Consider the following 57671-nt stretch of genomic DNA (forward strand, 5'->3'; position numbering starts at 1 on the left):
ATATCCAGGTCGTTGGTCGGCTCATCCAGTACAAGGAAGTTCGGGTTACGCATCAGGACTGTACACAGATAAAGACGCCGCTTCTCTCCCCCACTCAGTTTATAAACATAGCTATGTTGTTTTTCGGGAGTAAACAGGAAATAATTCAGGAACTGAGAAACACCCAGTTTCTTTCCGTCGCCCAGGTCTACATATTCGGCAATATCCTGTACGACATCGATCACCTTCATCTGTTCGTCAAACTTCAAGCCATCCTGACTGTAATAGCCGAAACGAACAGTTTCGCCCACATCGAAGCGTCCGCTATCCGGTTCCACTTCCCCCATCAGCATTTTAATGAAGGTAGATTTCCCGGTACCATTATTACCGACAATACCCATCTTCTCGAAACGGGCAAAAATATAATTGAAATCTTCTACGATTTTAATATTGCCAAAGCTTTTCGTCACATGCTCCGCTTCAAATATCTTCGATCCGATATAGGAAGCTTTCACATCCAGATTCACATTTCCGTTATCCCGTTGCTGCTTGGCTTTCTTCTCCAGTTCATAAAAAGCATCGATACGATATTTAGCCTTCGTTCCACGGGCTTGTGGCTGCCGGCGCATCCATTCCAGTTCCTTACGTAACAGGTTGTTGGCTCGTTCCACTTCCGTATTCATCGCCTCCATACGTTCCTGCCGTTTTTCCAGATAGTAGCTATAATTACCTTTATATTGATAGATTTGCTGACGATCTATTTCGATAATCTCACTACAAACCCGATCCAGGAAATAACGATCGTGCGTCACCATCAGAATACTGATATTGGCACGGCTCAGGTATCCTTCCAGCCATTCGGTCATTTCCAGGTCGAGGTGGTTGGTCGGCTCATCGAGGATAATCAGTTCAGGATCAGTGATCAAAACGTTAGCCAATGCCACGCGTTTCAACTGTCCGCCGGACAGATGTTCCACTTTCTGGTCGAAGTTTGTGATCTTTAGTTGTGAAAGGATTTGCTTGGCCCGTTGTTCATAATCCCAGGCTTTCAGATTATCCATACGCATCAGGATATCCTGCAAGTTGGAATGATCGTCACTGGCCATAGCTTCTTCATACTCAGCGATCAGTCGAACCGTCTCATTCGGGGAATAAAAACAGGCCTGAAGAACGGTTAATCCTTCGGGATAAACCGGTGTCTGCTCCAGATAACCGACACGCAGGTCGTTACGGAAAACGACAGCTCCACTGTCATAATCTTCTTTCCCGGCAATGATATTCAGTAAAGTTGTTTTACCTGTACCGTTCTTTGCGATAAGGCCCACTTTCTGCCCCTGTGCAATTCCAAACGTAATATCCTCAAAAAGAACCAAATCACCGAAGCTCTTGGTAAGTCCGTCTATCTGTAAATAACTGATCATACTGCCTTTTGTACTTTACTTTGAGGGGCAAAGATACAAAAAATTGGTGGAGAGTCGTTCCCCATAAACGAATGACCAAACTTTAGACAAAAATATTGTCTCCAATAGAATAAAAAGACAGCAGTAAATTCTTTTCACAAAGATATAGAAGAAAATATATCAATATACTTCCTATCCTTTAAAAACCACAATATTCAGCACCTGAGACTTTGACCTTTTTTATAATAAACATACGATCTAGGCCTTCAGAAGAACCTATAGTTATAACTTTTTTCTTAATATGATACCATGTCCCCTGATTAGGAGCCCCAGGTAATCTACTTATACGATTCTGGATATATTTCAAATGAATCAAATTCAGATTCTGATTATTCTCAGACAAATATTGTTCTTCAAAACGCAAATAAGCCGAATAAGGTTTATGCCCCTTATTCAAAGCAAAAGATAAGAAAGACTCAAACACCAACAAATCTTCAGCTTCCTGAGTCAGTTCAATTAATTCCATTCCTTCAACCTGTTGGGGAATATGAGCCTCCCGAATTATTCCATCCTGATCCATCACGACAAACACTGGTTCTAGAGATTCACGACGTTTACGTTTTTTCTTTCCTTTAAGTGTCCGTATTCTGTCTTGTTGACAAAATCCATGTTCTAGCCAAAGCCCTGCATTATCTAAAACAAGACCTTCCTCTTTTCCTGGAGACGGACGCATACAACGACCGACTTGTTGTAAAAAATACCCTCACATCATTTCTTTTTTTCAATATTAACCTTATCTTTGTCAAATCATATAATTCAACACATGGAACCTGAATCTAAATACGAATCCGTCCCTTATGGTTTTGCTTACTGCCTGAATGAACAATGCAAGCACTCTACGGAGTGCCTGCGTTATCTCGTTTCGAAACAGCTTACGCCGGAACGGACTGTTTTCTCGATCGTAAACCCCGATTGCACGACGCCACAAGCAGATAGCTGCCCCTTTTTCAAAGCAGATCAAAAGGACAGGTACGCTTTGGGGATCACTCAATTATTAGAAGATCTGCCTCATAACAAAGCTGTTGCCATTAAGCGGGCAATGAATACTAAATTCAGTAAAGGAACCCTTTACCGCATCCAGAAAAAAGAACGATTGATTACCCCTGAAGAACAAAATATCATTCGTTTGATCTTTATTCGTCAGGGTATCCATACCGATCCGCTTTTCGACCAATATGTAGAGCAATACGATTGGTAAGAAATTGTAAACTTTTTAGGCCTTTATTACTTATAATCCCCACTTAAATGGGTGATATTCCCCACACAAGTGGGTAGTATTCCCCATAGTAGTGGGGGAAATTCCCCACATGAATAAAAATTGTGGGGAAAAAGCTCTATAACGAACTCTCAATAAATACTGAAATCCTGCGGTTTTATCACAAACCCGATCCGCAGCATACTCTTAAAGTGATTATATTCCAGCAGGTTCTCACCGTAACCGTTATAATATTGAAGGAAAAAATATTGGTTCTCGTTATTGTTAAACTTATAACTTAACTCGACCTGTGTATTAAAACTAAACCAGGTTTTACGTTTCGTCAGGATCACTCCGCAGTTAAACCGCTTATTGTCTGTCCGGAAATTGGCCGCCATCTGGAAAATGCCGTTATACTTTAACAGGTCTTTATTATATTTTCCATCGACGATCGGTATCCAGGTCTTGAACTGAGCCTCCCAGTTTTTGTTTAAAACAATGGCTGTTGCAAATGTCACCTTGTTCCAACTGCGCGAAGCCGTACTGTCTTTTCCGTTCGATTCATGTTCGAGCATCAGATAGCCTTTTCCGATGAATTTATTATGATGAATAATCAGATGCCCCAGTCCGATCCCCGGGTTGAAGTTCAGGTCGCGCATGGGCAGAGATTTCTGGAAAACATTCCAAAAGGCTTTCTGGGTGTACTGGATAAAAAGATAAGTGTCGAAAGGCAGCTTACTTTTCGTCAGGCGCTGGGCAATACTCAACTGGAACTTCACATCCGAATTGGCAGCGGTCGGTTTATGCCCGATCGTCGTTCCGCCGATGAAATAATTATCTTTGAATAAAGTGAAATAAGGCGCTTTGTCCAATACCGCACGCACACTGTCCGCGTTATATTCCAACTTCGGATCCTGCACCAGAACCTGGGCAGATACTGAAACAAAACAGGAAATGAATAAAACGTATAGAAATACTGCTGTCCTTTTCATAAAATCACGAATATATAAACCTTATAAAAACAGAACAAAGGTAATATCCATCAAGGTTTAACAATTCTCCCCGATTTCATGAATTATGGTCAATTCAGTTACCTCTTCTTTATTAATAACCAAATCTTAACTGGTATGTTCATTTTTTATATCTTTGCCCGCATGGAAAAAGTATATCAATATTACAGGGATACAATAGCTGCTTACACACGTCGCTCGGACGGTCTGAGAAAAAAAATGCATTTGATAGGAACAATACGCCTGCTGCTGGTCGCCGGGCTTATTGCTGCGATATGGTTTCTGAAAGCCGAAAACTGGATGGTGTTAGGCGGAGCAATCCTCTTATTCATCATTCCTTTCATCGGGTTAATGGTTTATCATACATTTTTATCATCGCAAAAGTCGTATGCCGATGCACTATCCGCCCTGTGTAACAACGAACTGAAAGGACTGGATTACGATTTCAGCGCTTTCGACGGGGCACCGGAGAAAAGTTCGGCCGACCATTCATTCAGCCTGGACCTGGATCTTTTCGGAAACCGCTCCATCTTCCAGTCCATCAACCGGACAGTTACTTCGATGGGAAAAGAAAGGCTTGCCGACTGGTTTATCAACCCGCTTACCGATAAAGAAAAGATACTCAAACGCCAGGAAGCAATCCGTGAACTGAGCGAAATGACGCAATTAAGGCAACACTTCTATGTAACTGGTGTATTAAGTCCGGGAAATAAAGGAGATGTGAATACCCTAAACGCACTAACAGATCATAAACCGGCCTTCATTAACAGCCAGCTCTGGAAAATACTGATATGGCTCATTCCTGCCATATGGGTGATACTGATCGCAGGAGCATCAAGCGGAATAATCAGTTTCACCGGCATAAGCATATTCTTCGCCATCTCGTTCCTAATTTCCTACATACGGGGAAAACAAATCACAGAACTTCATAACTCCGTGAACAAGATGGAGAAAATCCTGTATACGTATTCTTCACTGATCAAAAGCATTGAAGGCGACCTTTTCAAGTCAACCGAACTGGCAGCGATCAGCAACCAGTTTAACGGGACAGACGGAACAGCCTCGAAGGCTCTGAAAAAGCTATCCCGCAGCATTGGTGCGCTGGACCAGCGGGGCAGTATGATGGGATTCATTATGAACATCTTTATTCTCCGCGACACCCGGACAGCCATCCGTCTGGAACGTTGGATACAGATACACGCCGAGGATATTCCCCGATGGTTCGATGCCCTTGCCGAGTTTGATGCCTACAGTTCGTTGGGAGGATTTGCATTCAATCATACCGGCTATATCTATCCGGAAATAGCCGACTCTTATTTCAAGATGAGTGGTAAAGCACTTGGGCACCCCCTACTCCGCCGTGATGCTTGCGTACGGAATGATATTTCGATAGAAAAAAGTCCGTGGTTCCTGATTATCACCGGGGCAAATATGGCTGGGAAAAGCACCTACCTCCGTACAGTCGGAGTCAACTATCTGCTGGCCTGTATCGGTGCTCCGGTCTATGCAGACTCCCTGACTGTCTATCCGGCAAAGATGGTGACCAGCCTGCGTACTTCCGATTCGCTGGTCAGCAATGAATCTTATTTCTTCGCAGAATTGAAACGACTGAAAATGATTATCGACCGTCTGCAACAGGGAGAAAAACTATTTATCATACTGGATGAAATCCTGAAAGGAACTAACTCGATTGACAAGCAAAAAGGTTCGATCGCCCTGATGAAACAGTTGGTAGCTTACCAGACTTGCGGTATCATCGCCACACACGACCTGGCACTGGGCGAACTGGAAAACGAATTCCCCAACCAGATAAAGAACTACCGCTTTGAAGCCGATATTACAAATGAAGAACTAACCTTCTCCTATCTGCTTCGTGAAGGGGTAGCACAAAATATGAATGCATGTTTCCTGATGAAGAAGATGGGGATAACGGTTTAAATACTTATATTTGCACGTAAATTAATAGAAAGGAGTCACTTATGACAACAATAGAACTTGAAGCCAGCAAAGCGGAATTGGTTCGTGAGATATTAAATATCGAAAATAGTGAAACCATCGGAAAACTTCGCAAATATCTAAGTAAGCTCCGGAGTAACAAAGAAGAGGCAAGTCCGTGTGAATATACCCTCGAAGAGGTTCGTCAGCGATTGGCTATCACTGGTAAGGATGCTATTGCCGGAATAGGTATCAGCGGTGAAGAGATGGAACAGCGAATGAAAGATATTATATAATAGTATGAAAATCATATGGCATCCGTTTGCATCAAACGATTTTGATCAGATTATATACTATTACCGGGATGCTTTTGGAGTTAAAACAGCTCAAAAAGTCCGCGACACACTTCATCATGACATATATCATTTGCTCTGTTTACATCCTTTTCTGGGATTCTGTGAAACCTGTCTGAGTGACGTCGATCAACTCTCTTACCGTTCACTAGTCTCGGGGCACATTAAAATAATTTATACCGTTCACGATAAATATATTTATATCCACATGCTTTGGGATTGCCGACGTAATCCCAAACAACTTCAAAGCGAAATAAAAGAACGTAAATAAAACTTATCAAATGGAGTTGTATCAAAATTCGGTTTTAATACAACTCCATTTATTATCATTTTCCTGTTTTATACTTCGCCTTAATCTCCGGCAACGCCCGCTGTATCTCTGCGATACGGGTGGCATCACTTGGGTGAGTACTCATGAACTCCGGAGTCGAGCCGCTTTTTCCGGCAGACATCTTTTGCCAGAAATTTACCGCTACATCGGGATTATATCCAGCCATCGTCATAAATACCAATCCCATATAATCCGCTTCCGATTCATGTTTGCGTGAGAAAGGAAGCATGACACCATACTGCGCACCCACACCATAAACCGTATTGGCAACCGTCTGGACTGCCGCACTCTTATTGCTTACAGCCTGTCCCAAGATGGCGGCTCCGTATTGTGCCATCAGCTGCTGGCTCATTCGTTCGTTACTATGTTTTGCCACCGCATGCGCCACTTCGTGACCAACCACTACGGCCAGTTCGTCATCCGACGATACCAGCGACATCAAACCTTCGTAAACCACAATCTTTCCGCCCGGCATACAAAAAGCATTTATCTGGTTATCTTTCACCAGATTGAACTCCCACTGGAAATTCTTAATCTCGCTTTCCATTCCGTTCGCTTTCAGATAAGCCTCCGTTGCTGCGGCAATCTTCTTCCCCACACGGGTCACCATCGCACTCTCATTCTTATCCGACGACTTTGTGGCTGATTTCATATAATCGCTATATTGCGTTAAGCTGGAGGACAATACCTCCTGGTCGGAAACCAGCAGCACCTGCTTTCTCCCTGTCAAAGGCACACTCCCGCACGCACTCAGCATCAGAAGCATCGCCATCAATAAACCTGTAATCTTTTTCATCTCTCTCATTTAGTTTTTACGAATACAAAATTATCATTTCTTTATGAGAATAGAACAATTCAAAAGGCATTTTTGCTCAACATATATATAACGAAACCTGTTTATCCGGCGGAATCGGTATGAGGCGTAACACTTTCTGTATATTATTACATTTGTTCTCGTCAATTAAGAGACCAACTCTATTCCAATATACTCCCAACACATAATATTTTACCAATCAATACCTCATATTTATTTAGTTCTTCAATATTCATTTTTTTCTCTGTTTGCAAAATATCCATTTTATCAAAAGGGGTACAGTCCGCTTCTATTATAACAGAATGCTCACCATACGGTAGTTCAGGCATCCAAAAATAGTTCATCCTGTTATAGGTACAATATTTATCAAATCTACGCGTGTCTTTTATTAGCTTTCCATCAATATAAACTTTTATACGAGCTCCTCTAAGACCCATAATATCAAACAATCCGACTCTTGTACCTTTAAAACGAAATTGAAGAGTCTCTCCACTTTTCTCAGTTGAAGCGACATAAGAGAAATGTTCCCTAAAAGGCTTGACAAAAGGATCACTTCCGTCTTTTTTCTCCCATCCTTCTGAAAGCCATTCCTTTTTTACATCATACATTTTAGCTTTTTCATAATTCGTTTCGCAAAACGGGACTTTCATTTTCTGAACCATTGGGGTCCCTTTCACCATTTGCTGAAACGAATTGCATAGAGTTTCCGTATAAACAGCATGTCCGTCTGAACCAGGATGTGTACCATCCTCCGTAAAACGTATTTTCTCTCCATAATCCATATCCCGTAAAGCATGCATCACTAACTTATTATCTCTTAGTAGTTTTGCAACAGCGAAATCAAAAGAAACAGATGGAATACCATAATATTGAGCTATCTGCTCCATTATGCGGGATGAACGCCAATGATCTCCATTTAAAATCACATTTTCCTGTGGCTTATTTGTCGTATACAAAAAACAAATATCTACGTGATCCGAATGATTTCGGATTTTCCTTACTATCCCTTCCATAGAACGTACAATCTCTAATGAATCAGTTTGTGAATCATTCACTGCAAATTCGACAAAAACCAAGTCTGGATTTTTAGCTAAGACATCACTGTCCATTCTAACAACTCCCAAATCTGAACCTGTACCACCGATACCTGCATTTATAGTCGATAAAAGGACATCCGGGTAAGATTTTTTAAACCAATCTTCAAATTGTACCCGATAGCCAGAAGCTTGTGTTATGCTTCCTCCCAAAAAGGCTATCGTCAGCGGTTTTTTCTCTTGTATCTTTTTATTAGTCCAATATAACCCATTCCTTAACGCTAAACAATCCGGAAGTTGCTTTCTCAACAAAAGGCACGCACCACCACCTGCAGCAAGTCTGACTTTAATTTTATCGTTAGTTGTCACAATTTGATTAGACACCTGATAAGATTCTCTATTGTTCAAATAATGCGCATCAACACCATCCTGAACTAACATTAGCTCATATTGTCCACGTGGTAAAAAAGACAAGGGGATCTCCAATTCTCTTGCCGATTCATTCGTCACAGCCCCAACCAGATAAACTTTATCAGTCTGACGCATCATAACAATATATTCACCGACTTTACCATCCAACGTCCTACTCTCTTTCCAGGGCATCTGCTGAGCAGAGATAAAGGAAAGTAACTCCGGATACTTTTCATAATATTCCGGAATGTCAGGAAGAATCGTTGCTCCTGAAAAAGTCACCAATGTCCGGGCTGCTTCCGACACGACAGTCGAGGGGACCGGCTGGTTTTCATCTACTCTTGTTGTCGGCCCTTGTCTTAAATCAAACATGCCGTTATTCATGTCGATCGGACCGGCCAACATATTCACAAAAACAGATGTTACGAATGTAGACGGAACAAAAACCCGATGGGCATCCAACTGAGCATGACAATATTCCCTTGTAATGGCATTAGGCCAGGTCCGCATTTGTCCATAAGGATGAACAGGCCCATCATGGAAGTCTACCAATAACTGATTTCGGGCACACAGTTCAGTAATCATTCTGGTACGAATATTTTTCTCCTGCTCGGAGCCTTTCATAAATCCATATTTTACCCCCACGGCGCCCCAATCGTGATACAACTTTAATGTCTCACTGATCGGGAAATTACGTCCTCCAACATCATTCAAGTATAACCAGATGCCTACACCTCTACTTTTCGCATACTGAATAATTTTTCGGACATCCTGCGCCTGGCCTCCTTTCATCGGATCTGATTCACTCTCATGCTCCGGTCCATACCAGTTCGCATCCAATACCAACCCTTTAAAACCTTGCTTCGAAGCAAAATCAACCATACGTACCCAGGAAGGATATGTCATCGAATAAGTAAAATCTTCAACAATCGCACCATCAATACGCCAATCCCAAACATAAACACCCGGTTTGACCCATGAGAAGTCCATCTGAGGTTCAGGATTTAACAATTCAATAATGTGCGAATCGACTAAAGTACCCAATTTATCACTAGCCATTACAACACGCCAGGGAGAACAATTTTCCTCGGACAAAGTCACAGGAAACGATTCTATCATAAAACTCTGATCCCCTTTTCCGGAGATTAACCGCAAAGGATTCCCCGCCCGTAAATCAGCTTCATGAATAGCCACATAGCATTTCGGATCAACTTCCAAAAGCACAACCGGACGTCTTATACCATCAATATCCGAGAGTTTTTCCGGACCAATATTGGCATTTTCCCCATTATAGGACCAGGCTGTATAATCAGCTGCAAAACAAAACCCTGTCAATTCAGACTGGATATCTACTTGTTTTTCCGGAAATTCATAACGGAAAGCAAGTCCGTCATTATATAACCGAACGACAAACGATAGTTTAGTTTTTTCGCTCCCCGACTGTGGCGCCAATTCTAATGACAATTCATTAAAAACATCCGGCACCACCTCTCTTTTTCCCCATACTGGTTTCCAGACAGATTTAGACATTCTTTTGCTATGATTTGCTATTATCCAGTCATTTCCAGGTATTTTGTTTCCATTTGTCATGTAATATCCGATTGGAGAAGAGTCTATAACCAACTTATTCCCCATCGAAAACTTATATTCAAAAGTTCCCTTATCCGTCCGAACAAACCGGACTTCCAACTTTCCATCCGGAGACAAAAGGGAATACTCCACCCCCTTCATATGTCCAATGTTTATCAAAGCGAACATCAATACTCCCAAAACACGAATCCAAACTTTACTTTGTAAAAACATATCCTATGTACTATAAATTGTCATAAATAATCTTTGCTATTATATCATACCCGTTTGAAGTCGGATGAATACCGTCCGGGTAATAATTAACGCTATCTCTCATCTCCTCCCGATACAAATTAATCACCGGCAATTGTTCCTCTTCTGAAACCCGCTTAATCAGCTTCATTACTTTATTGCGCAAAATGTCATCACGCTGTTGCCATTTAAATCCATACGGCAATATCGGATAACAAAGATATACTTGATCTGAAATACTTTTCATTCTCCGGACCAACCTGAGATAATCTGCATAAAAAAAATCTTCATTTACCCATTCATCCGGTCTCGAATCATTAGTTCCCAATTTCACAATGATTACTTCCGGTCTGAATAATTTCAAATCTTTGTATGCCTCCGTCTTCAAATAAGTAGTAAATTTATCAAACTGCACAGCTGCACCCGGTACTCCGAAGTTGCGTACCTCAACACTATCTCCCAACATTTTCTGCAATTTATAAGGATATGTTTCTTCAACCGAATTTGTTAAATATCCGTATGTGATGCTATTCCCCACACAAGCAATCCGCTTACGGGAAAATATATCCTTACAAAAAGTGTACATATCGTCAGAAACACGATTAAACAATGTTTCGTTTGTCCGGGAATTTATTCCATGATCGACATTCTCATATAATTTAGTTTCCACTATCCCGCCTTTACTTTCCAACGCTGTCGCAAAATTTACCGATTGATTATAATCAATAACATTATCTTTCGTCCCATGCATCAAGAGACTAGCAGGAATATTCCTATCCGGAATATTAAACATAGCAGAAGCCTGACGCAAGTCCAGCGAGTCTATCGCCTGAATAAACCTTTTTTGTACTACAGGTACAGGAAAATCACCCTCTCTCGTTTCCAACAAATTATAAGTCCCGGCCATTCCTACCCAAAGTCTGCATCCAGGTATTTTCATGGCTGCCAATGCCGCTAAATGCGCACCGGCCGAAGCGCCGCAAAAACCGTAGCAAGATGAGTCCAACTTCCATTCTTCCTCATGCTTTCTGATAAATAATACAGACTTTTCAATCAAATCCATTACACGTCCTAGTGTACCGCCCTGATCCATCAAAGGATAAGAGATCCGAACACCTGCAATGCCTCTTTCCGCCATATAAATGGAATGCTTTTTAAAAACCCCCATATCTCCATGCTGCCATCCGCCACCATGTATATAAATCATATATGGACTTTGCTTTTTATCGCACCGGGGCAGATCAATTTCCAGATCAAATCTACCCAACGCTCCGGAGTAATATGTATATCTCTGAGTCGAGACTTCATACAACTTTTCTCCTGCTACGACGGAAAAAGAAAACAAACATAAAAGGATCACCCATAATGTCTTCATCTTATTCTATTTTTTCGGACCCAATGTTTCCCCTTGATTGTACATTTGATTATTAGGAAGCTTCGATTTAGAAATACCTTTTTCCATCAGCACCTTCAACTTGTCAAAATACGACGGATAGATAGCGCGAGGAGAAACCCCATTCTGTTTACATAAAGAGGCCGCCATTCCGATCACTTCTCCTAATATACCGGTAGTTCTCATCACCCGAACCGTTCCCAGCGCGACATGAGTAACACTGATGTTACGCCCCGCCATAAACAAATTATCAATATTCCTCGAATAAAGACAACGATAGGGAACCGGATAAGGGTGTATCTTTTTCATTTCACAAATAGATTTAAACTCCTTTCCCGGAAAATGGGCTGTATTATCCGGATCCGGATAATGCAAATCAATCGTCCAGGTAGTAGATCCTGTTGCGTCCGGATATTTCACAAAATCAACCAAATCATTCTCCGTTAAAATATGATCACCGATCAAACGACGTGACTCTCTTTTTCCGGCAATATAAGCAACCCATTTCAATGAACGGTTAGTATACTTTTCCTTTAATGAATAAGAATTTTTAAGGAAAGACCAGTTTGAGTATACAACCAATAACCCATAATCGCGAATATATTCCGCGTCATTTACCTGATCCTTATTCATTCCGGTTTCCCAGGTCCATTCTCCCATCATCACCTTTTCGGCACTCTTTTCATTAAATTCCACACCATAATTAAAATCAGGGAAAATCGAACTCTGTGAATCTTCTTCTGAATACCATTGTACCGATGCCCCCATCGTCATTTTATCAGCCTGCACAGGAGCGGTCGGTTCATTATATTCAGACCTAGCCTCCCGACCGGAACGATATTCTGCAGAAGCCATAAATCCGAGGTTGGCATCTCCCGTACAATCTGCAAACAACGGAGCAGTAAGAGCCATTTCCTGATTCGTTTCAATATTACGTATGAAAACTTTGGTAATCCGGCTATCTTTCGTCTCCACATCAAATGCCCTGCAAGAAGCATACAAAGTTATATTCTTTTCCTGCTTAATCGCATTCATTTTTTTTTCATCTTCATAATAATTCCCAGGTTGGGCATTACCTCCTTTCAAAGGGCCAAACTCTTTTTGCAAACTACCTAAAGCCGTATAAGGACCCGCCTCTATACGACCTCCCAGATGAACTCTGACTTCCGAACTATTATTTCCCCCCAAAACCGGGCGATCATGGACCAAAGCGACCTTACATCCTAAGCGAGCAGCAGAAATGGCTGCGCTCATACCTGCAATTCCTCCTCCTACAACCACAAAATCAAACTTTTCCGCAGAAGGTGTTTTCTTTGTCAAATTCAATTTCCGATACCGCATTTCAGATAAAGTTTTTACATCTGCCGCCGGAATATCATTCTCATCCATTGTAAAATAGATGGCATCACAACGTCCATTGAAACCACTCAAATCGTGCAAGGCTAGTCTATTCTTCTTCTGTTTTACTTCTACAATGCCAGCTTTCTGCCACATCCATCGGTCACCCGTAACTCCTAATACGGCAGAAAAGGTTTCTCCGTTCAATTTCAACCGAAATTTGCCCGGTCCCTCTCCATTATACCAGGGCGATGTCCAATTATATGTGCGTACATATACATGATAGACTCCTGTCTTATCAAAATTAATTTCAGTCTCCGCATCTTCAACCGGTTGTCCCATACCATGAGCCATCAAATAACTGGATCCCATCTGATCCATAAACTGCTGGTCAACAACCCAACCACCTTTATTATCGAATCCTTCAGCCTCGACCCACAAATCCGCCGAATAAATGTATTCCGGAATAAAAGCAAATAATGCCACTAATAAAATATATGTTATTCTATTCATCTAATTTAATTTTTAAAAGATACATACTGTATGGCCTGATATCCAATGGAACAACAAGCTTTTTCCCATTTACTGCCAACATTCTTTTTTCTACCGGAATCGAATTTAATATTTCAGCTTCTTCATCCGTAAAATCTATATAATAACGATCAGCTCCCCGGGTTAATGGCAAAGTCTGACATTTCTCCTGCCGTAAAATTTCCAGCGATTTTTTCTCCTCCGGATCAATCGATTCTATTTCCACAAGGACATTTTTTCCTTCAAACATTTCCGGAATATCTTTCAACACGATCTTTGCATCCGGAAAAGCCAAAGGAGTTGCCTTCTCATAAAAGATAGAAGGTGAAGCAGTCCAAACCAGGATGCGATATTCATTTTTATCTGCTGTCGCCTGACTATACAACCCATATCCATCTTTATCATAAGGATATGAAACAGATGGTATCATCTTATCGAATAAGGAGTTGCGAAGAATCATCCCCTTTGCATAAGGAGAAATCACATTCTGATTTCCATAAGTAAGTAATCCAAAGTGGAATCCTCCTCCTGTTATCGGTAAAAAGTTCCCCTCTTCTTTTAAGTACCAATAGTGTACAGTCGAAGCAAAGCAAGCCATCGCCGCTTCCTTTCTGCAAGCTCCCTCCATATCCGACAGGTCTTCGATCGTAGAAGGTTCCGCAAGCCCGGATTCATCCACAAGAATTTTCAAATCAGGCAAAATATCATATTTCGCTAATATTTCATTGATTTTTGATTTGAAACCTTGTGCTATATTGGGAGCTGTCCCCGGAAACAAATAATTATGCCAGGTAATGTAGTCCAATCGTTTATCCGGATTTGTATCCGCCCGATAACGTTTCAGAAAACCATCGATAAAATCCCAATGATAAGGAGTATTGGAACCCAACCCTGCGACTTCCACCTGTTCCTTCTTTTTCAATCCTTTGTTAACATTATTTACTGCTTTGTACAAGCATTTAAAAATACTATAATGTGCATCCATATGGCATTCACTGCCACTAATATTATCATATTCATAAGGCATCTGCACAATTTTTAGTTGCGGACAGACTTTTTTTGCGTGAGCTATCGCAGTTTGATACCCTAATGTTAAATCCTCCCAGGAATACCCGGGAATACCTTCTTCCGGCAATGGGATCGTCCCCATTTTAGATGCTACTTTATATGCCTTTGTAACAGGAGATATCTGCATATCCAACACCACTTCATCCGCAGTCAAAGCCGCAACTTTCAGCCATTGGTCCATATAAACAATATCAGCACTGTCAAGTAAAGCTGGATTGTCCTCTTTCCAGGGCAACTGATGGTGTTGATACCGAAAAAGGGAGAAATTACCCTTCATTTGCCCCGTCACAGACAAGGCCATTTTTTCAATTTTGTCTGTAACTTCACCATATTGGTAGTCTTTAACCGGATTTCCGGAATAAGCCTGTACACGCCTTTCTCCCCGATCCCATGAAAAAACTTTCGCATTACAGGATACTTCTATCGTTCCCTCTTTATCCAAACCGGCAGATACACGCTTAACCTTTTCATCCCACTTTTCCAGGTTCTCTATATGCTGCCTGTATCCCTCTTCCAACTTCGTTTCCGTTAAACCGGATTCTTTCCATGCATTATCAGCATCCGTCTTACTCAAATCCTCCCATAAAGATCCGATGCACATACTTGACTCAATATCCATATGATGTGTCAACGAATTAAACTCAAAGACCATACGATTCCCATATTTCAATAAAGTCGGATAAACCCTGACATACAATAACCCCATGACCTTCGTCACAGGACGTTCATTCGGAGAAGTATCAATCCGTAATGCCTTAAACGAGACTTTCAAATTACCACTGGTCGCCTCCACGACCTTTTTAGGGTACAAATTCATTACGATTGTCTCGCTTTCCTGTCCCGTCACAGTTAAAGAAAAAGACAGACGTTCTTCAGAACCAATCCCATAACTCAATGGTATGACAAATGTCTTTGCATAACCGGAATGGCTGAATGGTACTAAATCGCTTATACAACGTATAGTCCGGGCATAAGGTGATCCTCCTCTAAACAAGAGACTCACTCCATGAATCGTCCTGTCTTGCCAGTCTTTATAAGCTCCAGACCACAAAAGACCATCATACCAGGCGTATCTTCCTTTTGTGACATCTTCCAGATCTGTACGGGAAGACCTGTTAATCGGATATTCACTGTAACCGAATCTCCATCGAAATTGAACATTAGCATCTCCTCTCAGATATGAACTTTCCAAATTTTGAGACTGCATAGCAATATTTATAAAAAGCAGAAAACCGGAGAGAAAAATGAATTTATAGAAATATCCCATTCTGTTATATTAAATGTTATCAAATAAAATATTTAAGTGAACACAGAAAATTGAGCATTAATCTGCAATTTTCTGTGTTCCTTGAATCAAAACCTATTATCAATAACCCGGATTCTGACCGAGTGTTATGCCAAAACGGGCATAGGTATCTATTTCCTGCTGAGGAATCGGGCACAAATAATCCCGTGAAGAATTGAATACACGAACTGCATTCGGGAAACGAGCATCAGTATTCAAATCATATTGGCTTGCTATTCCGCTATAGGAAACGAAACCGTCTTCATCAATTTGAGGTATGCCAGTAGCTGTTTCAGTATCCAATATTCGACCGTAAATAGTAACCGGCATTACTTTCTCTGCGATCTTCCACCGTCGGATATCAAACAAACGGAAACCTTCATCTGCTAACTCTACTTTTCTTTCACGCTGGATAATCGTTTTCAACTTTGCCACATCCATAGTCGTAATAGCCGGATAATCAGCTGTTGCAGAAACATCTACTCCATAAGCACGGGCACGAACTCTATTTATGGCAGTCAACACTGACTCATCAACCTCTCCTTGCATGATTTTTGCTTCCGCGTAGGTCAATAAAATCTCGGCATATCTCATCAGGATAAAGTTATGATCATCCCAAGATTGAATTTTTACCTGCGTTTCTTCTATCGTATTTTTCTTCCATAAATAGCCACAGAAAGCTGCCGGCCAAGAAACTGTACGACAATCACTGTTAGATCCGCCGATTGCCCCATTTACCAAACGATAAGTCGTACTGTCCGGATGGCTTTCAAAAATCATACCAGCCCATTCACTTTGCGGAGTAATTATAGAGGCTTTTAAACGAGGATCCCTGTTCTCAAAGGGGCGTTTCGGACTATACACTTTCGACTTGTCGATTGTTTCACCATCAATACATTCGTAAGAATCGACCATAGACTGAGTAGGTACCATTACACTGACAGCCCCTTTATTACGTGATCCCTGAGTTACAGAAAACTGCGTAATATAATATTCATATTTAAACGGCATGATAAACATAATCTCTGCAGATGCTTGTCCGGCTAATTGGAACAATTCTCCGTAATTTGCATGAAGGCTATACCCAAAAGCCTGTTCATTATCCATAATCTCTTTAGTCGATGCCGCAGCCTCTGCATAATATCCATTATACAACGAGATACGGGCATGTAACCCTAGAGCAGCTCCCTTTGTAATACGTTCCGGCTCACCTTTCCATGAATAAGGAAGCACTTCTGCCGCTTTTTTCAAATCTGCGAGGATTTGATCAATTATAACCTTTTTCGATTCACGTGGAATCAGTCCTTCTGTCGGAACTTTTATTACTTTATTCAAAAATGGGACATCACCAAAAAGCTCAGTGAGATACATATAATGAAACGCCCTTATAAACAAAGCCTGCGCTTCAATCTGCTTATATATGGTTTCAGACACGACATCCTTGGATCGTACCATATTTTCCAACAATGCATTTGCTCGGGCAATACCTTTATAATGATCCGAGTAAATTGTGAGAAAACCTCCGTTAGTCGAACTTTGTGTTCCTTGTCCCTGATTCATCATAGCAGAACAAACACCCCTGGACACACCGATATCCGTCGCTCCATTATCCATCGCAACCATAAGAGGTATCTTATAATCAGTTGTCAAACGCAATGAATTATAAGTTCCATTAAGTGCCAGGTTCAATTCTTCTCCATTTTTATAAAAAACATCGTCAACCGGCTCTGTCAGAGATTCCAAATCCAAAATATTATTTTCACAAGAAGAAAATCCGACAACCAACAATAATAACAGCTTATATATTTTCATAATATTCTTCATTTAAAAGGATAAATCAATACCAAATGTATAACTCTTAGCAACAGGATAGATCGCTCCCTGCGAATCATTCGGAACAACCGGATCGATCCCCTGCGGAAGGCTATCAAAGGTCAATAAATTCTGCCCGGAGAAATATACTCTTAAGTTCTTGATAAATACTTTGCTCAAGAGCTGTTTCGGCAACGTATAACCCAATGTTACATTTCTCACTCTCAGGTAAGAAGCATTGAACAACCATGTGTTACTTGCCTGCACATCATTACTACCAAAGCTCGTTGCCTCCAGAATAGGGAACTTTGCATTTGAGTTTTCAGGAGTCCAACATTCTTTGACATGCCATTCCTGAAGTTTACCAGCATTAAACAAAGGATAAACAAGATCGCCACCTAAAAGGACATCACGTTTACCTACTCCCTGCAATGCAATCGCAAGGTCAAATCCCTTATAACCGGCAGTCAAATCAATTCCAAAAGTATATCTTGGAAACGGATCGCCTAATATAACTCTGTCATCCGCATTGATCACGCCGTCGCTTGCATCCATCACATCATCTCCATCGGTATCGACGGTCAATTGGTCTTTATAACGGAGATTACCAGGTTTTAAAGTACCAAATTGGCTGGGCGCCCCATTTATTTCTTCCTGCGATTGGAAAATACCTTCAGTTTCATAACCATAAATGGAATTGATCGGTGCTCCTAACCGGATAATAGAATTTCCCGTAATAATCATCTCGCTTCCACCCAGATTGGTAACCTCATTTTTCACATCTGATAAATTAATTTTTATGCCATAGTCAAAAGCCGAAACCCGGTCTTGCCATCCGACCGTTACATCCCATCCACGGTTTTCTACATTTCCGATATTTTGGATCGGTGCTTCAAGACCCGTTACTACAGGTACCGGTATATTCAACAAAATATCTTTTGTTTTACGAACATAATAATCAGCGGTCAGAGTCAATCTCTGATCCAGCAATCCTGCATCTACTCCAATATTGGTCGTTGCTGTCGTTTCCCACTTGATATTCTTGTTCGCCAGTACTTTCTGGGCTGCTCCGTTTACAATTTGTCCTCCCATCAGATAATTGGCACTACCCAATGCAATAGAAGATGTATAAGGAAAATCACTACCAATTTCTTGGTTTCCCAATTTACCCCATGAGGCACGTAATTTCAAATTAGACAAAAACGAAAGATCCTTCATAAAGTTCTCCTCAGAAAGTCTCCACCCCGCAGCAAAAGATGGGAAAATACCCACCCGATTATCCTTCGCAAACCGGGAAGAAGCATCTCGTCTCAGATTTGCTTCAAACAGGTAACGGTCCTTATAGGAATAATTGACACGTCCGAAATATGAGACTAACGCATTATGAGTCGCTGTTCCGGAGTTTGAATCATATTCTTCCGAACCGGCATTAAGCACTTCATAATCCTGCAAAACATAATATTGCCGCCCGGCAGAAAACATCTCATAGTTATACTTGATAAACTCATATCCTCCCAACACAGAAAAACTATGATCTTTAAGCGTCTTTGTATAAGAAACTACAGCGTTGAAACTCTGACTGAACGGACGCTCGTTTGTCTGCGTAAAGCTATTAGGATCTCCCTTTTTCCGGATCGTCTTAGTATCCCAGTCCATCACTTGCTCGTATGTCTTAGATGCTCTTTTTACATAAATATCTTCATAGGAGGGTGCATATAAGACTGAGATATTCATCCCATCGAAAGGCCGGTAGTTCGCTTTCAACAAACCTCTGAATTCATTATAAAGTCTTTTGTTATAACCGCCAGCCCGTACCTGCGCTATCGGGTTTCCTCCGGAGAAACCATCCCCCCAGGTACCATCTGAATAGACTGCAGGATAATTAGGCGCAATTCTGAACGCATCCCGTACAACAGCCGTCAATGTAGCATTAGATGCATTTTGCTCTGACCGGCTAAAAGCCAAATCAAAATTAATATCAAATTTGTCCGATAACTTCAAATCTGAATTAAATCGTCCATTGTAACGCTTAAAACCATAATTGACAATATCAGCTCCCTGATCCGTAAAAGAGACTGAAGCCAAAACCTTCGCCTTATCAGAACCTCCGCTAACATTCAGGTTATGATATTGTTGAAAGTTCGTTTCACTAAACAGCAAGCCAACCCAATCAGTATCCGGATATCGGTCCGGGTCTGTCTTCATACCCGCCCGATAAGCATCAATTGTCGCCTGATCGGAACCTGTATACTTCAAATAATCAAGAGCACCTAAGAACGAAGGAAGATTCGTCGGGTTCTGCCACCCCAGATAGTTCTTATAATTTACCGAAACACCTCCTTCTTTTGCTCTCTTCGTGGTAACTAATATAACTCCATTTGAAGCACGTGAGCCATAAATCGCAGCAGATGCAGCATCTTTCAATACCGAAATATTTTCGATATCATTTCCATCTATCGTATTAATATCTCCTTCCACGCCGTCAATCAAAATTAAAGGATCATTAGACGCACTGATCGAGCCCATACCGCGAATACGCAAAATCGCCTTATCTTCTCCCGGCTGTCCGCTCTCCTGAATAGCAGTCAAACCTGGAGCAAGTCCAACTAATGCCTGCGAAGCTTGTGCTACCGGTTGTTTTGCCAATCGATCACCACTCACAGATTCTACGGCCCCAGTCAAGTTTACCTTCTTCTGTGTACCATAACCGACCACCACGACTTCATCCAGCAACTCGGTATCTTCCGTCAGGACAACATCATACGTTGACTTATCCGTAAGTTTGAATTCTTTCGAAGCATATCCGATATAGGATACTTCAAGAATATTATGGCTTGAAACATCTATGGAAAAACGTCCGTCAAAGTCCGTAACTGTTCCATTTGTCGTGCCTTTTTCCACCACGTTTGCCCCTATAATCGGTTCGCCGGTTACATCTTTTACCACACCTGTAACACGCCGGCCCTGTTGTAATACTACGGGCGAAACATTCCCCTTCTTTTCCATCGGATTGATCAGGATAAAATTATTCTCCGTAATTTCATATTGGATTCCTTCCTGTTCAAAAAGACGTTTTAAAACCGTTTCGACAGATTGGTCTTTCACACGGACAGATACTATTTTGTCCAAATTAATTTTCCCACTTTCATATATAAAACGAAAATCAGATTGATTTTCGATCAGGAAAAGAACTTCCTTTATCGATTGGTTCTTAACATCCAACGATAACTTCGTGTTTTGAGAATAAACAGTTGCAGATATATTAAGTGAGAATACAATCAAAAGTAATGTCGTTAATCTCATAATAGATAATATCTTTTTAAGGGTCGGATAAAAAACCGACTCTAACTTATTGAAAAAATTCATATATTTGTAAATTGATTATTAGTTAACTATTAGTGTTGCAAGCACTAATTTTATGATCAGACTTATAACGGGAGATGTTTCCAGCATTTCCCGTTTTGTGTATTCATGGTTCTTTACTTCATAGGCAATTCTATTTAGAGGTTATACTTATATTTTTTCCTGTCACATGATAGCGTATCTTACTCAGGCGGGACAATGCATTCATTACATCCGTTACGGTTTCTTCCTGTATGACCCCATTATAACGAATATTTTCCCCTAGCCCCGGTTGGAGCATAATCTTCACATCATACCATCTTTCCAGATATTTACAAACAACCGATAACGGCATATCCTCCATATATAACTTATTATCCAACCATCCATAAGAATGAGATAATATACCTTCCACTTGTTTGATCTTATTTGCTTGTTTATCAAAAACGGCCATTTCTCCCGGCTTCATGACCAACTTATCGCTTCCACTATCCAGTTCAATGCACCCTTCCACCAATGAAGCCTGAATAACCGGATCGTCCACATAAGCCTGTAGGTTGAAAGAAGTCCCCCAAACTTTCACACTCAATCCACCTGCCATTTTTATGACAAACGGGGATTTACTTTTAGATACATCAAAAAAACCTTCTCCCTGGAAACTTACTTCCCGTATTTTCTCCTTCGGATCATATAAATAAGTAATCTCCGACCCGGAATTCAGTTTTACCACCGATCCGTCCGGTAAAACAATTTCCGAACGGTTTCCGTAATCAGCATTCATGCTTACCAGCACCTCCGTATTCTTTTCAAAAACACCCATAAAAGAAAGGGCAAACATAATCAGCAAGGAAGCAGCCACTCCGGAAATTACATAAGATATATTCTTTAAATACGTCCGGGTATTTATCTGCTGTCCGTTTATCATATTAATTTTCTCCCATGCCAGATCAGAGTCATAGGCATTGGGTTCTGTATAAGAGCCCGATGCCTTCCATATTTTCTTATATTGCTCAAATTCTTTTTGATTAGATACATCTTCAGCTAACCATTCCGACAATACAGGAGATATGGCTTTTTCTTCTCCGTCATCCAGTAAATAGTCTATGATGTGATCTTTTATATTTTTTTGCTCTTCCATAAATCATGCTTTTAATATATGACACAACAAATAAAAAAAGGTCCTATTCAGGACCCGAAAAAAATTATATTCCTTTTAACTCCAAGCATCTCTTTAGTTTCTGAAGCGACGACCATATCTGATTTTTGATTGTTTTTACCGAGATTTGGAGTTTTTCTGATATTTCCTTCTGTTTCAGTCCTTTTATACGGTGAAGCAACAACACTTCCCTGCTACGATCCGGGAGGCGATCTATACAATCGTAGACTGCTATCCGAAATTCTTCGATTTCAACTCTGTTTTCTTCATAAGATAATTGGTCCTTGCTTTCCGATAAGTTATTAAAATAAACTTTTGACCTGAGTTGATTCAATGCCAGGTGTTTAGCCATACGATAGAGATAGCCGCTTACATTTTCTATAATTTCAATCTTTTCCCGATTCTTCCATATCTTCAGAAAAAGTTCCTGCACAACATCTTCCGCATCACTTTTATCCATGAGCAGACTATACACATATTGACAGAGGCGAGCATAATAACGTTCGAACAGTTTATTATAACTAACGTAATCACCTCTCCCAATTGCTTCAATCAGCTTTTCATCTGTGGTAGTTGTATCCGACATTTCTTCCGGTTTATTTCCTTTGCGCCCAAATATACGATAAATTTTGGAAATCAATTTTTTCTAACTAAGAAAAGCAGCAACTACGAATTTCCTTCGCATTATTCATACAATCCTCAAAAATATTTCATTCTAACAGAACAGTTGTTTTTATGAATACAAAATTATCATTTCTTTATAAGAATAGAACAATTCCAAAGGCATTTTTGCTCAACAGATATACAGTATAAATAATTATGCAAAAAAACCGTCCCTACATGTATATTTATTCAATTATTCGCTTTATATTTGCAACCGTTTTGCATAAATATACAAACATGAGTACAAAAAAGGAACGATTGGATGCTATTTGCCGTATCATACAAACAAAGGCGATATGTAACCAGGAAGAGCTGCTGAAAGAATTGGAAGCCAGCGGATTTCAGGTGACACAAGCTACTTTGTCGCGCGACATAAAGCAGCTGAAAGTGGCCAAAGTACATGATGCGAACGGCGATTATGTATATTGTCTGCCCGATTATTCAGCTTTGATACAGCCGAACAAGGTGCAGACAGAACATCATCCGAACATCGAATTTTCCGGAAACCTGGCAGTAGTCAAGACACGTCCGGGATATGCGATGGGGATCGCATCCGACATCGACACCCATGCCCCGCACGAGATACTGGGTACGATTGCCGGAGACGACACCATCCTGATCATCCCCCGCGAAGGGATCAGCAGGGACCGGATAGTAAAAGCATTATCACATTTTATATAAGGGCGATTAAGGGAGACAACGGTTCTTCCGTTTATAAACAAAAGAAGACAAAGAACAATCGGAAAAATGAAACAAGAAACAGAAATCGATGTAATGATTGCTGACGCCTCTCACGAAATATACGTAGACAAGATATTGACTACCATTGAAGAGGCGGCCAAAGTGCGTGGAACAGGTATCGCTAAGCGTACGCATGAATATGTGGCCCAGAAAATGATTGAAGGGAAAGCGGTCATTGCGCTGGCTGGGGATCAGTTTGCAGGTTTCAGCTATATAGAATCGTGGGGCAACAAGCAGTATGTGACGACCTCCGGTTTAATTGTTCATCCGGATTTCCGTGGTTTGGGTATTGCCAAACGGATCAAGGATATGACGTTTCAACTGGCCCGCATGCGTTGGCCGAAGGCTAAGATTTTCAGTCTTACGTCCGGCGCGGCAGTAATGAAAATGAATACGGAACTGGGATACGTGCCGGTTACCTTTTCCGATCTGACGGACGACGAATCGTTCTGGCGCGGTTGCAACGGTTGCATAAACCATGATATTCTGGAACGCACGAACCGGAAATATTGCATCTGTACGGCGATGTTGTTCGACCCTGCCGACCCGCACCGTGCGAAACGGGAAGCAGACGAAAGAGAAAAAAATAATAATAAATAATAAAGGAGGCCCGTAGGGGCGTTTCGCGAAACGCCCTTACCCCCCCCACAAAAACAGACAGACAATGAAAAAGAAAGTAGTAGTTGCATTCAGCGGAGGTTTGGATACCTCATTTACCGTTATGTACCTTGCCAAAGAAAAAGGGTATGAAGTATATGCCGCTTGCGCTAATACAGGCGGATTCAGCGAAGAACAACTGAAACAGAACGAAGAAAACGCCTACAAACTGGGCGCAACCAAATATGTAACTATCGACGTTACAAAGGAATACTACGAAAAGAGTTTGAAGTATATGGTATTCGGTAACGTTTTGCGTAACGGAACCTACCCTATCTCAGTAAGCTCCGAACGTATCTTCCAGGCTTTGGCCATCGCACGTTATGCCAATGAGATCGGTGCAGACGCTATCGCTCACGGTTCGACCGGTGCCGGTAACGACCAGATACGTTTCGACATGACATTCCTGGTGCTGGCTCCAAACGTAGAAATCATCACATTGACACGCGACATGGCGCTGACCCGCGACTACGAAATCAATTACCTGAAAGAACATGGTTTCGTTGCCGACTTCACCAAACTGAAATACTCTTATAATGTAGGTTTGTGGGGAACTTCCATCTGCGGCGGTGAAATTCTGGATTCTGCCCAGGGATTACCCGAAAGTGCTTACCTGAAACAGGTGGAAAAGACCGGTAGCGAAGAACTGCGTATCGAATTTAAAAAGGGTGAGATCCATGCTGTCAACGGTGAGGTATTCGAAGACAAGATCGCTGCTATCCAGAAGGTGGAAGAGATCGGAGCAGCTTACGGCATCGGCCGCGATATGCACGTCGGCGACACAATCATCGGTATCAAGGGCCGTGTAGGATTCGAAGCTGCCGCCCCCATGTTGATCATCGGTGCACACCGTTTCCTTGAAAAATATACATTAAGCAAATGGCAGCAGTACTGGAAAGACCAGGTAGCCAACTGGTACGGCATGTTCCTGCACGAAAGCCAGTACCTGGAACCGGTTATGCGCGACATCGAAGCCATGTTGCAGGAATCACAGCGTAACGTAAACGGTACGGCTATCCTTGAACTGCGTCCGCTGTCCTTCTCTACCGTAGGCGTCGAGTCGGAAGACGACCTGGTGAAGACTAAATTCGGTGAATACGGTGAAATGCAGAAAGGCTGGACGGCAGAAGATGCCAAAGGCTTTATCAAAGTAACTTCTACACCGCTGCGTGTTTATTATAACAACCATAAGGACGAAGAAATATGATTAAGATCGGAATTATAGGTGGTGCGGGATATACGGCAGGCGAATTGATTCGTCTGCTGTTGAATCACCCGGACGCCGAGATTACATTTGTGAATAGTACCAGCAACGCCGGCAACCTGATCACTGACGTTCACGGCGGACTGTTCGGAGAAACCGATATGCGTTTCACCGACCAACTCCCGCTGGACAGCATCGACCTTCTGTTCTTCTGTACCGCTCATGGCGATACAAAGAAATTCATGGAAAGCCATACTGTTCCCGACAACGTGAAGATCATCGACCTCAGCATGGATTACCGTATCGAAAGCGATGAACACGATTTCGTTTACGGCCTGCCCGAACTGAACCGACGACGTATCTGCAAGTCCCGACACATTGCAAACCCCGGTTGTTTTGCCACTTGTATCCAGTTAGCCGTTTTGCCGCTGGCCAAGCATCTGATGTTAAACTCGGAGTTGCATGTGAATGCGATCACCGGTTCCACGGGAGCTGGCGTAAAGCCTTCGTCAACATCTCATTTCAGCTGGCGAAACGATAACATTTCGATCTATAAACCGTTCACTCACCAGCATTTGGCCGAGATAGGCCAGAGCCTGCGTCAGTTACAGAATAGTTTCGAAAGCAATATCAACTTTATTCCGGTGCGTGGTAATTTCTCCCGTGGTATTTTTGCAACGACTTATATCGACTGCAAGGTGGGACTGGATGAAATCCGCCGTATTTACGAAGAGTATTACGATGATCATTCATTCACGTTCATCACCGACAAGAACCCGGACCTGAAACAGGTTGTCAACACCAACAAGTGCCTCCTGTATCTTCAGAAATACGACAACAAACTGCTGATCATTTCCATGATCGACAACTTGTTGAAAGGCGCCAGCGGACAAGCGGTGCATAATATGAACCTGCTGTTCGGTTTGGAAGAGACTGTAGGACTACATCTCAAGCCTTCGGCTTTTTAATAATTAACCAATGTGCCAATATTAACACATTATTCATCATGAATTTATTCGACGTATATCCTTTATTTAATATAGAGATTGTAAAAGGCAAAGGATGCCATGTATGGGATACGGAAGGTACTGAATACCTCGACCTGTACGGCGGACATGCCGTTATCTCCGTCGGTCACAGCCACCCTACTTATGTAGCCGCTATCACCGACCAGGTAAACAAACTGGGATTCTATTCCAACTCGGTCATCAACAGCCTGCAACAAAAACTGGCAGACAAACTCGGTAAAGCCTCCGGTTATGATGACTACTCACTGTTCCTGATCAACTCTGGTGCCGAAGCAAATGAAAATGCGCTGAAACTGGCTTCTTTCCATAATGGCAAGAAACGGGTGATCGCTTTCAAGCATGCTTTCCACGGACGTACTTCGGCTGCGGTTCGCGTAACAGACAACCCGAAAATCATTGCTCCGGTCAATGAAGACCTGGCAGTGACCTATCTGCCGCTGAACGATTCGGCAGCCGTTGAAGCTGAATTGCAGAAAGGAGATGTATCTTCCGTAATCATCGAAGGTATCCAGGGTGTCGGCGGTATCCAGCTTCCGACAGACGACTTTATGAAGGAACTGCGTACCCTGTGTACAAAATATGAGGCTTGCCTGATTCTGGACGAAATCCAATCCGGTTACGGACGTAGCGGTAAATTCTTCGCCCACCAGTATGCCGGTATCAAACCGGACCTGATCACAGTGGCTAAAGGCATCGGCAACGGTTTCCCGATGAGCGGATTGCTGATCAGCCCGATGTTCGAACCCGTTTACGGTATGTTGGGAACCACTTTCGGTGGTAACCATCTGGCTTGTGCGGCTGCTATCGCCGTTCTGGAAATCATGGAAAATGAAAAGCTGATCGACAATGCCGCCCAGGTAGGAAACTTCCTGATTGAAGAATTACACAAACTGCCGGGGATCAAAGAGATCAGAGGACGCGGCCTGATGATCGGTATCGAGTTTGAAGAGTCTATCAAAGAAGTGCGCAGCAAACTGCTCTTCGAAGAAAAGGTATTCACAGGAGTGGCCGGCACCAATACGATCCGTCTGCTTCCGCCGCTTTGCCTGACAATGGACGAAGCGAAAGAATTCCTTACCCGTTTCAAAAAAGTACTCAATGCTTAATTAGTTCTTTATTATAAAGAAGGCCGCCAACGGAATTTCCGAAGGCGGCCTTCTTGCTTTATTTTATCTCCTGTACTTTCGCGGCAGCAACGACACCACTTTCGAGGATACCGCGAAAGCTGTTTCGAGGATGGCGCGAAAGGCTTGTTGCGGCATCAGCAACCGTTCCTTTCGCGCCACCCGCAACCTCTTTTGAAGCCGCAAAGATAATAATAAAGAGTTTCCCCTTTGTTATCTCAAAGAACTTTACGTTATTTGTATGTTCAGAAACAAATACAATAAATACAAATGAAACTAAATAAGCTGATCGTTGCCGCTGCTATTTCTATTTTTTGCAGTAATCTGTGTACCGCACAAAAATCATTGGATTTAGAAGATGTACTGAGTGGAAAACTTATCCGGACAAAAGGTGTTGGTGCCATGAACTGGATGAAAGACGGGGAGCGCTACAGCCGCCTCGAACCAAACAAGGAAGAAGGAGGAATGGATGTCGTAGCCTACCGCGCCAAAGACAATGCCCGCGAAGTAATTATCCCCTCTGCTATGTTCACAGATAAATCGACCGGCAAGAAAATTGCCATGGGAAGAATATCGTGGAGTGATGACAATGATAAAGTTCTGATCTACAACAATACGCAACGTGTATGGCGCTACGATACCCGTGGTGATTACTGGGTACTTTCTTTACATGACGGCAACCTGCGCCAACTGGGAAAAGGACTACCCGAATCGTCCATGATGTTCGCCAAATTCTCACCCGACGGAACAAGGGTGGCTTACGTTTCCAACAATAATATATATGTGGAAGACATAAACTCCGGCAAAATCACCCAACTGACCAGCGACGGAAGCAAGACCATCGTAAACGGTACATTCGACTGGGTATATGAAGAAGAGTTCAGTTGCCGCGACGGTTTCCGCTGGAGCCCGGACGGCAAATACATCGCTTACTGGCAAAGCGATACGGAAGGAACCGGCGTATTCGATATCATCAACAACGTCGATTCCATCTATCCTACTATCCTTCATTTCCCCTATCCGAAAGCAGGAACTGCCAACTCGGCCGTAAAAGTCGGATACATCCCGGCAGCAGGAGGAACAACGACCTGGATCGACATTCCCGGAGATCCCCGCAACAACTATATCCCGCGTATGGACTTCATCCCCGAAAGCAATGAACTGTTCATCCAGCAGTTAAACCGGGAACAAAATACCAACAAAGTATGGATCGCCCAAATCGGCAGCGCAACCCCTAAGAATATCTTTACAGACAAAGATGCGGCATGGCTGGACACAAACGATAATATCCTGTGGCTGAAAAACAACCAGTATTTCACCTGGGAAAGCGAACGGAGCGGATGGCGCCACCTGTATCGTGTGAGCCGCGACGGAAAAGAGATCGTCCCCGTTACCAAAGGTGACTTCGACTATATCCAGCCCGTCGGGACCGACCTGCAAAAGGGACTGGTCTATTTTATCGCTTCACCGGAAAACTATACGCAACGTTACCTGTACAGCGCCAACCTGTTCGGCAAAGGCGAAGTGAAACGGCTGAGTCCGGAAAACCAACCGGGACAGCACCGCTACAACATGTCCCCGACCGGTAAATGGGCCGTACATACCTACAGCAACTCGGTAACCCCTCCGGTGATCGACATGGTTTCATTCCCTAAAAATCAATCCGTACGCATCCTCGAAGATAATGCAGAGGCCAAGAAACAATACGATGCCCTGGGACTGAACCCGAAAGAGTTTGTCAAAGCCAGATCGGGCGACCTGCTACTGGACGTCTGCATGATCAAGCCCGTCAATTTCGACCCTTCAAAGAAATATCCGGTCATCATCGAAGTCTATGGCGAACCTGCCGGCTCGACCGTACAAGACTCATGGGGAGGCGGCGACCTGTGGAATCAATATCTGGTGAACCAGGGATATATCTATGTCAGCATCGAAAACCGCGGGGCCAATGCTCCACGCGGCCGGGAATGGCGCAAGTGCATCTATGGCGAAGTCGGCACCTTTGCATCGGAAGACCAGGCACGGGGCATACAAGACCTGGCACGCCAGTATCCGTTCATCGACCTGTCACGCATCGGCATCAACGGATGGAGCGGTGGTGGCAGCCAGACATTGAACTGCATGTTCCGCTATCCGGAAATATTCCATACGGGCATTGCGATCGCCGCCGTTGCCGATCAGCGTTTATACGATACCGTTTATCAAGAACGATATATGAACACACCACAGAATAACCCGGAAGGATACCGTAAAGGCTCCCCTATCTCCTACGCCGAAGGCTTGCAGGGCAACCTGTTGCTGATACACGGAACGGGTGACGATAACGTGCACTACCAAAGTTGCGAAATGCTGGTGGACGAACTGGTTAAACATGGCAAAGTATTCAGCCAGATCAGTTATCCGATGCGTAGCCACGGTATCTACGAGCGTGAAGGAACAAGCCTGCACCTACGGAAAAGCATGGCTAAATACTGGCTGGACCATCTACCGGCAGGAGGCAAATAAAACAATTACTAAAAGGGTAGAAACACAATGAAACAGTTGATTTTGTGCATTGCCACTCTATCGGCAATATTCCTTATGCCTTCCCGGGCAACGTCCCAGATCAGGGAAAAGGCGGAAGGATTACTGAATGCCGTTATTACAGAGAATAAAACAAATGATATTCCTGCTGATTCATCGGCAGCGATTGAAGATAAACTCCGCCTGGATTCCATCAGGATGCAGGAGCTCGAACTTCAACTACAGGAGATGAAGTTGAACGAAATCGTACTCCGGAGCGAGTTGAGTGACGCGCTGAACAAGCATATCACCACCGACTCGTTGAAAAAAGAAGAACAGCGCCGCAGCATCGACTCGCTACGGACGCTGACTCCCGGTGTTCATCTGATCATCGACAATGACACTCTCCTCACTTTCTATGCCAAACGAGGAGGTGTCTCGGCCTATGACCGGGCAGAAAATGCCGTCAACATGATCCAGAAAATAGGTAAAAACCTAAGCCTGAAAGCAGATTCAGTCTACCTGTTTAACAGTGAATACCAAACAGATGTCATGTACGGGGAAAAAGTGATCCTCAGTGTGACGGATCAGGACGCCCTTTGGCTGAATACGGAAAGGGAAAAGCTAGCCAAAGAGTATCAGTCTGTTGTCAATAATAAGATCCTGGAGTTAAAAAAGGAACACAGTATACTTCAGATTGCCAAACGGGTTGCCTTGTTCATCCTGGTACTGGTCGTCCAGTATTTCCTGTTCAAACTGACCAACTATCTGTTCAGGAAACTCCGCCGCCGGATTATCTGGCTGAAACAAAACAAACTCAAATCCATTACCATACGGGATTATGAGTTTCTGAATACCCACCGGCAAGGCAGGATACTCATCTTTCTGAATAATATCCTGCGTTATATTGTCCTGCTGATACAGCTTATGTTCAGTGTACCGATGTTGTTCGCCATATTCCCACAGACGGAACACCTGGCAATGAGACTGTTCACTTATATCATAGAACCGATCAAGATGGTCCTTAAATCGGTTATTGAATATATTCCAAACCTGTTCATTATCATTGTCATTTATTACTGCGTAAAATACATCATCAAGGGTATTCAGTATATAGCCAATGAGATTGAAAGCGAAAAACTCAAGATCACCGGCTTCTATCCGGACTGGGCGCAACCCTCTTTCAATATCATACGCTTCCTGCTCTATGCGTTTATGATCGCGATGATCTACCCTTATCTGCCCGGCTCCGACTCCGGTGTGTTCCAGGGGATATCCGTCTTCGTTGGGTTGATCGTTTCTTTAGGATCGAGCACGGTCATCGGAAATATCATAGCAGGACTGGTCATCACTTACATGCGGCCATTCAAACTGGGCGACCGTATCAAATTGAACGAAACGACCGGAAACGTAATAGAGAAAACCCCGTTCGTCACCCGTATCCGCACACCTAAAAACGAAGTGGTCACGATCCCGAACTCGTTCATCATGTCGTCACATACGGTTAATTACAGTGCCTCTGCCCGCCAGTTCGGCCTGATCATCCACTCGACAGTCAGCATCGGCTACGATGTACCCTGGCGTCAGGTCCATCAGTTACTGGTCAACGCTGCGCGATCCACGCCGGGAGTCATGTCACACCCGAAACCCTTCGTTCTGGAAACGGAGTTGCAGGATTACTACCCCTGTTACCAGATAAATGCATATATAAAGGAAGCCGACCAGCTTTCGCAGATCTATTCGGACCTGCATCAGAACATACAGGATGTGTTTAACGAAGCCGGCATCGAGATCATGTCGCCCCACTATTATGCTGAGCGCGACGGAAGTGCCGTCACTATCCCGGCTGAATATCAGCAAAAGCCGGATTCTCCTGATAAAAAGTAAGAAACAGCACATTATATAGTTAAAAAAGTCCTCCTGCAAAACAAAATGCAGGGGGACTTTTGTTATAAGGCAAAGTCACTAATAAAAAATGCAGAATAATGAAAAAGTATTTTATCGCAGTAGCAGCTCTGGCTTTATTGGCTGCATGTAGCGGGAAGAAAACAGCCGAACCCGCTCTTATAGAAGAAGATGTTTATGCAATAGACGAGGCTGCGCCAGGCGCACCGGCTTTGCCTACCGTAACAGGGAAAGCAGCCAAACCGGTCAATATGCGTGATTCGCTGAAAGTAGATCCTAAAAAAGGAAGTGTCATTCAGAAAAAATATAAGGGCACATTCCCGGCAGCAGACGGTCCCGGCATCGTTTATGACCTGACTTTATATTATCAGCAGGATAGCGACGACGGCGTTTACGAAATGGACGCCACTTATCTGGAAGCTGAAAACGGAAAGGATAAAACATTCTCTTCCACCGGTAAACGCAAAGTAAAACATGGAACACCGTCCAACTCCGAAGCAATCGTTTACGAACTGATCCCCAGCGATGGCGACATGGCATTTTACTTCCAGGCAGAAGGCGACAGCCTGACACTATTAAACCAGGAATTACAGAAAGCAGCATCAGATCTGAATTATACGCTGATACTGGTTCCATAAAAAAGCTACCCTATAAAAAAGCACATCTTTGTATAAATAGAAAAGAGGCGCCCCAACTCCTACCGGGAAACGCCTCTTTTTGCTTTTATTTTCAGATAATTGAATTATTTAATTCCTAACTTAGCCTTGATCGCTTTAGGAAGTGCATCTTTATGAACGACAATGTTCATTGTTTTGTAACGTACGAATGCTTTTGATGCATACCAAATACCGTTATATTTGTTGGCTGTACCCCAAGAGTTTTTCACCATGTAATATTCGTTTCCTTCCTGATCTTTGGCAATACCATAAATCTGCATACCGTGGTCGTCAGTAGTTTCCCAGTTATCATAAGCCAACTGGCGTTCTGCCTGCGTACACCATTTCTGCGGTTGCGGTTTCGTATTCAATTTCTTTTCTTCCGGTTTCATCTTCAGCCAATGAGCCATGTCAGATCCGCTCAGTTCCTGTACCTTTTCGTTGTCAGGCATAACAGCTACACCGTCGCGGGTAAAGCCGGACTCACTTACATCGGATCCCCAGGCAATCGTATAACCTGTATTGATCGCATTGTCGAACACTTCCATAAACTCGTCGATCGGCAGGTTGTAAGACAATGCGTGACGCCAGTTATCCTGGATTTCCAGCGAGAACTGCGTATAGAACGGATGATGCGTATAAGAAGTCAACGATACATAATCCGACGGTTTTAATCCTGTAGATTCATAAAATGACTTCGGAGTGTATTCTTTTCCTTTATAAGTAAACTTTTCCGGAGCTTTTCCCAGATAGATTTCATGTACGGCAGCTACAGCCTTTTTCCACAACAGGTTATAATCCTCGTCATACTGGAATTTTTTTACTTTACCGCCAGCCATGGCGCCCACCATAGCATCTGTGAGGGCAGACAACTCTCCGTGGTTACTCAATGTATCGCTATACATCACCCCGGGGCGCATTTCTTCTTCCGGCACCAAACCGAAAGCTTCCATTCCGTAAATCACATCATAGAAAGACCCACCCTGCGAGAACGAAGCATCGCCATGAGTGCGGACAGCCATATCGGCACGATCCTGATAAGTGTGGTAAACGGTAAACATCTCCGAAAGATCATATTCTCCCTTTCCCATACGAAGCAATTCAGATTCCAGGAAAGCCATGGTAGAGTAGCACCAGCAAGTACCTGCCCGGTTCTGATTCTTAATAGATGTAATCGGGTTTTCCTTTACTGTTGTAAAAATGAAACCTTCTTCTTTTTCTCCCTCTTTTTCTTGTGCTCCAACATTTGTTGCAGAGAACGCACAAGCCAGCATCAAGCCGGCAACAACAAGTTTCTTCATCTTTTGTTTTCGATTATATTAGCAATTATACATTTTGACGCAAATGTACGGGTTTTATTCCTTTTTTCCATACTTTTGCAACTCATGATTTTACAATTATAAATTAACGGAGACATGAAAATTACGATTATCGGAGCCGGAAGTATCGGCGGTGCCATCGCCCGCGGACTGGCAAAAGGAAATATGTTTAAAGCATCGGACATCACCTGTACGGCACAGTCGCAAGCCACATTGGACAAAATGAAAGCGGCCAATCCAGACTTCGTGTTGTCACTCAACAACATAGAAGCTGTAAAGGGAGCAGACATCATCGTCATAGCAGTAAAGCCCTGGCGGGTGGAAGAGATCATCGACCAGATAAAAGGAGTGCTCGATTACGACAAACAGATCATCGTTTCGGTAGCTGCCGGAATCACCTTCGATACGCTGAATTCTTATCTCACTAAAAACACCAGTTATGAAGACTGGGTTACTCCGGCTCTTTTCCGTATTATGCCCAACACCGCTATCGAGGTATTGAGCAGTATGACTTTCGTCTCCGCCCATAACGCAACACCGGAGCAATCCGACCTGATAATAAATATATTCAATGAGCTTGGCAATGCAATGTTGGTAGAAGAACGCCTGATGGGTGCCGGTACTGCACTGGCTTCCAGCGGTATCGCTTTCGCCCTCCGTTATATCCGTGCTGCTATTGAAGGCGGTGTCGAATTGGGTTTCTATCCGAAGCAGGCACAGGAGATCGTTGTCCATACCGTAAAGGGGGCTACCGACCTGTTATTGGAAAACAAGAGCAATCCGGAAATGGAGATCGACAAGGTTACCACTCCCGGCGGTATTACCATCAAGGGGTTGAATGAAATGGAACTGTCCGGTTTCACCTCTTCTGTCATCAGGGGATTGAAAGCCAGTAAATAAAAAGAGAATTATAAATTGATTCAGAATTTATCAGAAGTGAATGTTACTTTTCTCTTGATAGAAAAGTAACCAAAAGATCAAGGCTGCATCTGCTTCGCTACTCAGCATCCTGCGTTCGCTGTCGTCTGTGAACTCGCTACGCTCAAACAGCACAGCCTCCGGACGCTCTCTACGGATACTTCGCTTTACGCTCACCAGATGAGGCCTTTCATAGAACGCTTTGCGTTCTCTTAAGATTGCCGATACTACCTGTTAAATCCGAAAGTTTTTGTTCTATAAGTACCGGTATCGGCCATCCTAAGAGGAAGCACAGCTTCCTTGGAAAGGCCTAAGCGGGTGAACGTCCGCGGAGGGGGAAGACGAAGCGGTAAAAAAAATCCGTTGTCTGAGCGGAGCGAGTTTCGGATTTTTCAGCGAAGTCTTTCACCGGAGCAGTGAAGCCGGTTAAGCCTTGATCTTTTGACTACTTTTCCATCAAGGGAAAAGTAGGTTCAATTATTTCTAATTCCGGATGTTATGTCATTCGTAAGCAGACTTGTTAATGTAAGAAAAAGTCATGCTACAACGTAGCGAGTAAAAGCTTTATATATTTTGCAGTAAATGTACGGGGGTTATTCCTTTTTTCCATACTTTTGTATGCTATGATAAATGCAAATCCGAATGAAAAAGTCCTTATCCCATTTACCTAAAGAGAAACAGACCGATTTACGTCTGATCGCCCGATATGTAGTCGAAGTTCTTGGTGATCAATGTGAAATGATCATTCTTTACGGCAGTTATGCTCGCGGCAACTACGTAGAGTACGACCAACGGATCGAATTTGGAATACCGACTTATTTCATGAGTGATTTCGATATACTGGTCATCACCCGGAATGATTGCAATAGTAGCGGAATAAGCTGTCAGTTGGAAAAAGTGGAAGATCGTTATTACAAATATAAAGGGATGGGAAGATATGCATTTACGACTCACATCCATTTTATCGATGAAACGATCAAAGACTTTAACAAAGAAATAACAAAAAGCCGCTACTTTTATACAGACATAAAGAAAGAAGGTATCCTGCTATACGATAGTGGTAATTGCAAATTAGCCCGTCGCCGCAAGCTTAATTTTTCCGAGATTGGAGAACTGGGACAGGAATATTATACTACTAAATTTAAAATAGCGACAAGTTTTATGAAAGGGGCTTGTTTTTATTTAAGTGAAAGTGAATTCAATATGGCCGCGTTTCATCTGCATCAGGCTTGCGAGAACTTATACCGTGCTATTATTCTGACATTTACAATGCATACCTATAAAATACATGATTTGGAAGAGTTAATTAAAGCTGCCAAAACACATTCTTTGGAAATAACCAAAGTATTCCCCCGCGATACCGAAGAAGAAATACGATTGTTCAATTTGTTGCTTAAAGCCTACATAGAAGCACGATACAATAAATATTATGCTACAACGAAGGAAGATATAGAAGCCTTAATCCCACGTGTAGAGCATTTAGCAACGATCACCAAAGAAGTTTGCGAAAATAGAATAAAGGAATATGCGAGTCGTGCCAGAACGACAAACTAACCGGCAGAAGCCGGGAAACTAATTCATTCCTCCCTACTAACTAATTGAAATGTAAGGACTCCTTATTGGCAAGGTGTACAGGATAGCCAGCCAAGGTGTACAGGATAATCCACCAAGGTGTACAGGCTAATCGATTATCCTGTACAGGGTAATTATACTAAGTAAGGAGTTAACAATTAGTTTATTATAGGGTTTGATTTACTCAGACCGGAAGAGAGCAATAGTTTCAGAAGTGATACATGATAAAACATCTTTTATACACAATGTTTTCAGTATTTATTTGCCATTTGCAATATACTTCTATAATATCCTATCAATAAGCACAATAAGACATGGCAAATAACTATTCTATTTGCCATACTATTTGCCATTTGCCATCATTCCTCTTACGATTGATTATGGCAAATGACAAATAACATTGCAAACAGAAAAAACATTTGCAATAGTATATATAACTGTTTAACAATGCATTGCATCGGCATATTGCAAATGGCAAACAAAATACCGAAAACATTCTGTGAGTGTTTATCGATTCATCTTCTTACGCCGGTTCAATTCTGACTGCAACATCTTCAGTTCACGGCTGGTCTGCCCTGCGACCGAAGTGTTTTCTTCAGCACGCCGGATCAGGTAAGGCAATACGTCTCTTACCGGAGCATAAGGCACATACTTGGTTACATTAAATCCTTCATGGGCCAGATTGAATGAGATATTATCGCTCATCCCCAGCAACTGGGCAAAAAAGATACGGGAATCATCCCGTTTGAGACCCTTCTCATCTATCAGCTTAGCCAGTTTATAATTACTTTCCTCATTATGCGTTCCCATAAACATCTCGAAATGCTCCAGATGGTCCATGGTAAAACGAACAGCCGCATCGAAATTCTCATCGGTCGCCTTTTTATCCTTGCAGATCGGGTCGGGATAACCCAAAGCCGCAGCACGCGCACGTTCGGCCTCCATATAAGCGCCACGCACGAACTTGACACCGGCGATATATCCTTTTTCTTTGGCATCATCCAGAATACGGCGCAGGTAAGGCATACGGTCATGACGATACATCTGCAAGGTAGCAAATACGATCGCACGTTTTTTATTGTATTTCCGCATCGCCTCGTCGGTCAGTTCATCCAGCGCATCCTGGAAACAGTAATCTTCCGCATCGACAATCAGACGGACATCGTTCTCATAAGCACGCTGGCAGAAAGCCATAAAGCGTTCTTTAAATTCGCGGAAGGCTTTTACTTCTTCGATGGTCAGTTCGCCCCGTTTTTCAGAAGCCTTGGCAAGAAGTTCATCGGTCGTTATAGTAGAAGGTTTGAATACGGCATAAGCCAGGTTATCATTTCCTTTGGCAAAATCGATTGAACGTAGTGTTTCTTCAAATGTAGCCTGGATACCTTCAGGAGTCTGCTCGCCTTCGGCTGAAAAGTCAAGGGTAGAACGCACATTAAACTGTCGGAGATGGTCGATCGCTTTGGTACAATCCTGTAATGTCTCACCACCGACAAACTGTTTATATAAAGTTGGCTTTACAGCCCATGCTAAAGGGAAATGAATCTTTAAGGCGATATTACTTCCAAAACTGGCACATTTTACCAGCCACGGATATTTTATTGTATTGAAGAGTAAGTAAGCGTTTCTCAATTCAGACTGCGATTTGGATGAAAATGCAATCTCGGTATTATTAAAATCTAACATAGTATCTGATTTTTAAAGTTGACAGATGACAGTTGACAGTAAACAATTTCGAAGCATATTACCTGTCAACTGTCACTTGTCAACTGCCAGCTGATATGTTATTTTTCTCCTAAGAACGGATAACCGTAAGAAGTAGGCGGAACCAAAGCCTCCTTGATACAACGAGGATTCGTCCAGCGGATCAGGTTCAGCGGACCACCGGCCTTGTCATTCGTACCGGAAGCTCTCGAGCCACCGAACGGCTGCTGTGCAATAACGGCGCCGGTCGGCTTATCATTGATATAGAAGTTACCGGCAGCATAGCGCAGTTTATTGAATGCCACGTCGATAGCATAACGGTCGCGTGCAAAGATCGAACCGGTCAGGGCATAAGGAGAAGTACGGTCGCACAACTCCAATGTTTCCTCATATTTATTATCGTCATATACATAAATAGTGATCACCGGACCGAATATTTCTTCCACCATGCTCTTGAACATCGGATCTGTTGTCTGGATAACAGTCGGTTCAACAAAATAACCTACCGACTTGTCGCCATTACCGCCAAAGACGATCTCAGCATCCGGAGATTGTTTCGCATAGTTGATATAACTCATGATATTATCGAATGAAGCCTCATCGATCACCGCATTGATGAAGTTCGTGAAATCCTGCACGTCACCCATCTTGATCTCTTTCAACATATCGCCTACCATCTCTTTTACATCTTTCCATAAAGAAGCCGGGATATAGGCACGTGATCCGGCAGAACACTTCTGACCCTGATATTCGAACGCACCACGAACGATAGCAGTCGCCACATCCAATGCCGGAGCAGACGGATGAACAAAGATAAAATTCTTACCGCCCGTTTCACCGACAATCTTCGGATAAGATTTATAATGGCCGAGGTTCTCGCCCATCTGGCGCCATAGCGTATTGAATGTCGCAGTAGAACCTGTGAAATGGAAACCTGCCAGATCGCGGCTGGCAGTTATCACCTTACCGATCACGCTCCCCCGTCCAGGGATAAAGTTGACAACACCATCCGGAAGTCCGGCTTCCTGGAATACCTTCATCAACAGATAGTTTGAATGGATAGCCGTAGTAGACGGTTTCCAGACAGCCACATTACCCATCATGGCGGGAGCCATATTCAGGTTGCTGGCGATAGAAGTAAAATTAAACGGTGTCAACGAGAACACGAAACCTTCCAGGGCACGGTATTCCATACGGTTCAGGATACCCGTTTCCGAATAAGGCTGGTCGGCATATACCTGGCTGGCATAGAACGTACTGAAACGCAGGAAGTCGATCAGTTCGCAGGGAGCATCGATTTCCGCCTGGAACGGGTTCTTGCTCTGTCCCAGCATCACTGAGGCATTTAACAGATAACGATATTTTGTAGCAAAGAGTTCAGCCACCCTTAACATAACGGAAGCACGTTCAACCCAGGGCAGTTCAGACCATTCTTTGTGCGCCTTCATAGCGGCGTCGATGGCCATCTGCACCTCTTTCTCGCCGGCTTTATGGTAAGTAGCCAGCACATGATGATGGTCGTGCGGCATAACCACTTTACCGGTATTACCCGTACGGACTTCTTTTCCGCCAATGATCAAAGGAATATCCCATTCTTCATTTGAGAGTTCAGCTAACGTTTTTTTCAAAGCTGCTTTTTCACTCGATCCGGGTGCATACGATTTTACCGGCTCATTAATAGGCTTAGGAAATCTAAAAATAGCGTTATCCATGTTGTTTCTTAGTTTATAAATAGTTAATCAATGATTTTTTCTATGCTGTAAACGTAGTAAAATAATTTTAAAACAAAGTGAGTAAAGAGTTAAATTAGTTTTAATTAGAAACACTTTGGTATATGGTATATATCAACATTTTCCCATCCATAGCTGTTATTAAAATATAATCATCTTAAAGGTATAGAAACTATGGCTATTAAAAGTGTTTGGATAGAAGAAGACTGTATCGCTTGCGGTACTTGCGAAGGCATCTGCCCGGAGGTTTTTCATGTGACGGATCGTTCCCGCGTAAACGAGGGAGTAGACTTCAACGATTACGAGGAAGAGATCAAAGAAGCAGCCGAAAGCTGTCCGGTCAGCGTTATTAAATATGATTAAGTGAGGAGGACCACTCACGTTTTACAGAGTAAAAAGTGGAGAGGTTATTCCGGTTTGGGATAACCTCTTTTCCTGTCAGGATTTGTCGGTATTCCAATAAAAAACCGTATATTCACAAAAAAGATAATTGGGATGAAGAAAACTGCTATACTTCCGGTATTTTGCCTTATTCTGCTGAGTTTCTGTACCGGCAAAACGGATAAGCCGATTACTGACGGACAACCTGCACCAGACTCTGCGACTGTAGAAGTAACGGAAATAATAGATACTGTCCCTAAAGAAATAATCATTGAAAAGGAATTGCTCTACGACCAGCATACTCTGGAAGACACTTATCCGTATAAAGATACGACACGGGAGTTCCAGTGGGAAAAGATAAAGGAGCGCCTAACCTGGCTCGAATCCATCCAGAAAGAACCGGCCACCTGGTCGATCCTCCAGAATTACAGGAATAAAAACGGGGAAGCGCCATTGGTAAAAAACTATCACAGAGATTCATACCGCCGTATAGCCGACTCGCTGGGCGTCGAACGCTTCCAGGGAATACCGCTCTACCTGACAACAGACACTACGGTGCCCGAACTCTACGGCAGGGACGGTGCCTTGGTAAAACACCTGGAAGACTATACGAATTTCACCCGGGTTGCCTCCGTACACACCGGAAAAGAGTGGATGATCCCTAAAAAATATATCCAGACGATTCCTGATACGATCGTCTTCAAAAAAGCTGTCTTTGTAGATACCCGGAATCAGAATATCACAACACTGGAACAGGAAGGCGACAAATGGCTGGTCAGAAGCATGAACCCGGCTACAACCGGACTGCACAGGCCACCCTATGCCCAGGAAACGCCTCCCGGAGTATATATTATCCAGGAAAAGAAGCCCCGCATGATCTATCTGGTGGACGGTACCACGGAGACAGGAGGCTTTGCTCCGTATGCCAGCCGCTTCACAAACGGGGGGTATATCCACGGGGTACCTGTCAATGCTCCGCGCAAGTCACTGATCGAATACAGTTCGACGTTGGGAACCACTCCCCGCTCCCATATGTGTGTCAGGAATGCTACTTCACATGCTAAATTCATCTACGACTGGGCACCGGTTTATGAGACTCTTGTTTTTGTTTTCGATTAAAAATTCTAACTTTGCAGTCTGATTCACACAGACATGCACAAAGTTTTCATCTATCTGTTCCTATTGTTTATCCCGGTAAACTTCTCTAAAATGAGAAGTACGGAACCGGTCATCCATGAAGTTTCAAGCTGCCGGCAGTTGTACCAGGAGATGCAACTGGAAGGAGTAGTAAACTTTGAGGCATTCGAACAAGCAATCACCGGATACCATAAAATCGAAGATAAAACGAAAGAGATCCTTACACTGGTCGATTTCAGTAAGCCTTCGACCGAAGAGCGTTTTTATGTATTCGACATGAGGCATAAAAAATTATTATTCTCTTCGCTGGTATCACACGGAAAGAATAGCGGAGGGAATTATGCCACCTCCTTTTCCAACGAGAACGGTTCCCTCAAAAGTTCACTGGGGTTCTTCCTGACAGAAAACACCTATCAGGGAAAGAACGGTTACTCACTTGTCCTGAACGGATTGGAAAAAGGGATCAACGACCGCGCCAAAGAACGGGCGATCGTTATCCACGGAGCTGCTTACTCCAATCCTTCCGTAATTGCTTCATCCGGCCGCCTGGGACGCAGTTTCGGCTGTCCGGCCCTGCCACAGGCTGTAAGCAAGCCTATTATCAACACGATAAAAGGCGGTTCCCTGCTTTTTATTTATGCTAACAATAAGAATTATCTGGCTTACAGCCCCATCCTATCCAAACGGCAGGTTGCTTCTATGTAAAAACCCTATCTTGCAAACGGATAAAGAAATGAGATAGAACTTTCGGGAGGTATCCCTCTGGCACTACAATGCGAATCCTATAAAAAAGGAATCATGAAAACCAAAGTAAACGGCTCTCCTATTATGGACATGCTAATCGCTGACGGCCAGACCAGACAAATCTTCACCTGATATCGCCTTTTCAAAAGATATACAGGACAGACTTCCGTCATGTATAAAAACAAATTATAAGCTATTCATACACATGAAAGATACGTTCCATCAACTGCCATTTCTCTGCGGAACTAGCACCCGGGGCAGCCTGTTGAAAAACAGACATATATTCTTCCCACTCAGCCTGACGGGGTAAACCGGCGAGACGGCTGAATGCCGTATCCCAATCAAAATCGAGCGGTGTTTCCACGATCATGAACAAACGGTTCCCGCACAGATAAATTTCCATCTCCAGGATTCCGACACTTTTAATCCCCTCGCCTATTTCGGGCCAGTAACATTCCTGTCCATGTCTTTTCTTGTATTCTTTGATTAACTCCGGATCATCTTTCAGGTCCAGCGTCTGACAATAACGTTTAGTCGGGAAATCATAATGTTTGCTTTTGTATCCGTTCTTTTTATCTTCCATAAACCATATTATTTTTTAATTCATTCAACAGGAACGATTACAGTACAAATGTAACGATTATTATGCAACCGAAATAAGAATATTTCTGCAAGGGATAAAACGATATCGACACCGGTTTCATAAAATACGGATCTAAATCGTTATCTTTACCCGCTCAAAAATAATATAAAAGATGAAGATCACTGCACCCCGGATAACAAAAGTATTAAAAGAAGATCGTACCCTCGATGAAACGCTCCTGCTACCGGGAGAAGACCTGGCGGAATATTCTTTCAGGAATCAAAGGGTATTCGAAATTAAAACGGAAAATATGAGTATGCAGGACTGCCTGTTCACAAACAGCATACTGATCGGTTGCGGTATAAAAAAATCGCAGTTCAGTGATATCATCTTCAAGAACTGCGACCTGTCTAATATGAATTTCTCCGGTTCCGGTTTTCACCGTATCGAATTTATCGAATGCAAACTGATCGGGACAAACTTTTCCGAATCAGCGCTAAACCATATTGTTTTCAGCAACTGCAAGGCAGAATACCTCAATCTGAGCATGAGCAAACTGAAATATGTCAGTTTCGACCGATGCGACCTGCGAAACAGTTCCTTTGAGAACGGTCAGTATGCCAGCGTGAACTTTCATGAGAGTGATCTCAAGGAAGCTGAGTTTTACCGTACATCCTTAAAAGGTGTCGACTTCAGTAGCTGCGACATATCCGGCATCCGGATAAGTCCTATCATCGGCTGTGAATTACGCGGAGCAACAGTCACCTCTTTACAAGCATTGGAATTAGCCCATCTGCTGGGTGTTACAATTAAAGGATAATCTTCTTCAAATTCGTTATTTTGCATATTCCTGATGTCTTTTTAACCAAGCTACTGCATAAGAACAGGTAGCCCGGGGTTTCAATTGATTTTCTATTGCGTAGTCAAAAGTCGCTTTCACCAGTGAAGCGGCTATTCCCTGACCTTCCAGAGGTACCGGAACTATTGTGTGAATAATATCCAGATTATTACCAACAAGCCTGTACTGCACAAAGGCAGTTAAACCATCCTGCTTTATTTCAAAGCGATATTTCTCCGGATGGTGAACAATATCATATTCCATAATTTATTTTTTATCTACAAAACAACACCCTGTTATAGATAAAACAGTTTATTCGGGAATTAGTTCACCTGCCGGTTCATTTTGTCCGGATACAGGCTGCTTTTGTTGCTTTTTCTTTCCGGGATGGAAGAAATTCTTCACTTTTGTAAAGAAGCCGGAGACTCCTTTGGCAACATCCTGCACCTTTTTAGAAACACCGACCGACTCAGTCAATGCCGGACGGAGGATTTGCCATAGATAGTTAAATGTGGAATGATACGGATCCCGTTCTATCGTCAGATGGGAATAGCGGGGGCTGTATGTTCCCTGTTCCGGATGGTCAGGGTTATCATGTTTCAGCACAAGGTTAGCCAAACGTGACAGGAATTTATTATCGATCACTTCCCCGTTTTTCTCTTTCATTATTTCAGCCTTCAGATCCCTGTAAAGAAATAGCATATCGACAGTGGCACCTTTGGTCGAGGCTTCAGTGCTGAATGTAAAGTCGACCAGCTTGCCACTCTCCACTTTAGCAAAGGCAAGCGGTGTGATCAGTTCGTTCAATGCATTCAGATCAAAGTCCTCCATATGCGCATCCAGCAGGAAACGATCGTTCAGGGAATCGACCGGAAGCTGCCAGGTGGCGGTAAAATATCCTTTCCCCATTAATTTACCGTTTGCATCCAGACGGATATACTGGTCCGGATAAGATACAATATTGGTAAAACCGGAAAATTTCCCGTTCATTTCCGTGAAAAACAGTTTACCCGGTTGTATCCCTTTCTTTGACAATTCTTCGTAGACAACGGAAAAGTTATTTACACGGAGACTGTCGATAGCCATTTTCACCGGTGCTTTCTGCAAACCGGAATAGATCATCGGTACGATACGGCGGGGCACGGCAATCTGTTGGTTCTTGAAATTCTGAAGTTCGGCATTGTCAACCTCTACATTTTTTATCCGGACCACTTTCTCCGAGAAGTAAGCCGGCAAATCGATTCCCGACAATCCCAACCGGCCGACCTTGACATCAAACCAATCCTGATGCTTTGGCTGCCGGTAAGCAAATTCCATTTTCGGATAGGCAGAAACCAAATGGATATCTTCCAGATTCAGATCGGTATTATTCAGATTGACTTTTCCTATCTTCAATGTATAAAAACCATTATCCAACGGGAATGCCAGGTCTTTGGTATCGAACCGGACAGTCTTCAGCCCGAATGTCCGGTTCCTGACATTGACATGCAGTCCTTCAAGAAACAGGTTTGCCGTATCACGATTCCATACAGCATTGGAGACTGTCAGTTTTCCCAGTGAAAGGTCAGGTGTAAACCGACCGACAGCCTCATAAATATCATCCGACAGGACGGTGGGAGATTTCTTTTTTGTCTTTATCGTATCGGGAGAAGTCCCGGCTTGATAACTGACAACCGGATCAGATAGATTTATTGAACCGACAGAAAAATGCAGACTGTCCCACACGACTTTATCGATACCCAAGTCCTGAAGTGATACCTGTAACAGACTTCCGTCTTTTTTCATCAAGCGGATATCGGGTGATTCGACATGCAGCGAAGTAGCATCCAGGCGCTGAAGCAAATTCTCTGGCAGACGGTTCAAACCGGTTGCATAAATCATCGGAGTCTCTATACGAAAATATGAATTTGTTCCCATTTGCCATAAAGAGTCTTGCGGGAGCAGTTTCACGTCCTGTAATCCTAATATGCCTTTTGCCGTAGAGAAATTACCTTTCCGGACAGACAGACGGTAGGCTTTTCCCGGCAAATAATTGTCAAAGTCTTTGAAACTGAAACCAAAATGATCACAGGCAAAGAACAGCCCTCCACTCCGGTTCGTACTGTCGTCCACCAGGAAGCGGGTAGCATAGAAATTAAAATCCTTCAGCTTATAGATTATAGGATCAGGAACGCTTCTGTCATTCAATGTTACGTACGCATGATTCAGATTGATCCGTTTAATAGACAAATATTGCAATAACGGGTTCAGAATACTTTCCACATCCGCCCTCGGATTTACCGGCAGCTTCGTTTCCTTGCTTTTCTTCGGATAAGACGGGGATTTATAATAATAGATAACCGGATGGTCTATCTTGAAAAGGTCGGCACTGATCCCTTTATCATAAAGCAATCCCCTGATACCGATTGTGTCAATGCTACCAGACATATAGTCTTTTCGGGAATTTACTTTTATAGGCTTCAGGCGGATTTTCTCTATATTGAAATCGCCGGACTCCGTATCCAATGCCATACGGGCAATATCGAAACGGTGGTTGCGTGCCGTCATCTCCCCGCTGATGCCAGTTGCTTCAAAGGCGAAACTACGGGAATACCACAAACCATGCTTCTCTTCCGAAACCGAATCAACCAGGAAGTCGTTTGCCCGGAAATTGAAGTTATCCAGTTTATAGACTTCCACTGAATCTTTTACGGCTTGCGAATAAGTGACTTTGGCGGCATCGATTCCGACAGTCCGGATAGAAACGCTATGCAATACCGGCGATATTATGTCATATAAAGATAAAGCCTGTACCAAAGAATCCGTATCGATCTTTGTAGCATTGCCTGCCGCTTTTTTCGCTGCCGGGGCATTAGCGGCCAGATTAAATACCTGAATGTCCGACGAAGATATTTCAAAAGAACGGGCTGTCAGATAATTCAGCGCATCCTCCCGCTTAAAACGGATTCCGTTGACTTCCACTGTCCGGACCTGTGCATCGACATAGCTGTCCGGACGTTGTTTTGTCTCCGTCCATAAACTATCCTGCGGAATCAATCGTATCTTCTCTATATAAATAATCGAATCCTGCGTACTGAGTTTTATGCTGTCTGTTTTAAGGAGAAAGTCGTTATTGGCTAGCAGCGTCTGCGGTTGGTTCGTCACAAATTCAAAGTTATCGCAATAGAGTAACTTTCCGCTCTGTGACGAGTTCTTATCCAACAGAAAACCGTAAGCGCGGAAGCTGACATCATCAAGCCCATAGACGATCGGTGTCACAGGATTCTCGACGGTATAGGATACGCTGGCGTTCGACAGGTTCAGTGTCCGTACGCTCAACACATTTATATAAGGAGAGATTACTTCATACAATGATTTGGTATCGGCATGCCGGACCTTTTTCTCCACACGCCCCGAATAATAAGAATCGAAAACTTCTATCCGTGGGTCTTTTATCTCAAACGTATTAAAATGCAATTCCTTATAACTCCACCGCCAGGTAAGGTTTACACCTTTGAAATCTATCATGCCGATCTCCGCTTTCACATAAGTACGGGGAAGGCTGTCAATAGCTTTCCACTGTTGAAACACAGTTGAATCGGGCATCAGCCTGATGCCTTCGATCTTCAGTTCCCCTTTCACAAAACCGATCGAAAGATCATCAAAAGAAAGATTATAGAATCCGTCCGTAGCCTCAGCGGTACGCCGGCTCAATTCTACTTTCAAATATCTTTCCAGGCGGTTGCTCAGATACAGGTTCAAAATGGAAAAAAGAACGATCAATAATCCTGCTATTGGAAAAATGTACTTAATTATTTTCTTACTTCGTCTCATACCCTTTTCTCTATTTTATCAACAAACCTTTCTCTTAGGAGCAATTCCTCTGCGATCCGTATAAATACTCTATATTATTTAAAACAAGAAGACAAATATTATGTTGCAAATAAATAATACATTTAGCTGACCTTACAACCATATTACACAGATAATGATCTGGTTTAAATGTCTATTTTAACCATCATCCAGCCCGAATGAATAGATTTCAAACATTTTTGAATAATTTTTCATTACTAACTAAACCTTATATTTCATTACTTTGCCCTCATTAATAAGAAAACATCAAATCAAATGCGAATGAAAAAACTTGTATTACGAAGTTTCATGTTAGTTTTTTTCAGCCTTGTTATTACTGAAAAAGTACAATCTGAAAAAGCAATAAACATACCAACTTCATCAAATGAACAAACTGTAGGTACACCTGCGGCAACACAACAGACAATAACCATAAAAGGTGTTGTAAAAGATGAATCCAACGAACCCATGCCTGGAGTCAATGTCGTCGTTGAAGGAACAACTATTGGTACTATGACAGATGGAAACGGACATTTCTCTCTAAATCTACCATCCTCATCTGTTAAAATCAAATTCTCTTACATTGGATACAAAGAACAAATTGTTCCGGTAAAAGACAAAAAAGATATTAGTATTATAATGAATGAAGATTCCGAAATGCTAGAAGAAGTTCAAGTTATCGGATATGGCACACAGAAAAGAATAACAGTCACCGGTGCCGTTTCTTCAGTAGGTACTAAGGATATCCTGAAATCACCTGTACCTAATGTTGCACAAGCATTAACAGGTAAGGTTCCAGGATTATCCACAATCCAATATTCCGGTCAGCCGGGAGCAGATGATCCAGCCATATTCGTTCGAGGCATAGGTTCTTTAGATGCAAAAAGAGCTGCTCCACTCATTATGGTTGATGGAGTAGAACGTTCTTTCTTCCGCCTCGATCCTAATGAAATCGAAAATGTGACCGTATTAAAAGATGCTTCAGCAACAGCTGTATTCGGTGTACGTGGAGCCAACGGAGTCATTTTGGTTACGACCAAACGCGGTGAGGAAGGAAAAGCGCAAATATCTGTTTCTACATCTGCTAGTTTACAAAAACCTCTCCGTTTATACGAATATGCCAACAGTTACGATTATGCAGTCGCATTCAATGAGAAATTAACAAACGATGGGGCTAGTCCGGTTTTTAATGAAAACATATTAAATGCATTTAAGAATCATACTGATCCCTTATTATATCCGGATATGAATTGGATGAATCTAATCATGAAGCCTACTTCTTTCCAATCCCAGCATAATCTGAATATTTCCGGAGGCACAGAGCGTGTACGTTACTTTACTTCTATCGGAATTTTGACTCAGGATGGCTTGTTCCGTTCCTTTGATGCCGGTTACAATTCCAATTTCACATACAACAGATATAATTATCGCGCAAATCTGGATATAGATGTAACCCAAACGACCCTATTGAGTGTAAACCTGGGAGGACGTCTGGAAGATACCTGTGAACCTAACACCAAAAGTAATTTGTTTACTTTTCTGACCCGTGTAACTCCTTTTGGAGGAGCTGGTCTCTACGATGGTAAATGGATTCACACCAGTCCTGACAATATCGGTTGGGACAAAGGAGCATTAGAAAATGCAGATCCTTTTGAATGCTTCTTCGGCAAAGGTTATAATCAGAAAATCTATAATGAAATCAATTTAGACCTTTCTGTAAAGCAAAAGTTAGACATTATCACCAAAGGGCTTTCTGTTACGGTAAAAGGTTCTTATAATAGTGGTTACACACATACCAAAAACCGCTATAAAGAAATACCTTATTACACAGCACACAAAGATCCGGATACTAACGAGTTATTCTTCCGCAAATTCAGGGAAGAAACCCAACTTTATTTTGACGAATCGACAAACCGCGGACGTAACTGGTATCTGGAAGGAAGTTTGAATTATGACCGCAAATTCGGAAATCATCATGTAGGAGGATTAATTCTTTATAACCAGTGGCGCGATCAATATCCGAATCCTGATAAGTTTGACTATATAAGTATTCCACGTGGTTATGTAGGCTTAGTAGGACGTGCTACCTATGACTATAACAATCGTTATATGGTTGACTTCAATATTGGTTATAACGGTTCCGAAAACTTTGCCCCAGGCCACCGTTATGGCATATTTCCTGCATTCTCTGCCGGTTGGATCATCTCCGAAGAAAAATTCATGAAAAGTCAATCATTCATTAACTACCTGAAAGTACGTGGTTCTTATGGTATTGTAGGTAATGACCTGATGAGTACAAAATCACGTTTCTTTTACCTGCCGGATGCCTATAATCCTTACGGAACAAGTTATAATTTTGGTGTCGATGTATCTGGCAATCGTGATGGAGCCACCGAACTTCAGATGGGTAATCCGCTTGTTTCATGGGAAAAAGCAGGAAAACAAAATTATGGTATGGACTTCTCCATATTAAACGATCGTCTATCAGGCTCTTTCGATTATTTTATCGAAAAACGTCACGATATCCTGACAACACGGAATACCGCACCAAATTTTATAGCTATTACAATGCCAGTTGTCAATATCGGTAAAGTAAATAATAAAGGTTTTGAACTTGTATTGAAATGGAACCATAACATAGGCGATTTCAAGTACTGGATCAACACAAATTTATCATATGCAAAGAACACGGTTGTTTATAAAGATGAAATACCGCACAAATATCCCTGGCTGTATGAAACAGGTCAGTCTGTTGGTCAACCATTTGGCTTTATCTTCGACGGATTTGTCACTGATAATGATATAAAATCCGGGAATTTACCGGATCATAAACTAGATCTGAAACCTGGAGATGCCAAATACAAGGACCTGAATGGAGATAATATAATCGATGATAACGATCAATGCCCGATAGGTAACCCGATTTACCCACAATTAACAGCCGGTACTACCATAGGTTTTGAATACAAAGGTTTCGATTTCAGTATGCTGTGGGTTGGAACAAGTAAAGTGTCGCGTTTCGTCAGTGCCGGACTCCGTGTTCCTTTCGGTGGCGGTAATTACGGATTATTGCAATATATGATTGATGATCATTGGACACCGGAAACAGCGGAAACAGCAAAGACACCTCGTTTTTCCGGAGCTGCAAATGCTAATAATTATACGCGTAACTCTACTCTTTGGCTAAAAGATGCTTCCTATATGCGTTTAAAGAACCTACAGGTCGGATATACATTCAAAGGGGACTGGATGAAAAAAATCTATCTAAAAAATATGCGTATTTATGCATCCGGCGAAAACCTGTTGACATTCGACCATCTGAAGATCGCCGATCCGGAGGCAACTGATGATAAACAGTTTGAATATCCGCTCCAAATGATCTTTAACATCGGTTTAAATCTTAATTTCTAATCAGATATAAAAGTAAAATTATGACACGTTCTATATTCAAATATATACTCGTCGCTACAGGGTTCATATATACACTCACTGCTTGTCAGGATCTGAAGTTCGGCGATGATTTTCTGGAGAAAGCCCCATCTAACGATGTGGACATCGACGTCATTTATTCAAATGCCCAATATGCCCGTACTGCACTTTGGAGTGCATATGCCACGTTACATTACGGATTAAATTTAGGGAATCAAGGAAATCAGTTAATGGGATCCGATCCGTTAGACTGTTTAACAGATCTAGTATATTCAAATGTATGGACAGACGGAGTTTCAGGAGCAGCTATCCATTATAACGGAACCTATTCCGCCGATTATGAAAATAATGGTTATTCTTCAAAATACAGTTATTATCAAAGACCATGTTGGCTAGGAATTCGTAGAGCCTGGTTATTCATCGAAAATGTAGACAGGGTTCCCGATATGGAAGAAAGTGAAAAAGTACGTCTGAAAGGAGAAGCGAAAGTCATTATCGCGATGCATTACTGTGACATATTCCGGCATTACGGAGGTGTTCCCATCATCGATCACGCCTATACCGCGAACGATGATATGCAAAAAGAAAGAGGGACCGTACAAGAAACATTGGACTTCATTATAAAATTATTAGATGAAGCCTCTGCCGTACTCCCTTGGGCAATGTCTGCCAGTGAAAATCGGGAATGGGAAGGCCGCTTAACAAAAGCATCCGCTATGGGACTAAAAGCACGCATCTTACTCTTTGCTGCAAGTCCGCTATTCAACAGCGCCAGTCCTTATATGGAAGGAGAAGCAGCCAATAACCATTTAGTATGGTTCGGAGGTTACAAATCAGAACTTTGGGATCAAGCCCTGGCTGCCCATAAAGAGTTTTTCGAAGAACTTAATAAAAACGGGCAATACAACCTGGTCTACAAATCAGAACCCAGACAAGCCTTTCGTTCCGGTTATCTGGACCGCGGAACAGGAGAAGCAGTAATAGCAACTCATTATGGCTATACTGTACCGGATTACTGGACATGGGGATGGAGTCATTATGAAACAGCCGGTGATGCTGGAACAGCATGTGGAACCCAGGAGCTCGTCGATATGTTCCCCATGGTCGATGGACTACCCATCACAGAAAGTCCGTTATACGACCCTAAATCTCCTTATGATCAACGGGATCCCCGTTTATACGAAACAGTTGTTGTAAATGGCGATAAATACTACGGAGGCATAGCGGAAATCTACGTCGGAGGAAAACACTATCAGGAATTTGAAGGTTCTTACGGAGCCTTTATGTCCGGTTATCGACCGCGCAAATTCATTCTCGATGGCGGAGGTGGTCCATTATTCGAATGGCCGGCCGAGATCTCCGGAAAAGTAGTACAATGGCCTTACCTCCGCTTACCCGAATTATATTTAGGGTATGCTGAAGCTCTTTGCCAAACAAACGGAGACATGAATCTGGCCTACGAGTGTGTTAACAAATTACGTGACCGGGTAGGTATAGGGCATTTAAAAAAAGGACTTGGTAAAGAGGAATTCCTCGAAGCCATCCTAACCGAGCGTGTTTGCGAATTTGCTTACGAAGAAGTACGCTGGTTCGATATGATACGGTACAAACGTGCCGATATATTCCAAAAAACTCCACATCGTGTAGTTATTACTAAAAATCCGAAAACTGGAGAATTCAGTTATGAGTATAAATTATTTAAACCTGCAGAAAACGGAGAACTCAGACAATGGGCCAATCCCGGTAAGTTCTCTCCCAAATGGTATCTGAGTGCATTCCCCAGTAACGAGATCAATAAAGCATATGGTCTGATCCAAAATCCTGGATGGTGATAACCTTTATTACGAATACTAAATTTGAAAAATAAAATGAGAAATAAATTAATTCCAATCATATCACTGTCTTTTCTATGTGTTATGCCACCCGTTTGGGCACAAAGTGAAAAAGTAACAGAACAGACAGATGAGCAGGCAGATGAAACAACGATTGCAGCTTCTTCCGTCGATAACAAAGAGCTGATGAAACGCTCTAATATAAATCCTGCAAATGCTCTTTTCGGTAAACTGAACGGTCTTTTCATCCGACAAAATGGCGGATATGGTAATGGAGAAGGTAACCCGAGTATGAATATTCGAGGAATCGGTTCTTTGGTAGAAAACTCCATATTAGTACTTGTTGACGGTTTGGAACGAGATATCAATTCACTGGTACTTGAAGAAATAGAAGATGTTACTATTTTAAAAGATGCAGCAGCATTAGCTCCGTACGGAGTAAGAGGAGCCAATGGAGTCATGTTGGTAAAAACCAAACGAGGGAAAAAGGGGAAAGCTAATATTCACGTTTCTTATCAGCATAGCATCACAACTCCCATGCGCCTCCCCAAAATGGTCGATGCGGCAACCTATGCTGAAGCAGTTAACGAAGGACTAACAAATGAAGGTTTAGCCCGTCGTTATACACAACAAGAGATCGATGCTTACCGGAGTGGAAAATATCCGACTCTTTTTCCAAATGTGAACTGGGTGAAAGAAACGCTACGTGATCATGGGCAACGTGACCAGGTCAATTTCACCGCTAGCGGTGGCTCTGATCGTATCCGTTATTATTCATTGCTCAATTTTATATCCGACAAAGGACTGCTAAAAAATACAGATCAGGACTCCTACTCCACCCAGTTCGGAAATTCCATATTGAATGTCCGAACAAATCTCGATATAGACATCACTGCTTCCACTCACGTAAAAGTAAATTTGTCAGGTAAAATAAAAGAAAAATACGAACCCGGGGGAATCTCTGACGAGGCTCTTATGGGTACTCTATATACACTTCCGGCAAATGCCTTTCCTGTTAAGACACATAACGGCATATGGGGAGGTTCGGATATGTATGATAAAAATCCGGTAGCGGAGAGCTCTTCAACAGGTTACAATACCTCACATGCCCGAACATTATTGGCAGACATGACACTTACACAGGACCTGGACGCCTGGTTACCTGGAGTCAGTGCTGAATTTCGTATTGGTTTTGATGCCTATTCCGAAACATGGGACACGCGCACCAAACAATACTTATACGAATCAAATATTGCTCATCTTAATAATGACGGAGTTCCTACAGACACAATCAATACACGATATGGGAAAGATGAAAAACAACTGGGATTCGACAGTTGGTTGAATGCTCAGAACCGTCATTCCAATATTCAGTTTGCATTGAATTACCAGAAAGCATTTTCTTCGGGTAATCTGCTTGCATCAATACGCTATAAACAAGATAAAAATGTTTATCTGGAACAGTATAATACTTATATGCATCAGGATATCGTTGCAAATGCCCACTATAGTTTAATGAATAAATACTATTTTGACTTGAATATGGCTGTATCCGGAACTAGTCGTTTACCTAAAAATAATCGATGGGGATTCTTCCCGGCAATATCTGCGGCATGGCTACTAAACAAAGAGACATTCTTAAAAGAAACCTCCTGGCTGGATTTACTTAAACTACGTTTATCTTATGGCTTAACCGGGAACGACCAAGTTTGGAAGAATATGGATAAATATCCTTTCGGAGGTGGCGGAGGATTCATCTTTGGTGATGATTTCATTAGTAACGGAGGTATTGCGGAAGGTCAGTTACCAAGTTTAAATGCAACTTTCGAAAAAAGTTGCAAAGCAAATCTGGGTATTGATATGCGATTATTAAACCTAATAGATTTCAATCTGGAAACATACTTTGACCACAGATATGATATCATGGTTCCAAACGAAAATGTAACTTCCGGTTTCTTTGGCGCAACAGCATCTAATTCTCCCAATGGAATAGTAAACAATTACGGAGTTGAAATCGGAATGAGCATAGGAAAACGTATCGGAGATTTTGCTTTCAATATAAATGGTCAGTTTGCTTTTTCAAGGAACAAAATCATTGAGATGAATGAAACTTTTAAGCCATATGATTATCTCAAATCAACCGGAGGACGCCTGAATCAATTTTACGGATTGGAAGTGATCGGATTCTTCAAAGACCAAACCGACATAGACAACAGTCCGGCACAGATGTTTTCAACTGTATATCCTGGAGATTTGAAATATAAAGACCAAAATGGGGACAAACGAATCGATGAACAGGATATCATACCAATGGGCTATAATACACAATGTCCGGAAATTTTCTATTCGGTGGGATTCGATCTCGAATATAAAGGTTTTGGCATCAATGCACAATTCCAGGGAGCCGGTCATTATACCGTACAACGAGATCTAAGTAGCCTTTACTATCCATTGATGAACAATCAAACGATCTCAACACATTATCTGGAGAATTGCTGGAGACCCGGAGCAGATAATACAGAAGCTACTTATCCACGTCTGACCACAACAGAAAGTGCAAACAATTACCGGAATAACTCAGTATTCATGAAGAACGTTTCTTTCCTGAAACTACGTTCGGCTGAAGCTTATTACAAGTTGCCGGAAAACTTTATCGAACGATTCCGTTTACAGGAGTTCAGACTTTTTGTTAAAGGAATGGATTTATTCTCTCTGGATAATATGAAAGAAACTGATCCTGAAGTGATGTGGAAAACTTATCCGGCACAACGGTCTGTTCATTTTGGTTTCGACCTGACATTCTAATATCAAATTCAAAAACAACAAAAGAATGAAAACTAAATTATTTATATGTTTATTCGCTTTCTGTATAAGTTCATGTAATTATTTGGACTATGACGAATCCGATTTTCTGGAAAAAGAAGCAGTTTTTTCCAGTTTCAAACTTACATAAAAATTGAGATTTATAAGCGCGTCTAATAAAAATAAAGACCACTCCCTGCTGTTATTCCACCGACTTTCGTTATTTTAAAGTTGTAATACAAAAAAACTATATCTTATGGACAGAGTTTGTGGTCTTGATGTGCATAAAGATAGTGTCTTTATGTGTATTCTCACAGCAAACGGTGAGAAAATTGAAGATGTGTTTGGAACTTTAACACCGGAACTGGATCGCCTTCGTGACACTTTAGTCTCTCATGGTGTTGGTAAAGTTGCAATGGAAAGCACCAGTATTTATTGGGTTCCTATTTGGCGCATTTTGGAATGCGATTTTGATGTTAAATTGGTTAACCCTTATTTCATCCGTCAACTCCCTGGTCGTAAAACTGATATTAAAGATGCCCAATGGATTGCGACTGTTCTTCAGAAAGAGCTAATTAAGGGAAGTTATATTCCTGATTCAAAAATACAGGAATTACGTCAGTACAGTCGTCGTATCTTCCATTTGACTCGTCGCAAACAGCAAGCTGAATCTGCTATCGATCTAACGTTGCAACGTTGCAATATTCGTTTGAGTAATTATGTTTCTGATATTGGTTGTAAATCCATGCGTAAGGTGGTCAATGCATTAATCTGTGGTGAAACTGATTCTGAAGTATTAGCTCTGTTGGTTCACAAGCGTATTCGTAATAAACATTGTCATGAGGTTATTAAGTCGTCTTTGACTGGTATTGTATCTTCATCAGACAGAGACATGCTTAAAATGAGTTTGGAAGAAGTGGAACTTTATGATCGTCAGCTTCTTGAGTGTAAAGAGAAAATGCGAATAATTTGCGAGGGACATTATGCCGAGGAACTGGAAATCCTTCAAACAGCTCCTGGGATAAAAGAGGAAAGCGCTATGAGAATCATAGCAGAAATCGGTGTTGACATGAAAGCCTTTCTAACAGCATCAGCTTTAGTTGGCTGGGCTGGATTAAGACCGCGAAATGATCAAAGTGCAGGAAAGATCAAAGGAAGAAAGACTTTACATGGAAACAAGTATTTACGTGTTATGCTTACACAATGTGCATGGGGAGCCTGCAGGACTCAAACATCTAAATTTTATAGCAGATATCATACCTTGAAAAAGAGAATGAATCACAACAAGGCTTTAATGGCAAATGCTCGAAAGCTACTCGTTGTTATTTGGAATTTATTAGCTAAAAAGCAACCTTATATGCCATTTGTGAATTAATGGTTGCTTCTTAATGAGCGTTCCAAGACCCTTATATTTGTGGTGGAGTAAACCCCGTTTTTGCAAACTGGTATACAGGCACGCTCTGGCAAGGAATTGCGTCTGAGACAAACAAGCTCGAAGAGGAAATTATTTATCACTCTCTGCATAGACAAAATGTAGGGACAGCTACAAAGTGATCTTATTTTAACGGGAGTTCGAAATAAGGTTAGTGTAACTTTTATTACACAGAAAATAATAAGAAAAAAGGGACCCTTATACAGACTCCCTCCCAAAGATCATACATTTCATAGTCAAGACTGTGGCAATGTTATCTCTTTGTGTTTTTCATAGTTAAAATCTTTTCGTCAAAGGACAGGTTTATTTTTCTTTAATACAAACTTTTTGTTATATTTTTACACATACATGTTATTAAACATGGCTTGACTGTTATTCTGAGGAAGGTTATGGTACTTATTTCGAACTCACGTTTGTTTATTTATAGAGGAAATATACCAGAAACTTCCTGACTAACATCTATTCCTATGTACCGGCAGCTTTCGGTACAATTGGGGATGATGCCATGCGGTCAGCAGCATGCGACGAAGCTGTTTTCGTGGATAATCTATCTCCTGTGCATAGTTTTAACAACGGAGCATGGAGTGCGATCAACACGCTTGATGATAAATGGAATTATTTCAGTGGAATCCGCGCTGTGAATATGTTTCTGAAAGAAACGGAAGGACAGGAAT

General features: G+C 42.3%; 41 protein-coding genes (2 of these 41 only partly in view). 22 read left to right on the top strand and 19 right to left on the bottom strand.

What is annotated here, in order from left to right:
- Both C825_RS22645 and C825_RS22650 read right to left on the bottom strand, forming a co-directional pair.
- A protein-coding gene (locus tag C825_RS22645; RefSeq protein ID WP_010800292.1) for an ABC-F family ATP-binding cassette domain-containing protein crosses the window boundary here: on the bottom strand, positions 1–1400 show its 5' portion. The gene continues 484 nt to the left of window position 1, outside the view; 1400 of the gene's 1884 nt are visible here — the first part of the coding sequence; it begins with the start codon at positions 1398–1400; the stop codon falls past the left edge of the window.
- Positions 1401–1578: 178 nt separating this feature from the next.
- Complete coding sequence (locus tag C825_RS22650; RefSeq protein ID WP_010800293.1) at positions 1579–2112, bottom strand: hypothetical protein; 534 nt, start codon at positions 2110–2112, stop codon at positions 1579–1581.
- 90 nt (positions 2113–2202) lie between these two features.
- Between C825_RS22650 and C825_RS22655 the strand changes: the two genes are divergently transcribed.
- Positions 2203–2637 (top strand): DUF6078 family protein, encoded by a 435-nt coding sequence (locus C825_RS22655; RefSeq protein WP_007653689.1) that lies wholly within the window; start codon positions 2203–2205, stop codon positions 2635–2637.
- A gap of 149 nt (positions 2638–2786) precedes the next feature.
- Here the strand turns inward: C825_RS22655 and C825_RS22660 are convergent, their stop codons facing one another.
- Positions 2787–3626, bottom strand: coding sequence for a phospholipase A (locus tag C825_RS22660; RefSeq protein WP_007653691.1), 840 nt, complete (start codon positions 3624–3626; stop codon positions 2787–2789).
- Between the two features lie 162 nt (positions 3627–3788).
- Here C825_RS22660 and C825_RS22665 point away from each other — a divergent pair, with 162 nt between their 5' ends.
- Together C825_RS22665 and C825_RS22670 are read left to right on the top strand one after the other, a co-directional pair.
- Positions 3789–5582 carry a MutS family DNA mismatch repair protein gene (locus C825_RS22665; protein ID WP_044215261.1) on the top strand — a complete coding sequence of 598 codons (1794 nt, stop codon included), beginning with the start codon at positions 3789–3791 and terminating at the stop codon, positions 5580–5582.
- Positions 5583–5623: 41 nt separating this feature from the next.
- Positions 5624–5875 carry a hypothetical protein gene (locus C825_RS22670; RefSeq protein WP_010800294.1) on the top strand — a complete coding sequence of 84 codons (252 nt, stop codon included), beginning with the start codon at positions 5624–5626 and terminating at the stop codon, positions 5873–5875.
- 383 nt (positions 5876–6258) lie between these two features.
- Here the strand turns inward: C825_RS22670 and C825_RS22675 are convergent, their stop codons facing one another.
- From C825_RS22675 to C825_RS22715, 9 genes are all read right to left on the bottom strand, one after another.
- The gene (locus tag C825_RS22675) at positions 6259–7059 is read right to left on the bottom strand and encodes a M48 family metallopeptidase (RefSeq protein WP_010800296.1); all 801 of its coding nucleotides are present in this window, start codon (positions 7057–7059) and stop codon (positions 6259–6261) included.
- Positions 7060–7238: 179 nt separating this feature from the next.
- Positions 7239–10325: a glycoside hydrolase family 97 N-terminal domain-containing protein gene (locus C825_RS22680; protein ID WP_081615917.1), complete on the bottom strand. Its 3087-nt coding sequence runs from the start codon at positions 10323–10325 to the stop codon at positions 7239–7241.
- Positions 10326–10335: 10 nt separating this feature from the next.
- Positions 10336–11718, bottom strand: a complete 1383-nt coding sequence (locus tag C825_RS22685; RefSeq protein ID WP_010800298.1) for a GDSL-type esterase/lipase family protein — start codon at positions 11716–11718, stop codon at positions 10336–10338.
- 6 nt (positions 11719–11724) lie between these two features.
- Positions 11725–13587 (bottom strand): FAD-dependent oxidoreductase, encoded by a 1863-nt coding sequence (locus C825_RS22690; RefSeq protein WP_010800299.1) that lies wholly within the window; start codon positions 13585–13587, stop codon positions 11725–11727.
- The gene (locus C825_RS22695) at positions 13580–15880 is read right to left on the bottom strand and encodes a hypothetical protein (RefSeq protein ID WP_135033543.1); all 2301 of its coding nucleotides are present in this window, start codon (positions 15878–15880) and stop codon (positions 13580–13582) included. Before C825_RS22695 ends, C825_RS22690 begins: the two co-directional genes overlap by 8 nt.
- Before the next feature lie 159 nt (positions 15881–16039).
- The gene (locus C825_RS22700; RefSeq protein WP_010800301.1) at positions 16040–17770 is read right to left on the bottom strand and encodes a RagB/SusD family nutrient uptake outer membrane protein; all 1731 of its coding nucleotides are present in this window, start codon (positions 17768–17770) and stop codon (positions 16040–16042) included.
- A gap of 12 nt (positions 17771–17782) precedes the next feature.
- Positions 17783–21073, bottom strand: a complete 3291-nt coding sequence (locus tag C825_RS22705) for a TonB-dependent receptor (RefSeq protein ID WP_160257397.1) — start codon at positions 21071–21073, stop codon at positions 17783–17785.
- A gap of 193 nt (positions 21074–21266) precedes the next feature.
- Positions 21267–22250, bottom strand: coding sequence for a FecR family protein (locus C825_RS22710; RefSeq protein ID WP_010800303.1), 984 nt, complete (start codon positions 22248–22250; stop codon positions 21267–21269).
- A gap of 64 nt (positions 22251–22314) precedes the next feature.
- A complete protein-coding gene (locus C825_RS22715; protein ID WP_010800304.1) occupies positions 22315–22854 on the bottom strand; it encodes an RNA polymerase sigma factor in 540 nt (179 codons plus the stop codon).
- A 314-nt stretch (positions 22855–23168) separates the two neighbouring features.
- Between C825_RS22715 and argR the strand changes: the two genes are divergently transcribed.
- The 8 genes from argR to C825_RS22755 all read left to right on the top strand — a co-directional run bounded on the left by argR (position 23169) and on the right by C825_RS22755 (position 32730).
- Positions 23169–23612 (top strand): arginine repressor, encoded by a 444-nt coding sequence (gene argR, locus C825_RS22720; RefSeq protein ID WP_044215257.1) that lies wholly within the window; start codon positions 23169–23171, stop codon positions 23610–23612.
- Positions 23613–23678: 66 nt separating this feature from the next.
- Positions 23679–24272, top strand: a complete 594-nt coding sequence (locus C825_RS22725; RefSeq protein ID WP_007653699.1) for a GNAT family N-acetyltransferase — start codon at positions 23679–23681, stop codon at positions 24270–24272.
- 64 nt (positions 24273–24336) lie between these two features.
- Positions 24337–25536, top strand: a complete 1200-nt coding sequence (locus C825_RS22730; RefSeq protein WP_007653701.1) for an argininosuccinate synthase — start codon at positions 24337–24339, stop codon at positions 25534–25536.
- Positions 25533–26501: an N-acetyl-gamma-glutamyl-phosphate reductase gene (gene argC / locus C825_RS22735; protein WP_010800306.1), complete on the top strand. Its 969-nt coding sequence runs from the start codon at positions 25533–25535 to the stop codon at positions 26499–26501. Before C825_RS22730 ends, argC begins: the two co-directional genes overlap by 4 nt.
- Positions 26502–26539: 38 nt before the next feature.
- A complete protein-coding gene (locus tag C825_RS22740; RefSeq protein ID WP_010800307.1) occupies positions 26540–27667 on the top strand; it encodes an aspartate aminotransferase family protein in 1128 nt (375 codons plus the stop codon).
- Positions 27668–27955: 288 nt separating this feature from the next.
- A complete protein-coding gene (locus C825_RS22745) occupies positions 27956–30190 on the top strand; it encodes a S9 family peptidase (RefSeq protein ID WP_010800308.1) in 2235 nt (744 codons plus the stop codon).
- 27 nt (positions 30191–30217) lie between these two features.
- The gene (locus tag C825_RS22750; RefSeq protein ID WP_007653705.1) at positions 30218–32074 is read left to right on the top strand and encodes a mechanosensitive ion channel family protein; all 1857 of its coding nucleotides are present in this window, start codon (positions 30218–30220) and stop codon (positions 32072–32074) included.
- A 98-nt stretch (positions 32075–32172) separates the two neighbouring features.
- Complete coding sequence (locus C825_RS22755; protein WP_010800309.1) at positions 32173–32730, top strand: copper resistance protein NlpE N-terminal domain-containing protein; 558 nt, start codon at positions 32173–32175, stop codon at positions 32728–32730.
- A gap of 104 nt (positions 32731–32834) precedes the next feature.
- Here C825_RS22755 and C825_RS22760 read toward each other — a convergent pair whose 3' ends face one another.
- Complete coding sequence (locus tag C825_RS22760; protein ID WP_370449595.1) at positions 32835–34022, bottom strand: C1 family peptidase; 1188 nt, start codon at positions 34020–34022, stop codon at positions 32835–32837.
- 141 nt (positions 34023–34163) lie between these two features.
- On the opposite strand from C825_RS22760, the gene proC reads away from it, so the two are divergent.
- Positions 34164–34967: a pyrroline-5-carboxylate reductase gene (gene proC, locus C825_RS22765; protein WP_007653711.1), complete on the top strand. Its 804-nt coding sequence runs from the start codon at positions 34164–34166 to the stop codon at positions 34965–34967.
- A gap of 30 nt (positions 34968–34997) precedes the next feature.
- Here proC and C825_RS22770 read toward each other — a convergent pair whose 3' ends face one another.
- Entirely contained in the window at positions 34998–35162 is a 165-nt protein-coding gene (locus C825_RS22770) for a hypothetical protein (protein ID WP_154278159.1), read from the bottom strand.
- A gap of 465 nt (positions 35163–35627) precedes the next feature.
- On the opposite strand from C825_RS22770, the gene C825_RS22775 reads away from it, so the two are divergent.
- Complete coding sequence (locus C825_RS22775; protein WP_010800310.1) at positions 35628–36539, top strand: HEPN domain-containing protein; 912 nt, start codon at positions 35628–35630, stop codon at positions 36537–36539.
- Positions 36540–37064: 525 nt separating this feature from the next.
- On the opposite strand, the gene C825_RS22780 is transcribed toward C825_RS22775, so the two are convergent.
- Positions 37065–38240 (bottom strand): proline dehydrogenase family protein, encoded by a 1176-nt coding sequence (locus tag C825_RS22780; protein ID WP_007653714.1) that lies wholly within the window; start codon positions 38238–38240, stop codon positions 37065–37067.
- Between the two features lie 98 nt (positions 38241–38338).
- A complete protein-coding gene (gene pruA / locus C825_RS22785) occupies positions 38339–39970 on the bottom strand; it encodes an L-glutamate gamma-semialdehyde dehydrogenase (RefSeq protein WP_010800311.1) in 1632 nt (543 codons plus the stop codon).
- A gap of 192 nt (positions 39971–40162) precedes the next feature.
- On the opposite strand from pruA, the gene C825_RS22790 reads away from it, so the two are divergent.
- From C825_RS22790 to C825_RS22800, 3 genes are all read left to right on the top strand, one after another.
- Complete coding sequence (locus C825_RS22790; protein WP_007653717.1) at positions 40163–40351, top strand: ferredoxin; 189 nt, start codon at positions 40163–40165, stop codon at positions 40349–40351.
- 132 nt (positions 40352–40483) lie between these two features.
- A complete protein-coding gene (locus C825_RS22795) occupies positions 40484–41488 on the top strand; it encodes a L,D-transpeptidase (RefSeq protein ID WP_010800312.1) in 1005 nt (334 codons plus the stop codon).
- A 90-nt stretch (positions 41489–41578) separates the two neighbouring features.
- Positions 41579–42211, top strand: a complete 633-nt coding sequence (locus C825_RS22800) for a murein L,D-transpeptidase catalytic domain family protein (RefSeq protein WP_010800313.1) — start codon at positions 41579–41581, stop codon at positions 42209–42211.
- 232 nt (positions 42212–42443) lie between these two features.
- Here C825_RS22800 and C825_RS22805 read toward each other — a convergent pair whose 3' ends face one another.
- Positions 42444–42833: an L-rhamnose mutarotase gene (locus tag C825_RS22805; protein ID WP_010800314.1), complete on the bottom strand. Its 390-nt coding sequence runs from the start codon at positions 42831–42833 to the stop codon at positions 42444–42446.
- Between the two features lie 172 nt (positions 42834–43005).
- Between C825_RS22805 and C825_RS22810 the strand changes: the two genes are divergently transcribed.
- Positions 43006–43653 carry a pentapeptide repeat-containing protein gene (locus C825_RS22810; RefSeq protein WP_007653727.1) on the top strand — a complete coding sequence of 216 codons (648 nt, stop codon included), beginning with the start codon at positions 43006–43008 and terminating at the stop codon, positions 43651–43653.
- A 15-nt stretch (positions 43654–43668) separates the two neighbouring features.
- Here the strand turns inward: C825_RS22810 and C825_RS22815 are convergent, their stop codons facing one another.
- Both C825_RS22815 and C825_RS22820 read right to left on the bottom strand, forming a co-directional pair.
- On the bottom strand, positions 43669–43935 hold the full coding sequence (locus C825_RS22815) for a GNAT family N-acetyltransferase (protein WP_010800315.1): 267 nt from the start codon (positions 43933–43935) through the stop codon (positions 43669–43671).
- 48 nt (positions 43936–43983) lie between these two features.
- A complete protein-coding gene (locus C825_RS22820; RefSeq protein WP_010800316.1) occupies positions 43984–47484 on the bottom strand; it encodes a DUF748 domain-containing protein in 3501 nt (1166 codons plus the stop codon).
- Positions 47485–47784: 300 nt separating this feature from the next.
- On the opposite strand from C825_RS22820, the gene C825_RS22825 reads away from it, so the two are divergent.
- From C825_RS22825 to C825_RS22845, 5 genes are all read left to right on the top strand, one after another.
- Positions 47785–50913: a SusC/RagA family TonB-linked outer membrane protein gene (locus tag C825_RS22825; protein WP_044215246.1), complete on the top strand. Its 3129-nt coding sequence runs from the start codon at positions 47785–47787 to the stop codon at positions 50911–50913.
- Positions 50914–50933: 20 nt separating this feature from the next.
- Positions 50934–52763 carry a RagB/SusD family nutrient uptake outer membrane protein gene (locus C825_RS22830; RefSeq protein ID WP_010800318.1) on the top strand — a complete coding sequence of 610 codons (1830 nt, stop codon included), beginning with the start codon at positions 50934–50936 and terminating at the stop codon, positions 52761–52763.
- 36 nt (positions 52764–52799) lie between these two features.
- Complete coding sequence (locus C825_RS22835; RefSeq protein ID WP_010800319.1) at positions 52800–55568, top strand: SusC/RagA family TonB-linked outer membrane protein; 2769 nt, start codon at positions 52800–52802, stop codon at positions 55566–55568.
- Positions 55569–55821: 253 nt separating this feature from the next.
- The gene (locus C825_RS22840; protein ID WP_010800321.1) at positions 55822–56940 is read left to right on the top strand and encodes an IS110 family RNA-guided transposase; all 1119 of its coding nucleotides are present in this window, start codon (positions 55822–55824) and stop codon (positions 56938–56940) included.
- Between the two features lie 562 nt (positions 56941–57502).
- A protein-coding gene (locus tag C825_RS22845) for a RagB/SusD family nutrient uptake outer membrane protein (protein WP_010800322.1) crosses the window boundary here: on the top strand, positions 57503–57671 show its 5' portion. 1334 nt of this gene lie beyond the right edge of the window; only the first 169 of its 1503 coding nucleotides appear in the window; it begins with the start codon at positions 57503–57505; its stop codon lies off the right edge, out of view.

The organism is Parabacteroides sp. ASF519 (genome assembly GCF_000364265.2).
Classification (GTDB): Bacteria; Bacteroidota; Bacteroidia; order Bacteroidales; family Tannerellaceae; genus Parabacteroides; species Parabacteroides goldsteinii.

What these genes read in the sequence shown, in the direction of transcription:
- C825_RS22680 (WP_081615917.1), bottom strand. Translation starts at nt 10,325, where the DNA reads ATGTTTTTACAAAGTAAAGTTTGGATTCGTGTTTTGGGAGTATTGATG.
- C825_RS22685 (WP_010800298.1), bottom strand. Translation starts at nt 11,718, where the DNA reads ATGAAGACATTATGGGTGATCCTTTTATGTTTGTTTTCTTTTTCCGTC.
- C825_RS22815 (WP_010800315.1), bottom strand. Translation starts at nt 43,935, where the DNA reads ATGGAATATGATATTGTTCACCATCCGGAGAAATATCGCTTTGAAATA.
- proC (WP_007653711.1), top strand. Translation starts at nt 34,164, where the DNA reads ATGAAAATTACGATTATCGGAGCCGGAAGTATCGGCGGTGCCATCGCC.
- C825_RS22780 (WP_007653714.1), bottom strand. Translation starts at nt 38,240, where the DNA reads ATGTTAGATTTTAATAATACCGAGATTGCATTTTCATCCAAATCGCAG.
- C825_RS22730 (WP_007653701.1), top strand. Translation starts at nt 24,337, where the DNA reads ATGAAAAAGAAAGTAGTAGTTGCATTCAGCGGAGGTTTGGATACCTCA.
- C825_RS22725 (WP_007653699.1), top strand. Translation starts at nt 23,679, where the DNA reads ATGAAACAAGAAACAGAAATCGATGTAATGATTGCTGACGCCTCTCAC.
- C825_RS22695 (WP_135033543.1), bottom strand. Translation starts at nt 15,880, where the DNA reads ATGCAGTCTCAAAATTTGGAAAGTTCATATCTGAGAGGAGATGCTAAT.
- C825_RS22745 (WP_010800308.1), top strand. Translation starts at nt 27,956, where the DNA reads ATGAAACTAAATAAGCTGATCGTTGCCGCTGCTATTTCTATTTTTTGC.
- C825_RS22710 (WP_010800303.1), bottom strand. Translation starts at nt 22,250, where the DNA reads ATGGAAGAGCAAAAAAATATAAAAGATCACATCATAGACTATTTACTG.
- C825_RS22690 (WP_010800299.1), bottom strand. Translation starts at nt 13,587, where the DNA reads ATGAATAGAATAACATATATTTTATTAGTGGCATTATTTGCTTTTATT.
- C825_RS22715 (WP_010800304.1), bottom strand. Translation starts at nt 22,854, where the DNA reads ATGTCGGATACAACTACCACAGATGAAAAGCTGATTGAAGCAATTGGG.
- C825_RS22790 (WP_007653717.1), top strand. Translation starts at nt 40,163, where the DNA reads ATGGCTATTAAAAGTGTTTGGATAGAAGAAGACTGTATCGCTTGCGGT.
- C825_RS22655 (WP_007653689.1), top strand. Translation starts at nt 2,203, where the DNA reads ATGGAACCTGAATCTAAATACGAATCCGTCCCTTATGGTTTTGCTTAC.
- C825_RS22650 (WP_010800293.1), bottom strand. Translation starts at nt 2,112, where the DNA reads ATGCGTCCGTCTCCAGGAAAAGAGGAAGGTCTTGTTTTAGATAATGCA.
- C825_RS22830 (WP_010800318.1), top strand. Translation starts at nt 50,934, where the DNA reads ATGACACGTTCTATATTCAAATATATACTCGTCGCTACAGGGTTCATA.
- C825_RS22660 (WP_007653691.1), bottom strand. Translation starts at nt 3,626, where the DNA reads ATGAAAAGGACAGCAGTATTTCTATACGTTTTATTCATTTCCTGTTTT.
- C825_RS22775 (WP_010800310.1), top strand. Translation starts at nt 35,628, where the DNA reads ATGAAAAAGTCCTTATCCCATTTACCTAAAGAGAAACAGACCGATTTA.
- C825_RS22835 (WP_010800319.1), top strand. Translation starts at nt 52,800, where the DNA reads ATGAGAAATAAATTAATTCCAATCATATCACTGTCTTTTCTATGTGTT.
- C825_RS22665 (WP_044215261.1), top strand. Translation starts at nt 3,789, where the DNA reads ATGGAAAAAGTATATCAATATTACAGGGATACAATAGCTGCTTACACA.
- pruA (WP_010800311.1), bottom strand. Translation starts at nt 39,970, where the DNA reads ATGGATAACGCTATTTTTAGATTTCCTAAGCCTATTAATGAGCCGGTA.
- C825_RS22795 (WP_010800312.1), top strand. Translation starts at nt 40,484, where the DNA reads ATGAAGAAAACTGCTATACTTCCGGTATTTTGCCTTATTCTGCTGAGT.
- C825_RS22700 (WP_010800301.1), bottom strand. Translation starts at nt 17,770, where the DNA reads ATGAAAATATATAAGCTGTTATTATTGTTGGTTGTCGGATTTTCTTCT.
- C825_RS22670 (WP_010800294.1), top strand. Translation starts at nt 5,624, where the DNA reads ATGACAACAATAGAACTTGAAGCCAGCAAAGCGGAATTGGTTCGTGAG.
- C825_RS22750 (WP_007653705.1), top strand. Translation starts at nt 30,218, where the DNA reads ATGAAACAGTTGATTTTGTGCATTGCCACTCTATCGGCAATATTCCTT.
- argC (WP_010800306.1), top strand. Translation starts at nt 25,533, where the DNA reads ATGATTAAGATCGGAATTATAGGTGGTGCGGGATATACGGCAGGCGAA.
- C825_RS22810 (WP_007653727.1), top strand. Translation starts at nt 43,006, where the DNA reads ATGAAGATCACTGCACCCCGGATAACAAAAGTATTAAAAGAAGATCGT.
- C825_RS22760 (WP_370449595.1), bottom strand. Translation starts at nt 34,022, where the DNA reads ATGCTGGCTTGTGCGTTCTCTGCAACAAATGTTGGAGCACAAGAAAAA.
- C825_RS22755 (WP_010800309.1), top strand. Translation starts at nt 32,173, where the DNA reads ATGAAAAAGTATTTTATCGCAGTAGCAGCTCTGGCTTTATTGGCTGCA.
- C825_RS22800 (WP_010800313.1), top strand. Translation starts at nt 41,579, where the DNA reads ATGAGAAGTACGGAACCGGTCATCCATGAAGTTTCAAGCTGCCGGCAG.
- C825_RS22820 (WP_010800316.1), bottom strand. Translation starts at nt 47,484, where the DNA reads ATGAGACGAAGTAAGAAAATAATTAAGTACATTTTTCCAATAGCAGGA.
- C825_RS22825 (WP_044215246.1), top strand. Translation starts at nt 47,785, where the DNA reads ATGAAAAAACTTGTATTACGAAGTTTCATGTTAGTTTTTTTCAGCCTT.
- argR (WP_044215257.1), top strand. Translation starts at nt 23,169, where the DNA reads ATGAGTACAAAAAAGGAACGATTGGATGCTATTTGCCGTATCATACAA.
- C825_RS22805 (WP_010800314.1), bottom strand. Translation starts at nt 42,833, where the DNA reads ATGGAAGATAAAAAGAACGGATACAAAAGCAAACATTATGATTTCCCG.
- C825_RS22675 (WP_010800296.1), bottom strand. Translation starts at nt 7,059, where the DNA reads ATGAAAAAGATTACAGGTTTATTGATGGCGATGCTTCTGATGCTGAGT.
- C825_RS22740 (WP_010800307.1), top strand. Translation starts at nt 26,540, where the DNA reads ATGAATTTATTCGACGTATATCCTTTATTTAATATAGAGATTGTAAAA.
- C825_RS22840 (WP_010800321.1), top strand. Translation starts at nt 55,822, where the DNA reads ATGGACAGAGTTTGTGGTCTTGATGTGCATAAAGATAGTGTCTTTATG.
- C825_RS22705 (WP_160257397.1), bottom strand. Translation starts at nt 21,073, where the DNA reads ATGAGATTAACGACATTACTTTTGATTGTATTCTCACTTAATATATCT.